This window comes from uncultured Campylobacter sp. (genome assembly GCF_947255105.1).
In the GTDB taxonomy this organism is placed as follows: domain Bacteria; phylum Campylobacterota; class Campylobacteria; order Campylobacterales; family Campylobacteraceae; genus Campylobacter_B.
Genome location: NZ_CAMYFP010000007.1, coordinates 1 through 56,541 on the forward strand (window position 1 = coordinate 1; position 56,541 = coordinate 56,541).

The following is a 56,541-nucleotide window of genomic DNA, read 5'->3' on the forward strand; positions in this document are numbered from 1 at the left end:
ATTGGCTTGTAAATTTGAAGCATTTAAATCTGCTTTTTTAGATAAGTCAGCTGCTGTAGTTGAGCCACCTGTAGAGCTTGAGCTTTCTATCTTTTTGATCCACTTAGTTAAACTTGTATAGTTTCCATCTTTTGAGATGTTGATATCATCAAATTTCGGAGTTCTAGCCATAAGTAAATTTATACTACCATCTTTGTTGATTGAAGTAGCTAGGTTTTCACCACTTAGTAAGTCGTTTAAGTCCTTTTTGCTACCTGTTAGCTCAAAATCGCCTCTTACTTTGATAACTCCACCAAGGGCGTGAGAGACTTTTGTGCCTTTGGTGATGTCGGTGTCGGCTGTGGCGTTGTAGTCAGCCTGTGTGAGAAAGCCTTTATTTACAGTTTGATTAACATCATATAGTTGCTTACCAGTGACTGCATCGGTGCTATCTTTGGTGATGTTGCCATCAGCTAAATTTGTAAGTTTGATAGTGCTATTGTTTTCTCCAGCAAAACCGATAGTTTTATAACCAAATTTTTTTAACTCGATAGGCGACTTATCCTCTTGATTCTTCGTAACGTTATCATCTGCTATGGTTATGGATTTAAACCTAGGTTTATCTGTCATAGCGATTTCAAATTTACTATTAACATCCTTTTTTGCATTCTGATCAAAATATCCTTTTGTGAATCTTGTCTCAAGATTTTTACCGGTATAAACAACATTAGTCTTGTTGTCCTCCCAGTTGCCATCAGTTTTTATCTTTAAAGTATTATAACCTTTCTTTTCAGTGTGTATCTTGTCACCAATATCGCCGATATCTCCTTCTGCATACAAACCTATTTGTTTTAGTTGAGCGACATTGACTGCATCGGTATCTCTGGTACCTGCTGCAACACCAGTAATTTGGCGAGTTATTTTCTCTTTGCTTGTATCATCACCTACGGCAAATGGTTGATCTGTTGCTTCCCAAGTTGATTTTTGATGCTTAATAAAATAATCGGTACTTTTATTTATATCAGATGCTAGAGGTTCATATCCCACAAGATCTGTTGCTCTAACGTTTGAAACTGAACCTTGCCCTATAGCCACACCACCATTAGCAATGACTTTAGCACCACTTCCTATAGCTACTGCATCATTGGCAAGTGTATGTGCATCATGTCCTATAGCGACAGAATTTTCATAAAAAGCATTCGATTTATACCTGACAGTTTTTCGAATTTTCATTTTTTCAGTTCTAGGAAGCTTATCAAATTCTGCTTGTGTTATTAGCTTGCCATTATATTCATATTGTGCTTCATATGAGTCTATTATTTTTTCATATGTAGCTTTTATTTTTTCATATTTATTTATTAATTCTTGCTGTTCATTTTTTATTCTATCATATTTACTTTTATCTGGATAAGTTATTGCTTTGTTATAATTTTCTACTGCTTCATCACGTTTTTTTACTGCTTCATTTATATTTTTTTGCAATTGTTTCTTAAATCCTACAAGTGAGTTAGATCCAATGTTATATGAATCTCTATCAATTACACCTTCACCAGTTTTTGCACCAAAACCTACGGCAACTGAGTTATCACCTGCTTTGGCATTTGGTCCGATAGCGATAGCGTCTTTACCTATGGCACCGTCATTGTCATAGTTTGAGCTGGGGCCTGTTATAGATGAGTTTATATCTATATAGTGGACTTTTGTACTTTGTAGTGTTTGGTTTAGTTGTCCTAAGTTGACAGCTTCATCATCAAGCTTTGCTTTGGCGACATTGCCAAGGCGAATTTTTCCATTTTTGTTGTCTCCGACTTTTCTGCCGGCGGGTATTGTGCCATTTGCCTCATCAGCTGGCGTGTATTTTTCTGGAGCTGTGCTTTTGCCATCAAAATCAACTAAACCAAGACGATCGGGTCTTTTTAGATTATTAATATCTGGTTCTTCACTTTCCATTAAATTTAAATCTCTAAGAAGCTTACCCAGATTTTGCTCGTTAGCATTTATTAGGCTGGTAGAAACGTAATAGCCATCTGGTCCTGTATATAATGTACCATCACTGTTTTTTTTTAAATCACCAATTCTGAAATACTTAATTGAATTTCCACTCTTTACTGCATATAGCTTTTCATCATCTGCTAGATTATAAACATACCATTTTTTTTCTTTAGCATCATACCTAACAACTTCTTTATTTGTAGCTTTTCCAGCGCCGGTAAATTTCTCACCAAATTCAAAAAATCTCACTTCAGAAAGCTTTCCATCTGCTCTAGCTAAAGTTCCTGTTGGCAATACATATCTTTTTCCATTTTTTAGGGTTATCACACCTCTTTCATCATAAGAATCAACCTTATACCATTGGCCATTTATATCAATATATCCTCTGCCTTGCCCATCGATGTAGCCATCCATTGACTTGACAAATCTAGCGACTCTATCACCACCATTTGTAGTATAAACAATATTACCGTTCGTCTGGGTAACAAGCTGCTGTCTAGTTATATCTGGTGTTACTTCAGCTTTTAGATTACCTACAAACACTCCACAAAATAGAGTTGCTGCAAATAGTCCTTTTAGTAAAAAGCCATTATTTAAAACAACTGAATTTCTTAAATCAAAAAAGTTTTTTAAAACTTCAACACCGCTCTTTTCGACTACTGTGCCACTTCCTTTACTTGAGCTCACACATGAGCTGTTTTTGACGATGGCTACCCAGCCGATACCATCTTTATAAACTTTGTTCATAATATATCCTTTTCACTCTTTTCTAACTTCGCACTTGCAAAGTCAAACAAAAAACTTGCAGCACAAATGGTTATCATCATAGATAAAATTCTAATATTCATTAAAACAACTCCTTGTTTTAAAATTTTATATTTATCTCAATATAATCTGTAAATAGTAGCATAAATTTATGTAAATTGTGCTAATTTCAAAAAAAAAAAAAAACGAATGTCAAGCAAATTTAGGCAAATTTGTTCTAAAAAATACAAATGTTACAAATCGTAAATTTCAAAGTTACAAATGAGCCTATTTAGCTACTTGAATTTATGCTTCATAAATTTGAGTCTAAGAGAGTTTAAAACAACACTCAAAGAGCTACATCCCATAGCAAGTGCCCCATAAGCTGGATCTAGCGCTGAGTTTGTAAGTGGGTAGATGGCGCCTGCTGCTATCGGTATGCAGATGATGTTATAAAAAAATGCCCAAAAAAGGTTTTGTTTGATGACTTGCATTGTAGCGCGTGACATCTCTATGGTGTAAGGCACCACTCTTAAGTCGTCATTTACCAAAATGATATCGCCTGCACTTTTTGCGATATCGCTTCCAGAACTCATCGCAAAACCGCACTCTGCTACCTTTAGAGAGAGCGCGTCATTGACTCCATCGCCCACAAAGGCAACTTTGCTTTTGCTTTGATACTCCTTTACGATATCTAGTTTTTGTGTTGGAAGTTGGTTGGCATAAACTTGCGTTATGGAGCAGTTTTGTGCGATGAAGTTGGCGGTCTTGGAGTTGTCGCCTGTCAATAAAACTGAAGCAATGCCTTGCTTTGCCAACTGCTCTACTGTCTCTTTTGAGCTCTCTCTTAGCCTGTCACTAATGGCTATGTATCCTACGAATTTTTTATCGATAGCTACATAGACTACGCCAAAGCCGTCATTTAAAAGCTTTGTAGCGACCTCTTGGCTCTCTATGGCGATGTTGTTTTCTGCAAAGAGCGCCTCATTGCCAATGTAAATATTGTCATCGGCTATTATGCCCTTACCGGCTATGTTTTGAAGCTCTCCGTGAAATTTAGTGATAGAGATATCTTTGTCTTTGGCATACTCTACAATTGCCTTTGAGATGAGATGTTCGCTAAGCTCTTCAACTCCTGCAACTATGGCCAACTCTTCGTTGGTTAAATTTGTCTTATAGAGTGAGATTTTGCCCTGCGTTAATGTGCCTGTCTTGTCAAAAATAACTGTTTTTATCTCTTTTATAATCTCTAAAACCTCTGTATTTTTAATCAAAGCTCCATTTTTGGCTAAATTTGAAAGTCCGCAAACTATAGCTACAGGCGTTGCAAGTCCAAGTGCGCAAGGACAAGAGATGATAAGCACACTAACTGCCGATATAAAGCCATTTGAAAGACTACCAACTACAAAAGCCCAAATCAAAAATGTAATGAGCGAGATGGCGACGACAGTTGGCACAAAGATGTTGGCAACCCTATCGGCAACTCTTGAGATGGGCAGCTTCTTGGCTCCTGCTTCGCTTAGAAGTTTGATGATGTTGGAGAGCATATTTTGCGAGTTTGGCACTGTGCATTTGATGTTTAAAAAGCCATTTGTGTTGGTAGAACCAGCATAGACCTCATCGCCAACTTGGCGATAAACAGGCAAACTCTCCCCTGTCAAGCAGGAGGTATCAAGCTCTGCACCGCCACTTACTACGATACCATCACAAGGCAGACTCATGCCATTTTTTACAAGGATGATGTCGCCTACTTTGATCTCTTTGGCTAAAATCTCCTTTGTAGTGCCATCGCCACAGACTAAAAGCGCCTTTTTGGGAGTTAGGTTTAGAAGTGATGTTATGTAGTCATCTGCTTTGAGTTTGGAGCGCTCTTCTAGGTATTTGCCAATGAGTATAAATGTGATAATCATAGCGGCTGACTCAAAATAGAGATGAAGTTCTATGCTAGCACCTTTAAAAATAGCACCAAAAAACAGCACAACAACAGAGTAGAGATAGGCTGAGCCACTTCCAAGAGAAACTAAGACATTCATATCATAGTTGCGGTTTTTAAGAGCGAGATAGCCATTTTTAAAAAAGTCAAAACCGCCATAAAAAAGTATCGCAGTTGTAAAAACAAAAGAGATATAATCCTTAAATTTAAAGCCAGAAAACATCTCAAAATAGACAACAATAGCCAAAAATAGCGCTGAAATAAAGAGTCTATTTTTGAGATGATTTAGGTAGTTGCTCTTCTTTTTTTGAAGCTCTTCATAGTCTGAGGCTATTTCATAGCCAAGCTTTAAAATCCTCTCTCTAATCTTCTTTTCAACACTTTCATCTTCTATCACAAACTCGCCATAAGAAGAGGCAAAGCTAACATTTACACTTTTTACACCATCAATCTTGCTAACTGCCCTTTCTACGGCGTTGGAGCAATTAACACAGGTCATTCCAACGATATTTAGCTCTATTTTCAACTCTTTATAGCTCCTCTATCACTTCAAAACCAAGCTCATCTAGTTTGGCACAAAAGTCGCTTACTTGGGAGTTTTGTATCTCAAGAGAGACAATTGCATTGGCAACATCTACTTCGATATTGCCAAACTCATCTTTGAGAGCATTTTTTATGGTATTTGCGCAGTTGTTACAGCTAATATTTGCAACTTTAAATTTCTTCACATCTGACTCCTTAAATAATTTTGATATTGATTAATTATATATGGCTTAATTAAACTATATGTTAATGTTAGGTTGCTGTAATTTTTGCTATAATTCTTTTTTTAAGAAAATAAGGAGTAGATAGATGGGAAGAGCGTTTGAGTATAGAAGAGCCGCAAAAGAAGCAAGATGGGGCAAAATGAGTAGAATTTTTCCAAAACTTGCAAGATCTATAACAATAGCTGCAAAGGATGGTGGGATAGATCCTGATATGAATCCAAGGCTAAGAACTGCAATAGCTGCTGCCAAAGCTCAAAATATGCCAAAAGACAATATCGATGCAGCCATAAAAAGAGCTAGTGGCAAAGAGAGCGAGAACTTTGAAGTGATTCACTATGATGGAAAGGGACCGCATGGCGCTCTTATCATAGTAGAGTGTGCCACCAACAACCCAACAAGAACAGTGGCAAACATAAAAGCTGCCTTTGGAAAAAATGGTGGTGAGTTTTTGCCTATTGGAAGTCTCTCTTATATGTTTAATAGAAAGTCCGTTTTTGAGATAAAAAAACCAAAACATCTAAGTTATGATGATGTGGAGTTGGAGCTTATAGACTATGGACTTAGCGAACTTGAAGTTATCAAAGCCGATGAAGAGCATAGTGATGAAATGGCTGTAATATATGGCGCTTATGAGGATTTTGGTAGGCTAAATGAGGGTATTGAGCGACTTGGACTTGAGCTTATAAATGGTAGTTTGAAATTTATCCCTACAAATAAACAAGAATTTAGCGATGAAGAGATAGAAGAGATAGAAAAGCTTATCGACAAACTCGAAGAAGATGACGATGTGCAAGAGGTTTATACAAATATAGCGTAAGTTAGTTGGCAAAATGCTTTTTAATAGTTATGTTTTTATCTTTGCCTTTTTACCGATAACTTTTGTTGTATACTATCTGCTAAACTATAAAAAGTACTTTTTGGGTGCAAAAATTTTCTTAATTTTTGCATCACTGTTTTTTTACGCTTGGTGGAATGTAAAATATCTACCAATTCTTATTTTTTCGATAGTCTTTAACTACTTTACATCAATGGCAATACTTTCAGACAATAAGTTAAACAAGAAATTTGTATTAATCTTTGGAATTTGTCTGAATATAGTGCTTCTTGGCTATTTTAAATATGCTGATTTTTTTATAGATAACTTAAACTTTACACTAAATTTAGATATAAATTCTCTAAATTTGGCTCTGCCTTTGGCTCTATCTTTTGTTACTTTTCAACAAATTGCCTATTTGACTGACTGCTATAAAGTGAGAATTGCAAAAGATAGTAAAAATAGTGGTGAAGTCTACAAAATAGATAAAAATTTTCTCAACTACTGCACTTTTATCACATTTTTTCCACAACTAATAGCTGGACCAATAGTCCATCACAAGGAGATGATGCCACAATTTGCTAGTTTTAAAAACAAATTTATAAACTACAGAAATTTAAGCTTAGGACTATTTATATTTTCTATCGGTCTGTTTAAAAAAGTGGTTCTTGCCGATACTTTTGCACTTGTTGTAAATGCTGGTTTTGCAAACAGTGCTATGCTAAATTTCATAGAGGCTTGGGCAACATCACTTTCTTATACATTTCAGCTCTATTTTGACTTTAGTGGATATTGCGATATGGCGATAGGTCTAGCCTTGATGTTTAACATAAAGCTTCCATTAAATTTCAACTCTCCTTATAAGTCTTTAAATATACAGGAATTTTGGAGAAGATGGCATATCACTTTGGGGCGATTTTTGACAAGATATCTCTATTTTCCACTTGGCGGTAGCAGAGTTTCTAACAAAAGAACCTATCTAAATTTAATGATAGTATTTTTGATAAGTGGGCTTTGGCACGGTGCTGGATGGACATTTGTATTTTGGGGGTTTCTACATGGAGTTGCCATAGTAATTCATAGAATTTGGTCAAATTTAGGCTTTAAGATGCACAAACTAGCAGCTATTTTTATAACTTTTAACTTTGTCAATATAGCTTGGGTATTTTTTAGAGCAAATAACTTTAAAGATGCTTTAAATGTCCTAAGAGCAATGTTTGATCTAACAAATATAGCTTTGCCAATAGCTTTAAGTACAAAACTTGGCTTTCTGGCAAAATATGGAATTATTTTTAATAACTATACTGTAGATTCGCATTTGATTTTAAAAATAACTTTTTATATGGTTTTTGCCTTTATCTCTGTCTTTTTCTTGAAAAATTCAATTCTTCTATCAAAGACTAAAAGAAAAAACTATCTCTTTGCCCTATACTGCGGCTTTATCTTTGCTATTAGTATTTTAACGATATCGGTTTCAACATATAGTGAGTTTATCTATTTTAACTTTTAGGATGGGACGTGAATTTTAAAAAGTTATGCTTTGTGTATTTTCTGGGCATTGCACTATTTTTTACGCTGTTTTTTGCACTATTTTTTATCACAGTTAGGCATTATGACCCACTTAAAATTTGGCATATAAATAAAAACTATAGCCAATACCTGCAAATAAATATGCGACAACAAGCAGCTGGGATTATAAACAATTATGATTTTGATAGCGCTATTTTAGGAACTTCTATGCTGGTCAATACATCAGCTAAAGAGGCTAATGAAATTCTAGGTGGGAGATTTTTTAACATCTCAATGCAAGCAAGCAATTTTTATGAAAGAAGCTTTGTTTTACAATATGCAATAGACAAAAAAAAGCTTAAAAAAGTTTTATACTCGCTTGATACATACTCAATAATCAATTCTGATATATCTAATAATAAAGGGCTAAAAGAGTGTGTATATGATAAAAATCCATTAAATGATTTTGAGATATATTTAAATGATAGATATATTATGTGTTTATTTACCTTTATGAAAATAAAAGGTTGTAAAGGGGAAAAAGCTGATTTTGATAGACCAAATAAATGGTGTGATAATGTTTTATATCAAAATAGATTTGGAGGAATAGACAACTGGCTTAAAAATAAAAATAAAAATCAAATAAGAGCAACATTTGAAGATGTGCTAGATGCCATAAAAGAGATAAAAGCCAACAATACAGAATATGACAAAGATGTAGATAAAAAAATGAAAAATTCAAAAAAATATATAGATGACTACATAGTTAAATTTGTAAAAGAGAGCCCAAAAACTGAATTTTTGATGTTTATTCCACCATACTCTAGGATAGAAAACTCTATTTTAGTTAGATATAAAAAATCAGATTATAAGATTTTGTATGATGGCTTAAAATATTTAGTAGAGATATCAAGTAAATATCCAAATTTAAAAATCTATGCTTGGGGTGATATGGATTTTGTAGATGATATCGCAAACTATATGGATTTAACCCATTATAGTCCAAAGATTAACTCCAAAATGCTCTTGTGGATAAAAGAAGATAAGGGGCTTTTAACACTTGAAAATTTTGATAAATATTGGGAAACTTTCACTAAAAAATCAATGGAATTTGACATTTTTTCAATTGGTGAGAAAATAGAAAGCTATTTAAAATAAACTTTTAAGTTGGTATTGGTTAAAGTTACCAATAACTAATAAATTTAAAGGATAAAAATGGAAAAATTAAAAGTTTTCGATATAGATAAAGATGAGTTAGCAAAGTATAAATTTGCCATAATTAAGACTGAAAAAGGCGATATGAAAGCAAGATTGTATCCAGATGAGACACCGCAAACTGTAATGAATTTTGCAAGCTTAGCAAAAAGTGGCTTTTATAAAGGGCTAAATTTTCACAGAGTTATACCAAATTTTGTTATTCAAGGTGGTTGTCCTTTTGGCACCGGAACTGGCGGTCCGGGATATAGGATAAAGTGTGAGTGCGATAACCAAACTCACAAGCATAAACGCGGAACTCTCTCTATGGCTCACGCTGGACGCGATACTGGCGGAAGTCAGTTTTTTGTTTGCCACTCGGCTCAACCTCATCTTGATGGCGTGCATACAGTTTTTGGCGACCTAATAGACGAAAAGTCACTAAAAGTTCTTGATAGTATAAGAGTTGGCAATAAGATTGTAGATATAGAGATAAAGGAAACTTTGTAATGCTACACTCTATAAATGATCGCTCGCCTGTGGTGCATTGCATAACCAACACTGTCTCAGCAAACTTTCAAGCAAGCGGTCTTTTGGCAATTGGCGCCTCATCAATAATGACAAATGAGCCAAAGGACGCAACCGAAACAGTTGAAGTCTCCAATGCGCTCTCTCTAAATATCGGCACTATCAACAAAAAAATTAAAAAAGCTATGATTCTTGCTGGAAAAAGAGCTAATGAGCTTAACATTCCTATTGTCTTTGACCCTGTTGGTGCAGGTGCTACTAGCTACAGAACAAAGATTGCAAAAGAGCTTTTGACAAATCTGAAATTTAAAGCCATTAGATGTAACTATACAGAGCTTTTTACCATAGCAAATTTTACCTTTGATGAGCAAGTAGAGCAAGGCAGTATTGATGATATTATAAAGATAGCCAAAAAAGTAGCCTCGCACTATGGGACAATTGTAGCTGCAACTGGGGCAATTGACCTGCTTAGCGATGGCAATCTAGTAGAAAAGATAGAGGGCGGAAGCTCTATCACAACAAAGATAGCAGGAGCTGGTTGCCTGCTTAGTAGTATAGTTGCTGCAGCGCTTACTACAGACAGTGATCCTTTTATTGCAACATATGAGGTCTTAAAAGAGTATAAAAAAGCCGCCTCAATGGCCGCGTCTAAAAGCACGTTGGCTGGTAGTTTTAAGCTCTATTTTATAGATGCTTTGCAAGAACTTAGCCAAAACTAAAGCTCTATCTACCACTATAAATTTAAAGTGGTAGATAGAAAAATAGCTTGTTATTTAATATCTTTTAGAAATTCAGCCACCAAAAAGGCAAGTTCGACTGCTTGATCGGCATTTAGCCTTGGATCACACATCGTTTCATAACGGCTCGCAAGTTCCTCTTCAGTAAGTTTAAAAGAGCCACCCATGCACTCTGTGACATTTTGACCTGTCATTTCTAGATGTATTCCACCTGGATAAGTTCCAACAGCTTTGTGTATCTCAAAAAAGCTCTTAACCTCGCTTATGATACTATCAAACTCTCTAGTTTTGTAGCCGTTTTTGGTCTTTATGGTGTTGCCATGCATTGGATCTATACTCCAAACTACACTTAGACCCTCTTTTTTGCACTCTTTTAAAATTGGCTCTAAAGAGCTTTTAATAGGCTCTGCTCCCATTCTTATGATGAAATTTAACTTGCCCTCTTCGTTGGTAGGATTTAGTTTCTGACTAAGTTTTATAACATCATTGGCAGTTGCATTTGGGCCGATTTTTACGCCGATTGGGTTTTTGATACCACTCAAAAACTCAACATGTGCCTCATCAACAGCTCTTGTTCGCTCACCTATCCAAAGCATATGTCCCGAACAACCATAATAATCACCACTCAAGCTATCAACTCTAGTAAGCGCCTCTTCATATGGCAAAAGAAGTGCTTCGTGAGAGGTATAGACAACTGTTTCATTTATGCTTGGTGTATTTTTGGAAGTGATACCGCAAGCTTCCATAAAATCAAGCGCCTCAGTTATTCTGTCAGTCATTTGGTTAAATTTAATATCTAGCTCAGGCTTTTTTGCAAAACCCAAATTCCACTGATGAATTTCATGCAGGTTTGCAAGTCCTCCCCTTGCAAAGGCACGAAGTAGGTTTTGCGTGCTTGTGCTTTGATGATATGCCTCTATCATTCTTTTTGGGTCAGCCACTCTTGCCTCTTTGCTAAACTCAAAGCCATTGATGATATCGCCTCTATAGTTTGGAAGCCTAACTCCATCTATCTCTTCAAAGTCGCTACTTCTAGGTTTGGCAAATTGTCCTGCTATGCGCCCTACTTTGACAACTGGCTTGCCACCACCAAAGGTCAATACAATCGCCATTTGAAGCAAGACTTTAAACATATCTCTTATGTTGTTTGCACCAAAATTTGCAAAACTCTCAGCACAATCGCCACCTTGAAGCAAAAAGCTCTTTCCCGCTGCAACTTTGGCAAGCTCTTTTTTAAGACTCCTAACTTCACCTGCAAAGACAAGTGGTGGCAAAGTTGCAAGGTAGCGCTCAACTCTTTCTAGCTCCTCTTTGCAAGGATAGCTAGGTTGTTGCCTTATCTTATAATTTCTCCAACTATCTTTACTCCAACTCATAGCTCTCCTTTAAATTTAAAAATTCATCGATACTATCTAAAAATATCTTAAACACCAATATAAGAGTATTTTAAAAAAACAATCTATATAATTGGCGCTTGGAGAAATTTATGAAATTTAGCGAATATAACCTGGGTCTTTTTTATGGAGCGCTCTCTTTTTTGATGTGGGGGCTCTTTCCGATATATTTTAAGCAACTAACGGATTGTAGTGCGTATGAGATACTTGCGCATAGAATCTTTTGGTCTTTGGTGCTTCTTTTTATACTAATTAGGCTTAGCAACAGGTGGCAAAGTCTAAAGACTATTTTTGCCAAACCAAAGGATGTTATTTTGCTAATGGCAGCTGGAATTTTCATAAGTATGAATTGGGGCATCTACATCTACGCCGTAAATAGCAACCAAATTTTAGCAACTAGCCTTGGGTATTTTATCACTCCATTTATCTATCTACTTTTTGGAGTTTTTATCTTCAAAGAGAAGATTTCGCTAACTGGAAAACTCTCAGTAGCTCTGCTTTTGCTAGCCCTCTCTATTCAAATTTATGCTATAAAACAGCTTCCGCTCATCTCACTCTCTTTGCCACTAACCTTTTCCATCTATGGACTTATCAAGAAAAAGGTAAATGTGCCAACAGTTGAGGGGCTTTTTATAGAAAATACACTTATCTGTCTTTTTGCCATCATCTATCTCTCATATCTTGGCATAGATGGCATAAGCCACTTTAAATTTGATAAAAATGGGCTACTACTTATGGGATGTGGCATAATAACAGTTCTTCCGCTTCTTACATTTAACGGGGCGGCTGCTAGAATAAAGCTCTCTACTATTGGGTTTTTGCAATATCTCTCGCCATCAGTGCAAATTTCAATAGCGGTATTTATCTACAATGAGAGCTTAGATAGTTACAAAATAATAAGCTTTTTACTTATCTGGGTTGGATTGATAATTATGACAACAGAGAGTATAATAAAGAGAAAAAAAGGTAGAAAATGAATCTTGAATTAATGGTCATTGCTGTCATTGCTGTGGCAATAGTTGTCTATATGCAGATTAAAAAAGTTGAGATGAATGATGGAAAAATCGCCTCTAGTGTGGATGAGCGCCCTATTTGTGAAAAATATATGGCACTTATAGATGATATAAAAGAGCTTATAGAAAAAAGTATCCAACTAGTAAAAGATGAGAAAATAAAACTACTAAAAGATGAAAACGACTACAATAGCGAGATAAAGGGGCTTTTGTATGAGCTTGACTTTATCGCCCAAACTCACAAACATCTAGAAGATCCAAAAAGATGGGAGCAAAAGATATTTGGTGTTTTGGATAAACTTACAAAGATAAATGAAGAGTATTTGGTAGATGGCAAAAAGATAAATGAAGAGCAGAAAAATAGCCTTTATGAGAGTTATAAGGAGTTAAATTTATAGTCTAAATTTGGCATTTTGGGATTTAAATTTGAGATTTGAATTTGGTAAAGGCTATCTTCTTTTTAAAAGACTTTCCAAACTTGACTTTATCTCTTTGCCCTCTAAAATAGCATCTATCTCTGTGGCAATTGGAGTGTAGATTTCATATTTTTTGGATATCTTTACAACTGCTTTGGTAGTCCAAACTCCCTCTGCAACTTCGCCAAGCTCATCTAAAATTTCATTAAGCTTTTTGCCCTTTGCAAGGGCGTAACCAACTCTATAGTTCCTAGAAAGATTGCTTGAAGCTGTCAAAAAGAGATCTCCAGCGCCACTAAGTCCTATAAAGGTCTCATCTTTTGCGCCAAAAAACTTACCAAAACGGCATATCTCAACAAGTCCTCTTGCTATTAAACTAGCTCTTGCATTGTTGCCAAGAGCCAAGCCATCGCAAATTCCACTAGCAATAGCTATGATATTTTTATAAGCACCGCAAACTTCAGCGCCTATTACATCATCCGATACATAAGCTTTCATAAATGGTGGAAAAAGAAGAGCAAAATCATCTGCTGTTGTTTTGTCTTTGGAGCTTATGACTACAGCGCAAGGAAGCTTTTTAAGCACCTCTGTGGCAAATGATGGGCCTGAGAGATAGGCTAAATTTTTGCTATCAATCTTTTCTTCCAATATATCATTTAGAAATTTAGTGCTTTTTACATCGATTCCTTTTGATGCGATTAAAAATTTTTGATCTTTTCTAAAGTTATTTTGACTAACCCACTGTCCAATGGCTTGTGCTGCTATTGCAACTATAATATACTCAGCGTTCAAAGCCTCTTTTTGAGTTACAAAGCCATCAATATCGCGTTTTGTCCTTGAAGATATGACTATATCTTTATGGTTGATTTTGATTGCGTTATATAGAGCTAGCCCCCATTTGCCAGCTCCTATGACTGCTATTTTCAAATTTTTTGCCTCAAAAGCTCATTTACCTTTGCAGGGTTGAATGCTCCTTTGCTAGCCTTCATAACTTGACCTACAAAAAAGCCAAAGAGTTTATCTTTGCCACTTTTATACTCCTCTACTTTGTCGGCATTTTTGGCAAGTACCTCATCAATAACTTTGATAATGGCCTCATCATCACTAACTTGCTTCAATCCAAGCTTATCTATAGCCTCATCAACTTCTACGCTGTTTTCCATAAGATAGTCAAGTATATCTTTGGCAGCTCTTTGTGAAATAGTGCCATCTTCTATCCTCTTTAAAAGATGTGCCATTTTTTTGCTATCAACTGGCGAGTCTTGTATCTCAACACCACCTTTAAGCCTTGATAAAAGCTCAACACTTAGCCATGTGACACAAAGTCTTGGCTCAATACCGGCCTCTAGTAGGTCCTCAAAATATCTTGCCATCTCATAACTAGAGATGATAACTCCCGCATCATACTCTGTTATTCCATACTCTTTGATATAGCGCTCTTTTTTCTCTTCTGGAAGTTCATTTATAGCTCTTCCCTCTTTCAAAAGCTCATCTGTAAAGACTACAGGAAGCAAGTCAGGATCTGGAAAATAGCGATACTCGGCACTATCTTCTTTACTTCTCATAGATCTTGTAGTTAAATTTGAGGTATCAAAAAGTCTAGTCTCTTGAATGATATCTCTATCATATCTACCATCATTCCAAGCTTCAATTTGACGCTCCATCTCAAACTCTATCGCCTTTTGCACAAATCTAAATGAGTTTAAGTTTTTTATCTCAACTCTTGTATAGAGCTTTTTATCGCCCTTTGGTCTAATGGAGACATTGACATCACATCTAAAACTGCCCTCTTGCATATTTGCGTCACTTATATTTAAAAATCTCAAAATTGAGTGTAGTTTTTTAAGGTAAGCAACCGCCTCATCACCACTTCTTAAATCCGGCTCACTAACAATCTCCAAAAGTGGAACACCTGCTCTGTTTAGATCAACCAAACTATCACTGCTCTCATGAACGTTTTTACCGGCGTCTTCTTCAAGGTGGGCTCTAGTTATACCAACTCTTTTTCTCTTTTTATCGCCATCTTCTTCAACCTCTATAAAAAGCTCGCCATGCTCTACTATTGGTCTGTTAAATTGTGAAATTTGATAGGCTTTTGGAAGATCTGGATAGAAGTAGTTTTTTCTATCAAAAACTGAGCTTTGATTGATGGTTGCATTTATCGCTGTTCCAAAACTTATAGCTTTTTTAACCGCCTCTTTGTTAAGCACTGGTAAAGCTCCTGGCAAAGCCAAACAAACTGGGCAGACATTGCTGTTTGGTTCGCTTCCAAACTCAGTTGAGCAAGAACAAAAAATCTTGCTTTTTGTATTTAATTGACAATGAACCTCAAGACCTATTACTAACTCAAACATATAAATTCCCCTAACTCTTTTCTCTTTTTAGTTTTTGGTTGCTAATTAGCAGTTTTACTATAACTACAGCTATAAATCCTGGCATAAGATAGAACAAAAGCAGATAAATACTCATTAGATGAATACTTAGTGCGACTCTTACCATGCCACTAAATAAGAGTCCGTATGATGCTCCAAGTAAAAAATATAAAATTTTAAAGATCCATCTACTGCTCATCAATAAGAACTGCGCCGGCTAAATAGACATATGTAAGTATCATAAAGATGAAAGTTTGTAATATGGCCATAAAAGTTAGCAATGCATATGGAACCATAGGAACAATCCAAGGCACAAGTGTTAGCATAACCAATAAAAATAGATCATCTCCCTTTATGTTTCCAAAAAGACGGAAAGATAGAGAGACAACTCTTGAAAAGTGTGAAACAATCTCTATGACAAAAAGAAGCGGTGCCAATATCTTTGATGGACCTGAAAGGTGTTTGATGTAGCCAAATATGCCATTTACCTTAATGCCTTGATAGTGATAATAGACAAAAACACAAACAGTCAAAGCAAGTGTCAAAGTAAGGTTGGCAGTAGGTGACTCAAAGCCCGGTATCATACCAATGCAGTTACCCAAAAAAACGACAATACCAAGTGTTGCAACTAAAGGTAGGTATTTTCTAGCAAGCTCATCGCTACCCATAACATCGCGTCCCATTGCCATAACGCCACCTAAATATGCCTCTACAATGTTTTGAAAACCTCTTGGAACAAGTTGCATGGAGCGTGTTGCCATATGTGCTATAAAAATTGCAATAGCAACTACCAACAAGAAGTGAAACAGATAGATAAACGTATGATTGTAAGTAAATAGACTACCGGCAAAGAGAAAAATTTCTTTTAACATTTGATAACCAACTTTCATTAAGATATTTAAAAGCCCAATTTTATCAAAAATTTGGTTAAATTTAATTTAAAAGCTCTTTTTATATAAGGGTTTGGAAAAAAGGAGATATTGTGAAGATACTATTTGCTGCAAGTGAGCTGAAAAACAGAGGTGGAAAGGAGCTTAAATTTGAGCTAAACAAACTCTTTTTAAATGAGATATCTCCTCTTAGAAAAACTCTCATAGCAGAGTATTTTGAGGCTCTAAAGATAGAAAAATATAAAAAAGAGATGCTTAAAAACTATGATGAGAAAGAGATAGACTTTAAAATACTTTTGCCAGCCATAGAAAGATATGAAGGAGTTGCCTATAAGGCGCTTGATTTTGCAACTCTAACTAAAACTCAAAAAGAATTTTTGCTAGAAAAAACAGTGATATTTTCAAATCTCTTCGGAGTGCTTCTTGCAAAAGATGAGATTCCCTACTATCACCTAAGACAAGGAGCGACAATTGGCGATGCCAATCAATACAAACTCTACCAAAAAGAGCTCAAAGAGCCTTTGGATAGAGCTTTTAAGGATAGTTTGATAGTAGATCTAAGACCTATCTTTTATGACAAAATTTATCTTTTAAAATATCCACACATTACATTTAAGTTTTATAAAAATGGAAAAATTCAAAGCCATTATGCAAAGTTTTACCGAGGCGAGCTACTCCGTCAAATAGCAATAGAGCATCCCCTTACAAAGGAGGCTGTTATAAACTTAAAGCCAAAGGGACTAAGGCTCATTGAGATTATGCAACTTGGTATAAAAACTCAGCTAAATTATGAGATTATTTAAAGGCCTTTATAAATAGCACTATTATCATAAAGCCAACGACAGTTAAAAAGAGCTTTTTAATAACTTTGGCTTCCATCTTCATAACCATATTTGAGCCAGTAAAACCTCCAGCTATCTGCCCAACAGCCATAACAACTCCAGCCACCCAAAGTATCTCAACTCCTGCCATAAAAAAGGCGATTAGTGAGACGATGTTTGAGATGAAATTTAACACTTTTGCCTGTCCAACAGCCCTCTTTATAGAGTATCCAAGAATTCCTACTATCGCAAATGTCCAAAACGAGCCAGTTCCTGGTCCAAAAAATCCATCATAAAAACCAAGTAAGAAGCCAAAAGAGATGTAAAATATCATAGGTTTTAGGAGTGGATTTTTCTCAACTTCGCCAAGAGATGGCGAAAAGAGCGTGTATAAAAATATTGCGCCAAGCATAAAAGGCACCAAGTAGGACAAAAAGCTAGGATCTAAGCTAGCAACTGTGGTAGTTCCGATAAATGCACCAATAAATGTAAAGAGTATTGCAAGCCAAATCTCTTTTAAATTTACAAGTTTTTTAACAACGAAATTTAGAGCTGCTGTGAAAGTTCCAAAACTACCTTGAAATTTGTTTGTAGCCAAAGCAACGTCAGCTGGCACTCCAACTGCTATTAGAGCTGGCAAGCATATAAGTCCGCCGCCTCCCGCAATAGCATCTATAAAGCCACCGCTAAAGGCTGCCAAAAAAAGTAACGCGTACTGCCATAGTTCAAATTCCATCTTCTCTCCTTAAGCTACTTAAAAGAGCTAAATTCTACTCAAATTTAAATAAATTTACTCACTTTAGTGCTAAATTTGAGCCTTTGAAGTGTCATTTTTTAAAAGGCTCTCTATCTCTTTGCTCTGTCCTAGCCTATAAAGCGCAAAATCATATCTTATCGGATCTGCCATGTCATAGCTCCTTAGTGCATTTGTAAGCTCCAAAACTGCGTCAAAATCATATGTTTTGCGACTCATTAGCCCAAGTGCAAGAGAGGTTTTGTGAGTATGAACATCAAGCGGAATCAAAAGATCTTTTTTATCAAGTTTTTTAAAAAGCCCCATATCAATGTCGCTACTACGCACCATCCAGCGAAGATACATATTGTATCTTTTGTATGGTGACTTTGGTTTTTTATCAAAACTTTTTCCAAAAAAGAAGCTGTAACCATCACTACTATAGGAGTTTAGTTGCTCTATTTTTTCTATTAGAGTGGCTATGCCATCAACCATATTCCCCTCTTTGTTAAAGCCCTCCAAAACAGTCTCCTCTATGCTAAAACTCTCTTTTAGGCGTCTAAAAGTTACAAAAATCTCAGCCACATCGCGCAAGCTTTGGAAGCGGTATTTGTGAGTAGTTAGAGTTTTTCGTATAGTCTCTTCGCTTAAATTTAAAAGAGCAAAGTCAAGTGAGTTTAGAAATTTAACTATATTTGCAGCATTCCCATAAGAAAAAAGAGCACAAATTAGCGCAATAAGCGGGTCATTATATCTTCTTGCAACTTGCAAAGGATCTGGCTTTGCAAAGAGGTTTTCATCGCAGTTTTTAAGCTCTGCGTGATAGTCTAAAAGCTCTTTTAAATCACTCATAATAGCTAAGCGTTGTCCTTCCAAATCTCTTTGATTTTTTGAGTCTAAATTCTCCGATAGTCTCACTAAACTCCACCTTTGAGCTGTGTTCTATCACTATAAAAACAGCTCTTTTGTCCTTTAAAGAGGCGATAAATTTATTGACCCTCTCATAAATATCGCAAAAGCCGCTTCTTAAGTCAAATGGCGGGTCGATATAGATGATAAACTCTTCATCTTCTTCTAAGATAGAGGCTATTTTTTGGAAAAAATCGCCATTTATAGCAATCAAACGACTATCTAAATTTCTAAAGTTTTTTTGCAATATCTTAAAAGCTTTTTCATCTTTTTCGATAGCATAAGCTCTCATTGCGCCGTTACTAAGCGCACTTGCTGCCATTATCCCGCTGCCTCCAAAGCCCTCTATAAAAACTCTATTTCTAAGCTCATCTCTCAATGAGTCAAAAAAGGACTCTTTTACCCTATTTTTGGTGCTTCTAGTTGTAAGAAGCGGTGGAATTTGAAGCTTTTTTCCTTTTAAAAATCCACTTGTGATGTAGTTAAAATAGTTATCCATTTTGCCTCTCTTTTAAAATCGCCATAACTCTATCTTTAAACTCATCAAAAAGCGCCTCTATCTCTTCTTGTGCGTCTCTACTTGGCTTTACCACCTCTTTGCAATAAAAGTTATCTAACGCCTCTAAAAGCTGCTCCTTGCTAAAGGGGATATCGATATATTGTGACTCATGTGATATGAGAAATAGAGGTTTTTCGCACTCTTTATAGACATCGCTTATAACAAACTCAAAATCATCATCAATATACTCCTTTAAAAAAAGCTCCAAGCTCCTTTGAAGTATCTCACACTCGCACTCTATCTTAACTCTCATACTACCTCTTTTCAAAATGTATCATCTTAAATTTATCGCCAAACTCATAAAGTAGCCTTTTTAACTGCAAAGTGCCATTTTTATATGCTAGCTCGCCCTTAGCAGCCAAAAGCTCCATAACTTCGCTTGCCCCAAACTCTATCAAAGCCAGCGGTTGGCTCATAAATGCAACCTTTCTAACTCCTTTGTTCTTGCAAAACAAAGATGAAAGCAGTGAGAAATTTAGATCATAAGTTATATCACTTTTTCCAAAAAACTCATTTAAGTCCTCTATCTCAAAAAAGTTATAAACATTGTGATTTTTATAGACCCTTAGGCTAAAATCCCCTCTTGGCTCCCACTCCCCATAATCAAAGGTTATAAAGTCAAATTTGGCCCTGTTTTTGCAGCAGTTTTTTATAAATTTTTCCAAACTTAGTGGCAACTCGCCTTTTTTTATGCCGTAAGTTATAGCGAAATTTAGACACTCTTTATCTGTCTTTTGCCAAACTAACTTACCATTTTTAACATAAGCCATAAGACCATCATTAAAAAGCTCACACTCAAAGCTATCAAAAAGTTCATTTGCAATATAAATAGCGCTTTTAAACTCCATCTTTTCTACACTATCAAGCCACTTTATCTCGATCTCATCGCCAAATTTGGAGTGTAAAAACTCCTGCTGAAGTTCTTGGAGTTTTTTGTGTGGCTCGATGATAATAAAGTTAAATTTATCTCTTAAATTTGGCATAAAAGCATAAAGCCCTTGAATGATATCTGCCATCAAATAGCCCTCATTTGCCCCTATCTCTACCAAATTTATCTTGCCGTCATACTTATCTTTTAGGGAGTGAATTTTTTTAGCAACAGTTGCACCAAAAAGGCTTCCAACACTTACAGCCGTATAAAAGTCGCCATCTTTGCCAATTTTGGCGTAGTTTTGATAGTAATTTGTGTGAAGCCACTCTCTAAAATAACTGCTAAATTTTTCCAAAATCTGCTCTCTCTTTTGCTATCTTAATGGCGGTAAATTCCATTTTTTGTAGTAGGCAACCATACGCCACAAAATACCAAAGCCCATCAAAACAAAGAGTGCGAACAAATTTGTCAGCCCAAAAAGATGCAAAATATAGTAGATAAAGCCAACACTCATGCTAATCGTGCCATAAAGCCCCGTTTTTAAAAACCACGGAACTTGATTTAGCAAGATATCTCTAAATATGCCGCCGCCTACTCCATTGATAAAGGCTACCATTATTACGCCAAAGATATTTAGCCCATATTCCAAAGAGACCATTGAACCAACTATAGAAAAGCAGATAACATCGATAGCATCGGTAAATATAAAGATAAAGCTCTTATCAAGTTTTTCACGTTTTTGATGAGCTTTTAAGATATAACCTACAAATATCATCACCAAAACAATCACAATAGGCATATAGTGAGTAAAAGAGTAGATAGCTCTTCCAACTAGCACATCTCTTGCAACTCCGCCACCAAGAGCAGTTAGAAACGCTGCCAAAAAAATCCCAAGCCAGTCGCACTTCTCTTTGACGCCAAAAAGATAGCCACTAAGCGCTGCAGAGGCGATACCGATATATTCAGTGATTAATATAGCGTCCATTCTAGCCTTTTTAAATGTTTCGCATATTTTACAATGGTTAGCTGTGAATAAATTTAAACAAAATTAAGGCTCTTGCCTTTATAGCTAGTAAATTTAAAGCTTTTGATTCTATTGAAAATTGCTAAGATCTACCTTGCAACTATCATCGCTCATTTGGCACTTTTGTTGCTTTTTGTGCTGTTTTAATGGCTCTTTTTTAAAGTTGCAACTTTTATCTTTTGAGTTACACATTTGCTCTTTAGAATTACAGCCATTTTTAAATTTCTCAGAGTTGCACATTTTATCTTTCATACAATTTTTCTTAAAAGAGCCACAATCTCTTCTAAACTCCTTTTTGCTGCAATTACAATCATTGGCTCTGTTGCATGAAAACTCTTGCGCTGTCAAATTTAGAGCAAAAAACAGAGTTAGTGCCAATAAAACTCTCTTCATCTCTTCTCCTTAAGTTAAATTTCAAAGAGTATAAAGTAAGTTTCATAAGAAAAAGGTAAATGACTATAAAATCTTTTTTTGACAACTTGTTAAGTTTTAAAAACAATTAAGAGTAGAAATTTAGATAATTTTTCACTCTCAATAGCTATTATATTTAATAATACTTTTAATTTATTGATATTATAATATCAATATTTTTTTAAAAAGGATATGAAATGAAGCATATTTTTAAGCTTTTTTTACTAATATCTTTTGTTCTAAATTTCGCTTTAGCAAAAGATGTTTTAGTTGTTGGGATTGAAAACGAATCAAGCCGTTTAAATCCTTTATACGATGAGGATCACGATCCAGCTTTAAGCCTACTTTTTTCAGGTCTTACAAAACACGATGAAAATACAAAAGTAACTCCTGATCTTGCAAAAAGTTGGGAAGTAAGCAAAGATGGGCTAACTTATACATTTGATCTAAGAGATGATGCTTACTGGCATGATGGAGTTAAATTTACCGCCCAAGATGTTAAATTTACAATAGAAAGTGCAAAAGATAAAAAACTAAATGCACCTGCTATTTCAAACTATGAAATGGTAAAAGATGTTGAGATTTTGGGTGATTATAAGATAAAAGTTACACTTGATACACCTTTTCCACCATTTTTAGATGCGCTAAGCTTTGGAATACTTCCTAAACACTTACTAGAAGGCAAAGATATAGCAACTTATCAATTTAACGATAATCCTATCGGAACAGGACCTTATAAATTTGTAAATTGGAAAAAAGGCGAAAGCATAGAATTCGTAGCAAATGATAAATTCTATAAAGGCACTCCAAAAATTAAAAAAGTATTTTTAAAAGTAGTTCCTGATGCAAATGTTAGATTAATGCAACTTAAAAGCGGTGAGCTTGATGCTGGACTAATTGATTTTAGCGGTGTTGAAATGGCTAAAAATAGCAAAAATTTAAATATCTTAAAGTTTAAAAGTGCTGATTATAGAGCTTTGATGTTTAATTACAATAATGAAATTTTAAAAGATAGAGATGTTAGAGTTGCGCTAAATTATTTTATAGATAAAAATGATATGGTAAAAACACTACTTCACACTCACGGAAGTGTTGCAAACAACCCTATTGAAAATTTTATAAAAAGCGATAAAGTTTATGAGTTTAACCCTAAAAAAGGTGATGAAATTTTAACAAAAGCTGGTTGGAAAAAGAACAAAAAAGGTATTTATGAAAAAGATGGTAAAACTTTAAGTTTTGAAATTTACAGCTTTAATTCAGATCCTTTAAGAGTTGCTATGTCAAAAGTTATAAGCTCTGAACTAAACAAATACGGCGTTGATGCAAAAGCTTTTGCAAAGCCAAAAACTGCATTTAAAATAAGCAAAGTTGATAGCTTTTTAATTGGCTGGGGAAGTCCGTTTGATCCTGATTTTCACACATATAGAATTTTTGGTGGCTTTGCAGATAGTGATATAAATGAAAACGGCTGGAACTATAGTCACTACAAAGATGCAAAAGTAGATGAAGCTCTTAAAAAAGCAAGAAGCACTCAAAACTTAGAGGAAAGAAAAGCTTATTATAAAGAGTTTTTAGATGCACTTTATGAAAATCCTCCTTATATTTTTATCGCATATCTAGACTACAATCTAGCATATAATAAAAATTTAACTGGCATAAAAACACAAATTTTAGGTCACCATGGTGCAGGATTTTTATGGAATCTAGAAGAGTGGAACTTTAAAAATTGATAAGTTTAATCTTAAAAAAAGCAGCCTATAGCATTGGGCTGCTTTTTGTTTTATCATTCTTAGTTTTTTCACTGCTTTATTTTTTACCAGGCGATGTAACAAGTGCGATGTTTTCACGTCCTGAAGCTATGTCGCAAGCTATGAAAAATCAAATTTTAGCAAATTTAGGGCTAGATAAAAGTCTTATTACGCAGTATGTTTCTTGGCTGAAAAATGCTTTAAATTTAAATTTTGGAAAAAGTTTTGTAAGTGGTGAAGATATCTATGAAATGTTTAAAACAAGGCTTGTTAATAGCATAATTTTATTAATTTTTGCATCATTTTTTATATTTGTATTTTCGCTTATTTTAGGACTAATAAGCGCTGTTTTTAAAAATAAATTTATCGATACTTTTATAAATTTAACAACTTTTTCTTTAATGTGTATGCCAAATTTTTGGTTAGGTCTAATATTTATCTATGTTTTTAGTATAGCTTTGGGTCTACTTCCAAGCTCAGGAGCTAATTATCTTGGTGTTAGTGGAATTAGCCTAAAACACGTTATTTTACCTCTTTTTGCGATTGTTTTACCGCATCTTGCTACAAGTGTTAAATTTATAAGAGATATTATAATCTCAAACCTAAACACAGACTTTATCCAAACTCTTTATGCAAGAGGGATAAAAAATATTCAAATTTATCGTCTTGCGCTGTTTAGTTCAATGAGTGATATTGTGCGCTATTTTGGGACTATGATTGGTGGCGTTTTTGCAGGAAGTTATGTCATAGAAAGCGTGTTTTCATATCCTGGCATTGGAGAATTAGCACTTAAATCAATAATAGCAAAAGACTATCCTGTAGTACTTGCAGCTATTTTACTAAGTGCTATTTTTGTAATTTTGGCAAATTTAGCGGCTGAAATTATAGCAATTTTAATTGATAAGAGAAACTATGCGAAATAAAATTATACTCTTTATTACTATAATTTTAGTAATTTTAGCTGTTTTTTCAAGCTTTATAGCACCTTTTAATCCAAATTTAAGTGATTTTTCTAACACAAATTTAGCGCCTAACTCAACTCATTTTTTTGGAAGTGATTTTTTAGGGAGAGATATTTTCTCAAGAACACTTTATGGACTTAAAAACTCACTTATAATAGGAGTAATTGCCGGATTTATCGCAACAATAATTGCGTTTTTATACGCTTCACTTAGTATTATAAAACCTTTGCAAAATAGCTTACAAAGCGGAATTGATGCGTTTTTAAGCATACCAAATATTTTATTTATCCTAACTTTTGCCTCAATTACTGGCGGTGGGATTATAAGTATAATTTTAGTAATTGCACTTTTTTCATGGATGAGCTCAGCAAAAGTTTTTATAGGTCGCATAAACTTACTTTACCAATCGCCATTTATAATCCAATCAATGAGCCTTGGAGCTAGCAAATTTAAAGTTTTATTTTATGAAGTATTGCCAAATTTAAAGGGACTTTTTTTATCGCTTTTTGCCATAAACTCAGCTCATGCGATTTCACACGAAGCCACACTTAGTTTTTTTGGAATGGCTGGGGATTTAAATATGATAAGTTTGGGACTAATGATAAATGAAAGCACAAATGCTCTTTTTATGGGAGCTTGGTGGGTTGCATTTTTTCCTGGATTTATGCTATTTTTACTAATTTTTTGCATAGTTTCCATAACGCCAGATGACAAAGGCATAAAGATATGATTGAAATTTCAAATTTAAATCTTTTTTATAAAAGAGTGCAAATTTTAAAAAATATTGATTTTACAATGCAAAAAAATGGCTGTGTTTGTATAATGGGCGAAAGTGGAGCTGGAAAGTCAATGTTTGCAAAAAGTTTCATAAAACTCTTTGATGATGAATTTAAGCTAAGTGCAGATAAATTCAGTGTTTTTCAAAATGATATTTTATCCTTAGATGGTGAAAAACTAAGAGAGTTTAGAAGTAAAATTTGCGCTCTCGTGTTTCAAAATGCAAAGGCAAGTTTTCATCCACTTTTAAATGTTGGAGATAATTTTAATCTATATCTTAAAGACCGCATAAGCGAGCCTAAAAAAGAGGCTTTTGAAGTTCTTGAAAAGCTTTTATTTGATGATTTAAATTTGCTTTGGCATAAATTTCCGTATGAGTTAAGTGGTGGTGAAGCAAGTAGAGTGCAAATCGCCATAGCACTTTGTCTAAAACCAAAAGTTTTGATTTGTGATGAGATAACAGCAAGCCTTGATGCACAAAATCAAAAAAGCATAGTAAAAATCATAAACTCTCTTAAAGATGAACTTCAAATTTTATTTATAACTCATCAAAAAAATGTGGCAAATGCAGTAGCAGATGAGTTTTATACGATGCAAAATGGAGTTTTAAAAAATGCTTGAAGTTAAAAATGTTGATAAATTTTATGATTTTAAAGAGCATATAAACAAAAAAACAGAAAAAATTCAAGTCCTATATGATATAAATTTCAGCCTTGAAGATGGAGACAATCTAGCAATTTTAGGCGTTAGTGGAAGTGGAAAAAGTACATTAGCAAATTTGCTAAGTGCAGTAGAAAAGCCAACAAATGGCGAAATTTTATTAAATGAAGAAAACAAGAATCTAAATAAAAAAATTTCACTTATCATGCAAACTCAAAAACTTTGCCTAAATCCGATACTAAGGATAAAAACAAGTATCAATTTACTAAAAAAATACTTGCATTTAAAATTTAGTGATAATGATGTAAAAAATTTATTTGAAACTTTAAATTTAAATCAAGAAATATTACAAAAATTTCCTCATGAAATTAGCGGTGGCGAGGCAAGTAGGATAGGCATTTTAAAAGCTCTATTGATTAAACCTGATATTTTAATTTGCGATGAAATAACCGCTGGACTTGATGAGGAGAATAAAAACTCAGTCTTAAATATTTTAAAAAAAATAAAACAAAGCATTATTTTTATAACACACGATTTAGAGGCTGCAAAAGAAATTTCAAAAAATGTCCTTATTTTAGAAAAAGGAAAAACACTGTTTTTTGGCAAATTTAGCGAACTTCAAAATAGTGAAATTTTGGATAAATTTAGCCAAGATTAAAAAATTTTAAAGCTGTAATAAGTCAAAAAAAGATAAAATAAAATTAAATTTTAACAAGGAGAATAGATGAAAAATTTAATCTTTACAGCTCTTATTGGAGTTGTTTTTTTGTGTGGATGTGCAAGTGAGAGCCAAAGAGCAATAAGCGTTCCAAAAGTTGCCATCGCAAATACAAATTATAGTGGCCAAAAAGTTTCTGTTTCTATAGGCAGGTTTTCAAACCAAAGCTCTTATAATAATGGAGTTTTTAGCGATGGCGAAGATAGACTTGGCAACCAAGCTCAAACTATCCTAATAACTAGCTTACAACAAACTGGTAGATTTGCGGTTTTAGATAGAACAAATTTAAGAGCGATGAAAGAAGAAAGCGCAATTAGCAAAAAAGCTCAAAACTTAAAAGGCGCAAAATATGTAATAACAGGCGATGTTGTTGAGTTTGGCAGAAAAACTCATGGAGATCATCAGCTATTTGGGATTTTAGGTAGAGGAAAAACACAAGTTGCCTACTCAAAAGTAAATCTAAATGTCGTTGATGTAAGCACTTCAGAAGTTGTTTTTTCAGCTCAAGGTGCAGGAGAGTTTGAACTATCAAATAGAGAAGTTATCGGCTTTGGCGGAACTGCTGGATATGACTCAACACTAAATGGAAAAGTTTTAAGTCTATCAATTAATGAAGCTGTAAATAACCTTGCAAGTGCGATAGATAGTGGCGAGTGGAAAATAAAATAATGAAAAAATATATTTTTCTTGTTTCAATGGCCATCTTTTTTGTAGGTTGTGCAACAAAAAATCAAAGCATTTATTACTGGGATGGAACTTATGCAAAGTCTGTTTATGAATATACAAAGCAAGATGGTGATATAAACGAACAAATTGCAAATTTAGAAAAATTGATTCAAAAATCATACGAAAAAAATAAGCCTATTGCACCAGGAATTTATGCTCATCTTGGGCTTTTATACTCAAATTTGGGAAATCACGGTAAGTTTATTAGCTACCTTGATAAAGAAGCACAGCTTTATCCTGAGTCAAAAATTTACATCGAGTTTTTGAAAAAATCAAACAAAGGCAAAAAAGATGAAAAATAGCATTTTTATAACTTTGATATTATCTTTTATTTTTGTAGGTTGCGCTAAAAAGCCTGAAATTTATGACTACTCGGCATTTTTGGAGTCAAAACCAAAATCAATTTTAGTTGTAATGCCAACAAATGAATCAGTTGATATAAAAGCTTCTCCTGCTATGCTTGCAAATGCAACTATGCCTTTGGCTGAGGCTGGATATTATGTATTTCCTGTGGCTTTAGTAAATGATACTTTCAAATTTAATGGAGTATATGATGCAAATGATATTAAAAACATCCCTTTAAACAAGCTTCAAGAGATCTTTGGCGCTGATAGTGTGCTTTATATAAATATTACAAAATATGGCACAAGCTACGCTGTTTTAAATAGCCAAACAGAGGTAGAAGCAGATGTGATACTGGTTGATCTAAAAACTGCAAAAATTCTTTGGGACAAGCAAGTTTTGGCAAGGTCTGACTCAAGCAATAGCGATCAAGGGCTTATTGGTATGCTTATAAGTGCGGTAGTTAGCCAGATAGCAGACACATTGAGCGATGCTGGATATGATATGTCAATAATTGCTTCAAATGCAGTTTTTGCCACCGATTGTAATGACTGCATACTAAAAGGACCTCGCTCACCAAGTTATGGGCAAGATCTACAACTAACTAAAGATTAAATTTCACCTAAATAGTCAAAAATTGCATAGTTGATCCTCTCTATAAACAAGAGAGGATTGACACTTACGCCATTTATAGTAATTCCAAAATGAAGATGAGCTCCGCTAACTCTACCAGTTGCGCCACTTAGTCCAATAACCTCTCCCCTTTTTACCTTTTTGCCTAACTTGGTTTTGATTTTGCTTAGGTGATAATACTGCGAATAAATCCCGCCGCCATGGTCTATGACAACAGATTTTCCTGCATAATATCGCTCTTTTGCAAGGACAACTACGCCATCATTTGAAGCAACTACTTTTGAGCCAACAGCTGCTCTAAAATCAACTCCTGAGTGGTAACTCTTTAAGAGCCCATTAAAAACTCTCGCATTGCCAAACTCAGAGGTTATAGTTGAGTCCATCGGTTTTATAAATTTATCTTTAAAAAGAAATTTTTTGGTAGTTTTTGCATAGAGCAAAGATGCCTCTTCAAACTCCTTTTTTATCCTTTTTTCAACCTCTTTTGGAGGCTTAATCTTGCTTTTATCAACTACAACTTTCTCTTTTTTATAATCCCCCTGCTCTATCTTCAAAACAACCTTTTGGCTTTTTTGATTTAGCAGATGTTCTACAACTACTTCGCCTTTTTTGTAGTAATGAACAGGCACGATAGCAAAGCAATAATCACTATTTATAGGGCTTTTTATCCACTCAATCTGCCTACCATCTAAAAAAAGCTTGCCGCTATTTTGACACTTTATAGAGAGTATTTTGCTATCGCCATTTATAATGGAAGTTGCAAAAAGAAGTGGCGCAAAAATAAGACTTAAAGCTACTTTTCTAAACATATCTCACCTAAATTTCAATTTGTTTTGATTGTAACAAAAATAGACCAACAACCATATTTTTTGCCGATTTTCAAATTTAGATGAGCTTTTAGGGGAATTTCAATGATAAAAATTAAATTTATTGATATAATATCAAAATTAGTTTATTTAGAAGGATAGAGATGAAAAAAATACTTCTTAGTCTTAGTCTGTTTTTGTGTGGTACCTTTGCAAGTGCCGATATCATTCAAGATCAACAGCTGTATGCAAGTATGAATGCAATTAAAGCCTTTGCTTTTGATAACAACAGAAGCATTGATAGCTATTTGATAAAACGTGCTAAAGCGGTTGCAATTCTTATGGATGTTAGAAAAAATGGAGTCATCGTAAGCAAGAGTAGTGGAAAAGGTGTTTTTAGCATGAAAGCCGACAATGGCGAGTGGAGCAATCCTATTATGCTAAGATACAAAGGTTATGGCTTGGGACCTCAACTAGGTTTTGCCGCTGGCGATGTGATAGTTCTTTTTAACACTTCTGAGTCATTTAATGGACTTTTCAATGACAAAGATTATATCTCAGCAAATGTCGCTGCTGCTATTGGTAGTGCTGGAGCAAAGTCTGGTTCTGCGACAGATGTTCCTGAGCTAACTGCTTGGGCAGTTGCACCTGGCAAAATAAATGGCGCCTATGTTGGTGCAAGTATTGATGTAGGAAGAATTTCTATAGATAGACAGGCAACTTATGATCTTTATGGAAGAATGTATACATATGAAGATATCTTAAATGGTTCACCAAAAGAGACAAAAAATCTTAAATTTTTCAAAGAGACACTTACAAAATATCTAGGTGATGCACAATATTACAAAGACTCACCAGCCAATCCAAAAGAGTATAAAGTAACTCCTAGAGGAAGAAGCGAACTAAAATAACAGTAGCGGAGAAAACTCTCCGTTACCTTACCTATATCGATATCTCTTTTATATCTGCAATCTTCAAAAACGCCTTATATATAGAGCCAATTAGCGCTACTCTATTTGCCTTGACTCTCTTATCATCGACATTTATCATAACATTATCAAAGAATTTATCTATCTCATTTTTCAATGAAAATAGCTGGTCAAGATACTCTTTGGCATCTGTGCTGTCTAAATGCAACTGACTAAATTTCTCATATAGCTCTCTTTCGTAGTTAGAGCTAAAAAGAGTCTCATCAACATCACATATCTCTTCATCTCTTAAAATATTTGCAACTCTTTTAAAGGTATCAAAGTTCTTTTCAAAATCCTCTTGAGAAACTATCTGCATAAGTGCATTGATAGAGCTATCCAAAGTCTTGATATCGCTTTGCTTACTACTAATTACAGCCTTAATAATGGATGGATTGGCTTCATAAAAAGTATATAATCTATCCAATATAAAACTCTTAAGCTCTTCTAAATTTAGCCCACTATACTGATAAGATATGGCTTGAAAAACTCTGTCTAGGTCAAAATTTATCCCTTGATCAAGGACTATTTTGATAATTCCACTAGCCGCTCTTCTTAATGCATATGGATCTTTGTTACCTGTTGGAGTTTTGCCTACACTAAAAAGCGCTGCAAGTGAGTCTAGCTTGGTAGATATAGCAACAATGGCACTAAAAAGTGCTGTTGGTAAAAAACTATGTTTTCCATCTGGAAGATATTGCTCTTTGATAGCTCTTACAATCAATGGATGTTTGCCATTCGCCGCTGCATAATATGAACCCATAATGCCTTGCAACTCGCTAAACTCGCCCACCATCGCACTGCTTAAATCAGCCTTGCTAAGCATAACAGCCTCACTCAAAGCCTCTTTATACTCACCACCAAACTCCTCTTTAAGCTCCTCGTCATAAAATCCTGCCAATGCAATGGCAATCTCTTTCTCTCTTAAACTCTTGTCATAAAGCGATCCAAGCTCTTTTAGATAGGTTATATTTTTTAGAGGTTTGGCTTCAAAAGGTGAGTTTAGATCCAAATCATAAAAAAAGATAGCATCACTTAGTCTTGCTCTCAAGACCTTCTCATTACCCTTTACAATAAGACTTTTGTCATCTGTAATGGCGTTGCTTACTACAACAAAACTGTTACTTAACTTGCCATTTCTAAAGGTTGGAAAATATCTTTGATTTTCTCTCATTGAAGTTATTATCACCTCTGTTGGCAATCTCAAAAACTCCTCTTGAAATTTACCAATAAGCGGAGTTGGATACTCTGTAATTGCGACAACCTCTTCTAAAAGATCTTCATCTATCTCGATCTCTACGCCATTTTCTTGCTGTATCTTAGAAAAACCATTGATGATGAGCTCTTTTCTCTTCTCTCTTTCAAGCACGACTCCATTTTCTAAAAGTAGCTTGAAATACTCATCTGTAGTGTTAAATTTAACAGGAGAGTAGCCATATGAGCGGTGTGGCAAAAATGAAAGTGATGATTTAACACCATAAAGCTTCATCTCAACAAGAGTATCATCCAAAGAGACAACCAAAGAGCGAATTGGTCTAATGAAACTATACTCGCCATCGCCCCATCTCATGGATTTGCCAAAGCTTAAAGAGGCTAAAAACTCTGATATCATCTCTTTTAAAAGCTCTCTTAACTCTCTTCCCTCTTTTGTCTTTTCAAAATAAAGCACCTCTTTGCCATCAATCTGCTTAAATACAAGCTCGCTCTCATCTATGCCACACTTTTTGGCAAAACTAAGCGCTGCTTTGCTCCACCTTCCATCTTCAATGGCGATATTTTTTGGAGCACCTGTCTTTATCTCAACAAAATCTTCCTGTTTTTGGGCTATATCTTTGTGATAAATAACCAATCTTCGCGGCGTAAAATAGAACTCAAACTCACTTTTCAAAGAATTTTTTTCTAAAATATTTTGCCACTTAACCGCTATGTTTTTCTCTTCGTTTAAAAACGGAATTGCGGGGAGCTCTTCAACTCCAATCTCAATCAATAACTTCATTTTTATTCCTATCTTTCTTTAAATTTTTCTCTTCTCTTTCTCTGTGTCGCTCCAACATCTGTTTGTTAAAGCCAACCACCATAAAGATCATAAACAAGACAAAAAGCCCAATCATAACTACATCAAAAATTCGCACCTACTATCCCTTGAAGCTCGCCCTTATACTCGTTGATATAAAGTGAGTTAAATTTATAATAGCCATCTTTTAGTTTGGCAATTTTATTATAAACTCTTAGTTTGCCATAATTTGTATAAAGATAGCCTTTTTTAAACTCGCCCTCCAAGCCACTTATCACATCACCAACTTTTGCCTCTTTTAACTGGCTTGGCTTTAGCAAAAACTTATCAATGTTGGCTCTGCTTTTTTGTGAAATTTTATACTCTTTTATCTCTAAATTTCCCATAAAATAGTCAATATCTCCAACCTCTAGGTCCAAAATATCGCCAACTTTTAGCCTCCTCTTTTGCCTATCAAAGAGATAAATTCCTCTCTTGCCATCAAAAAGAGCATAACCATCTCTATCTGCAAATACAACAGCTACATTTTTTAGTAAAAATGGCGTCTTTAAACTTGGCTTTTGATAGAGCTCTTCTATGCTTTTTTCTTCTACTTTAGTAAATTTATCCTTGGTTGTGATGATAAAAAATAGTCCATAATGGTCTGAGATGGGCTTTTTAGCCTCAAAATATCTATCTGGAAGATATCTTTTTAGACTAAACTCTTTATAACAAAGCTCGCCCTCTTTAAAAAAGTTTTTACTCAAAAATATATGATCAATCGTTCTACCAGATCTATGAGAGCTTGAAATTTGAGCCTTTTTACTCCAAAGATTTGTCCCAATTTGGACTGAATGGAGCATAAAATTATCTCGTTTATAGTCCATATTAAAATCGCCCAAAATTATATTGTAGCTATTTGGACTATTTTTAACTGCTCTCTCTAAGGTATTTAGAGCAGCTATTCTTTGCCATTTTGGGTTTTTGGCAGCTGGAAAATGAACGTTAAAAAGGCTAAATTTCACACCTTTAAATTTGAAATCAACTCTTAATATATCTCTAGTTTTGACATTTGCAACGGTTATTTTTGAAGATGACAAAGCCCTATTTTTGCTAATAATTCCAACTCCAAATGGCGAAGTTTTGCTCTTTGTAAAGTAGGAAAAATCATATCCGCTTTTTTTGGCAATCTCTTTTAAAACTCTTTCATTTTCTATCTCTTGAAGTGCGACAATATCGGCATTCATATCCCTTATGTAGCTTGAGACTAAAGTGAGCTTTTGGAGATATTTTGAGTTGTTCCAGTTTGATTTGCCAATGACAAAATCCCTATACTCTGTGCCATCATTTTTGCCATCAAAGAGATTTTCTACATTAAAAGTTGCTATCTTTAGCTCCGCTCCAAAGGCAAAAATTGCCATAAATAGTGCAAAAATTACTCTCATAAATCAAACTCTTTGTAATTTTGTCTAATAGCCTCATAGCCTATAATTCCAACCGACATTGCCAAATTTAGGCTTCTGCCCTCTTTTTTCATCGGTATTGTTATTAGTCTATTTTTGTCTAAATTCATCAACTCATCTGGAAGCCCAAAACTCTCAGATCCAAAAAATATAAAATCCCCATCGCTAAATTTAACATCAAAATAGTTCTTATCGCCCTTTGTAGTTGCAAACCAAAAATGCTCTTTAAACTCTAAATTTGCCTCTAAAAACTGCTCTAAATTCTCCCAAATTTTAGGATCGAGCCTTTTCCAGTAGTCAAGTCCTGCTCTTCTTAGGGATTTTTGAGTTATCTCAAAAACTATTGGCTTTACGATATGCAGCTCAAATCCAGCATTTACACAAAATCTTCCAATTGCTCCCACATTTTGTGGAATACGCGGATGGACTAAAACTATCTTAAACATCAAAAAACCACAGTTTTGTTGTTGTAGACAAAGATTCTATCATCAAGCACCAGGTCAATTGCGTGAGAGAGGACACTTTTTTCTACATATTTTCCAGCCTCTCTCATCTCTTCCCAACTCATCTCATGATTTATCCTAACTACATCTTGCGAGATAATCGGTCCTTCATCTAAGTTATCATTTACAAAATGCGCCGTTGCACCGATAATCTTAACGCCTCTTTGATGAGCTTGTTTGTATGGATTGGCACCGATAAATGCAGGCAAAAAAGAGTGATGAATGTTGATAATCTTGCCATCATACTCTTTTATAAATTTAGGCGATAAAATTCTCATATATTTTGCAAGGACGATATAATCTAGCTCATATTTGCTAAGCTCTTTTAGCACCAGCTCTTCGTGAGCCTGTCTATCTATATCTTTTGCGCTTACAAAGTGATATGGAATGCTAAATTTTTCGGCAAGTCCTTTTAGGTTGTCGTGGTTTGAGATGATACACTTTATGTTGGCATCTATCTCTTTACTATAAAACTTAATAAGTAAATCCCCAAGACAGTGCGCCTCTTTGGTTGCAAGTATGGCGATATTTTTTAGCGATTTTTTATCAAGATAGATGTAACTATCTTTTGGCAAACTATCTGCTATCGCCTCTTTTACGCCGCCTACTTCAAAGTCACTCTCTGCTTCAAAAACTGCCCTAAAGAAAAACTTGCCATACTCTCTATCGACAAATTCGTGATTGACAATTATGTTTAAGCCAAACTCGTAAAGCACCTTTGTAATCTTATAAACAAGCCCTTTTTCATCTTCGCAACTTATCTTTAGTATAAATTTATCCATTTTTTAGTTCCTTTAAATAGTTTTCTATCTCTCTATCAACTCTTCTTTCCAACTCTTTGGCAATCTCATCTTTTACAAAGCCCTCATTTATAACAGAGGCGCTTTTTATCCTGCTTTTAAACTTGCTCTCATAAACTCCAAGTGCCTTTGCACGCTCAATTCTCTCATCCGAGTAGCAGCCAAGCCACTCTTTAAGCGGCTTTTGAAGTGCAGTTTTGACAAGATCAAAGTCGGTTGCTTTTTGAAAAAAAGGCTCACTTAAGAGCGATTTATAGCGCTTTGAAAGACCAAGTTTTTTTAAAAAAGCCTCCATATCAAGCTTTAGAGTATTTACAAAAATATAGAGAAAAAGTCGCTCATCTTTTACAAATTTTCTTGCGTCATCTATAAATTTGGCAATATAACTGCTCTTTTTTTCATCTAAATTTATGCCAAATAAAAACTCAATAATCCCAAGCCTAAACAAAAGCATAAGTCCATGACCTTGATAAGTAGCACCAAAGAGCTTAAGCAACTCCGCTTTTATGCGCTCTTTGCTTAAATCCTCCAAACTAATGCTTCTTAAAAGGGCTATATTTTCCACCTGCAAATTAAATCTACTTGCAAACTGAACCGCCCTTAAGACTCTTAAACTATCCTCCACAAAGCTCTTCTCATCAACAACTCTTAAAATTCTATTTTTTATATCTAAAATACCACCATAAAAATCCAATATATTTTTGTTAAAGATATCAATCATAATGGCATTGATGGTAAAATCCCTACGCCTACTTGCGCTCTTTTCATCATTGCAGAGCCAAACGTCAAAACCTCTATGTCCCTTTGAGACCTTGCTTTCACTGCGTGGAAGTGAGAGATCAAAGTTTTTATAGCGATAAACAAAAAAGCTCTTGCCAACACCTTTTGCGCCAATCTCACTCATCAACTCTTCAAATTGCGATAAGCTCAAATCATAAATTTCTATATCAATATCATCTGAGTCGATACCCAAAAAACAGTCTCTTACAAAACCGCCGACAAAATAGGCTCGCTTTGTAAATTTGGCAATTTTATTTTTAAGATAGAGAAATTCGCTATTTTGATAGATCTTCAATTCTATTGGCAATTGTTGCAAGCAAAAACTCCAAAAATTTGATATTTAACTCAAGCCTAGCCTCTATATCTTTTTTATCAAAATAGTTAAGCCCCTCAAAAAGCACCAAAAGTCTCTCATTGATGGCGGTCAAAAACTCAATCTCATCCAAATGGCTTTCATCATTTGAAACTTCGTTTTTTTCTGGCTTTAAAGATGGTGCCTCTTTTTCTAACAGTTCTTTGTCTAGCTCTTGTTTTTTGGAAAGTTCCTCCAAAAGTATCTTTGTCATCTCTTCAATCATAATCTTATAAGCCACTCTTTAAATTCTTTTTTATTCTCTAAAAAAAGCAAAAGCATCTCTTTGTTGAAATTTAACCTCAACTTAGCAATATAATAGAGTTTTTTTATCTCAAAATCATCGCTATAAAGCTCTCTTAATTTAGCGTAAATTTCAAGTGCCGCTTTTATATTGCCTCTTTTTTCAAGCTCTTTTGCTATGCGTAAATTTTCACTCTTCATCTTCTATATAGCTACTAATGATTGAACCAATCTCATCGGTAGAACAGATCTCTTTGGCATCGTAGTTTGATATATCCTTGGTTCTATATCCTTCTGAGAGCACCTTTTCTACAGCCCTTTCTATAGCATCAGCTGCTTGAGTTTCGCCAAATTGATGTCTTAACATCATAGCAGCACTTAAAATTGTAGCAATAGGGTTTGCAATGCCCTGTCCTGCGATATCTGGCGCACTTCCATGGATTGGCTCATAAATTCCAACCCTGCCGCCAATACTTGCACTTGGCAAAAGTCCGATAGAACCACAAATCATACTTGCCTCATCGCTCAAAATATCGCCAAATAAATTTTCAGTCAAAATTACGTCAAACTGCGATGGATTGCGGACTAACTGCATTGCAGCATTATCAACATACATAAACTCCAAAGTAACATCTTTATACTCTTTTGCAAGCTCTTCAACAACTTCACGCCAAAGCTCACTACACTCCAAAACATTTGCTTTATCAACAAGAGTAACCTTTTTTTCTCTTTTTTCTGCAAGCTCAAAGGCGATCTTGGCAACTCTTAAAATCTCATCTTTGCTATATCGCATTGTATTTATTGCAACATCGCTGCTCTTGCTCCTTGGCTCTCCAAAATAAAGCCCACCTGTTAGTTCCCTAACAACGATAAAATCAATCCCTTTTATAACTTCTGGCTTCATAGTAGAGGCATTTACAAGGCTATCAAAGGCAAAGGCTGGACGCAAATTTGCAAATGCTCCAAGCTCTTTTCTAAGCTTAAGTAGTCCGCTCTCTGGTCGTAAATGTCTTGGCAAAGAGTCCCATTTTTCGCCACCAATTGCGCCAAAAAGCACTGCATCGGCATTTTTAGCAGCATTTAAAGTCTCAGCTGGCAAAGGCTCTCCATAAATTTCAATAGCCTCTCCGCCCATCAAAAAATAGTCATAATTTAGCTCGAAATTAAATTTAGAAGCTGTAGCGTCAAGAACTTTTATCGCCTCATCGACAATCTCAGGACCAACTCCATCGCCCTTTATAACACAAATACTATACTTTTTCATAAAAATTTATCCTTACTCTTTTATAAGTTTTTTTGCATAATTTATAAGACCGCCACTCTTTAGCAACTCCTGCATAAAAGGCGGAATTGGCTCAAATTTATACTCTTGCTTTTTGGTAATATTTTTGATAATTCCACTATCCAAATCTATCAAAAGCTCATCTTTTTCATCAATTTTATCACTCTCTTTACACTCTAGGATAAGAAGACCGGTATTGAAACTATTTCTATAAAAAATTCTAGCAAAAGACTTAGCTATCACAGCCCCAATTCCAGCGGCTTTTAGAGCTATTGGTGCATGCTCTCTACTGCTTCCACAGCCAAAATTTTCTCCTGCTACTATGATATCTCCCTCTTTTATCTTGGATGAAAAATCGCTACAAGCATCTTCCATGATATGTTTTGCAAGTATATTTGCATCGGATGTATTTAAATATCTTGCAGCTATTATGATATCTGTATCAATATTGTCGCCAAACTTCCAAACCTTAGCCATAAATTTCCTCTCATAAAAACTTTAATCTTGCATTTTATCTAAAATTATATAAATTAATAATCAAACAGAACCAAATCCAAAAAGTTTAAATTTAAATGGCTAAAAACCATCAAAAATCCTAATGGCCAGCATATAAATAGCTGTAGAAGCAGCAATACTTACAAGTGGATTTTTAAATTTAAGCTCAAAGAAAAAGGCGCTAATTAGAGCTAAAAAGATAGCAACCCAAGAAAAGAGGCTCTTTTTTCCATAACTCCCAATGAGTAAAAAATAAGCACAACCATTATAAACAAGCCCATATTGTGCTGTAAAAATATCAAAATTTTGTTTTTGGTATGTTTTTTTAAAAAAATATAGGGCAAAATTCGCGTAAGATAGGTAGCAAGATCTGCTGTTATCATAGCAAGAAGCAGCATTAAATTTGAAGAGTGTGGCAAAATATCTTCACCAAGCCAATTAAACATAGCCGCCCTTTCTTAAGCTAAGAAGAGTAATTAGTCCAAAAAATAGTGTCACAATCAACATATACTCTTTAGGAAGCCCAACAAGCCCAAAAACTCCAAAAAATATCCCTAAAAAGAGTATTTTGTAGTTTTTGTTATTTTTAAAAAGCTCAATAGAAAGCACCACAAAAAGCGCTGTAAGAGTAAATTCAATTCCACTATAATCAACATCCAAACTCTTTCCAACAACAATGCCTAAAAGCGCACCACAAATCCAATAAATATGGTTAAAAAGCGCAACCAGAAAGTAGGTTTTATCGCTATTTTTATCTCTATCCAAGCTCTTTAAAAGAGCAAACCTCTCATCAGTTAGTGCAAAAATAATATAGTGTTTAAATTTGGATTTAGGAAGTTCACCAAGTAAAGAGAGTGTATAAAAAATATGTCTGAAATTTATTATAAAACTTGCTACAAATATACTCAATAAATTTGCCCCGCCAGCTATCAAGCCAACTAACAAAAACTGACCACTACCAGCATAGACAAAAAAACTTGAAAGTATCAAAAACCACGAGGAATGCCATAATTTACACCAAGCAACGCATAAGCCATGCCAAGCGGTATATATCCAAATAAAACTGGTAGAGTTATCTTAAAAGTATCTTTCAATCACTCGCCTTTTTATTTTTAAATCCATCATTTTATATAAATTTAACTTTATAAAACTTTAATAAATTTGGATTTAATTTAAAATTTCGGTATAATGCCAGCCTACAAATCTCACAATAAGGAATTTTACAGATGTCTCAATCCCAAACAACCAAAAAATCAACAAAAAATGTCGATCCATTTTTGCAGATAGAAGAGCTTTTCAAAGAGAGCGAAAACGGCTATGCAACCTATGAAAAGATAGTAAAATTTTTTAGCAAATCACCAACCGTAGCAAATGTCAAAAAAATAGAGACACTTGCTAAAAAATACAAGATAGAGATTGTCTCTTCAGCCGAGATGGCAAAGATAAAAAATAAAGCCGATGCACAACGAAAAAAAGAGGAGGCACAAAAACTTATTGAAGAGAACCTAGAAGAGGACTTTGACCTAACAAGCGAGAGCGATTTTTTAGAGTGGTCAAGATCTGATAGTCCCGTTAGAATGTATCTTCGAGAGATGGGGCAGATTCCTTTGCTTACCAAAGAAGAAGAGGTTAGTATCAGCAAAAAAATAGAGCTTGGAGAGGATATCATCATAGATGCCTTTTGCTCTGTGCCATATCTTATAGACTTCATACTTGACTACAAAGAGCCACTTATCAACAGAGAAAGACGTGTTAAAGAGCTTTTTAGAAACTTTGATGAAGATGAGCTTGAAGATGAAGAGATTGATGAAGATGAAGTTACTGAAGACAGTGTTCAATCAAACAAAAAGTTAGATAAAAGAGCACAAAATGTCTTGGCTAGCTTCAAAGCACTTGAAAAAGCCAAAAAAGATTGGATGAAATATGCTGACAAAAATGCCAAAGAGCTAAGCGATGATGATCACAAAGATTCACTTTATGCAAGACTTAGTCTAACCTTTAAAAAGAAAATCCTAAAAGAAAAACTTATGGATTTAGGTCCTACAAGTAAGCTTATAAGCGAGATTGTAAAGTCTATAGAAACTACACTAAAGAGCGATGATGGATTTGAAAGGGAGCTTAAAAAACTAGAGTATAAGCTGCCGATGTTTAGTGAAGAGCTTAGAGAAAATCACAGAAAACTGCTAGAGGTCATCACAACTCTATCCAAAGAGGAGATTACAGAAAGAGTCCCTGAGGCAACGATGGTTTCAACTTATGTAGATATCAAAAAACTCTTTCAAACAAAAGAGGCTAGCAAACAGAGCTTCAACCTTGAGCCAGATATTTTAAAAAAGATTTTAGAGCAGATAAAAAGAGGTAAAAAAATCTCTGATGATGCCAAAGATAGAATGGCAAAGTCAAATTTAAGGCTAGTTGTAAGTATTGCCAAACGCTACACAAACAGGGGGCTTCCTCTACTAGACTTGATACAAGAGGGCAACATTGGGCTTATGAAAGCGGTTGATAAATTTGAGTATAAAAAGGGTTATAAATTTTCAACCTATGCTACATGGTGGATAAGACAGGCTATCTCAAGAGCAATTGCAGATCAAGCAAGAACCATTAGGATCCCAATACATATGATAGAGACAATAAACAAAATAAATAAAGTAAATAGAAAATATCTTCACGAAAATGGCAAAGAACCAGATGTAAATTTGATAGCACAAGAGATTGGACTTAGTGTTGATAAGGTAAAGCAAGTCATCAAAATAACCAAAGAGCCAATAAGCCTTGAAGCGCCTATAAATAGCGAAGATGATGGCAAGTATGGCGACTTTGTAGAGGATAAAAGCTCAGCATCTCCAATGGATCATATCCTAAAAGAGGATCTAAAAGAGCAGATAGACGAAGTGCTTGAGCAGTTAAATGAGCGCGAGAAAGCTGTTATTAGAATGAGATTTGGTCTGCTTGATGATGAGAGCGATCGAACTCTAGAGGAGATTGGCAAAGAGCTAAATGTAACTAGAGAGAGAGTTCGTCAAATAGAAAGCTCAGCTATCAAAAAACTAAAACATCCAAAAGTTGGTAGAAAACTTAAAAACTACATAGAGGGCTAAACCACCAATTTAAGGTCTAAGTAGCTTTTAGACCTTAAATTTCAACTCTACAAAATATCTTATAAAAACAAAAAAAGCAACAAATTTAAAACTTTTTAGGCTAAAATACTATCTATACAAATTTATATAAAGGAGTCATCTTGTCAGAGCAAAATAAAAAGAAAGATGAGAAAAAAGCCTATAAAAAAGAGCTTAAATTTCTACAGATTGAGCTTTTAAAACTTCAAAGTTATGTAAAAAGCAAAAATGAAAAGATACTTATCATCCTTGAGGGGCGCGATGCTGCTGGAAAGGGTGGCACAATCAAGCGTATAACTCAGCACCTAAATCCACGCGGTTGTATAGTTGTCGCTCTTCCAAAACCAAGTGATGTAGAGGCAACTGAGTGGTACTTTCAAAGATATGTCAAGCATTTACCAAGCGCTGGCGAGATAGTTATTTTTGATAGAAGTTGGTATAACCGTGCGATGGTTGAGCCTGTGATGGGCTTTTGCACAGCAAAACAGAGTGCGGATTTTCTTCAAGATGTCAATCAATTTGAAAGTCTTATCAAATCAAGCGGCATTAAGATATTTAAGTTTTTCCTCTCCATAACTAAGAAAACTCAAGAAGAGCGCTTTCAAAAACGTTATGAAAATCCACTTAAACGCTATAAAATCTCACCGATTGATCAAAAAGCACAAGAGCTTTGGTATGAATACAACAAAGCAGAGCGCGATATGTTACTTCACACCTCATCCATTGCCAACCCCTGGATTGTAGTTGATGCCAACAACAAACATAAAACCCATATAAATGTCATTAAAAAGATTTTGTTTGAGCTTGAGTATGATAACAAAGCAAGTAAAAAAGAGCTGACTCCATCCAATAAAGTCATTGTAAATATAGAAGATGAAATTTTAAATTTGGAGAATGAGATAGCTAAAAATGAAGAAAAAAAATAGGCAAGAGAAATCTCTTGCCTTTTGGCTTACTCTACTTCAGCGTCGATGACATCGTCATCTTTTTTGGCATCTTTTTGTGCGCCCTTATCCTCTTTGCTGTTTGCTGCAGCTGCTTTATACATCTCTTCAGCAGCCTTGCTTAGAGCTTGAACTTTACTGTCTATCTGCTCTTTTGTAGCATCTTGATTTTTAAGAACCTCTTTTAAGTCATTGAGCGCTGACTCAATAGCTGCTCTTTGCTCACTTGGAAGCTTCTCGCCCATCTCATTTAGAGTTTTTTCAGTTTGGTGAGCTATGCCATCGGCTTGATTTCTTGCCTCAACACTCTCTTTTCTCTTTTTATCCTCTTCTTTGTGAGCTTCTGCATCTTTTACCATCTGCTCAATCTCTGCCTCACTTAGTCCGCTTGAGCCAGTAATTCTTATATCAGTCGCCTTTCCAGTTGCCTTATCTTTGGCTGAAACTGTTAAAATACCGTTTGCATCGATATCAAATTGAACTTCTATTTGTGGAACGCCACGAGGTGCAGGCATGATCCCCTCAAGGTTGAAGTTACCCAAAGTCTTATTATCTTTTGCAAACTCTCTCTCACCTTGAAGGACATTTATGGTAACTGCACTTTGGTTGTCCTCTGCAGTTGAGAAAACTTGAGATTTTTTAGTTGGTATTGTTGTGCCTTTTTCAATAACTTTTGTCATAACGCCACCAAGTGTTTCGATACCAAGACTAAGAGGTGTGACATCAAGCAAAAGCACATCTTTTACATCGCCCTTTATAACAGCACCTTGGATAGCAGCACCAATTGCTACAACCTCATCAGGATTGACTGATTTATTTAGCTCTTTTCCACCAAATGCTTTTTTAACTTCTTCTTGAACTAAAGGAACTCTTGTAGAGCCACCAACCATAACAATCTCTTGAATATCTCCTGTAGTGACATTTGCCTCTTTTAAGACATTTTTAAGTGTTTTAATTGTACTTGCTACCAAATCCTCAATCATACTTTCAAATTTAGCTCTAGTTAGAGTTTTGGTAAGGTGTTTTGGTCCTGTTGCATCGGCTGTAATAAATGGTAAATTTATAGTTGTCTCCATTGCTGAGCTTAACTCTTTTTTAGCATTTTCGGCAGCCTCTTTAAGGCGCTGCATAGCCATAACATCGCCTTTTAGATCTATTCCGCTCTCGCTTTTAAACTCACTTACAAGCCAGTCAATTAACCTATTGTCAAAGTCGTCACCGCCCAAAAAGGCATCTCCACCTGTTGATAAAACTTCAACTAAGTTATCGCCAGTTTCTAGAACAGTAACATCAAAAGTTCCACCACCCAAATCATAAACTACAATCTTTTCAGAGCTCTTTTTATCAAGTCCATAAGCAAGTGCCGCTGCTGTTGGTTCGTTGATGATACGAAGAACATTTAATCCAGCAATAACGCCCGCCTCTTTTGTAGCTTTTCTTTGAGCATCATTAAAATATGCAGGGACTGTAATGACAGCATCAACAACCTCGCCGCCAAGATAGCTTTGTGCATCCTCTTTTAACTTCATAAGAACCTTTGAAGAGATCTCTTGTGGAGTATAGACTGTGCCTGCTATCTCAACAGCTGCTGCGCCATTTCTATCAACTATCTTATAAGGAAGTCTTTTTTGTGCCTCTTTAGCATTATTTTCATTCATCATAAGACCCATAATTCTTTTGATAGAGTAGATAGTTTTTTCAGGGTTGGTTACTGCTTGTCGCTTTGCACTATCGCCTACCAAAATCTCGCCCTTATCTGTAAAGGCAACAACTGATGGAGTTGTATTTTTTCCCTCTTTGTTTGGGATGATTTTACTCTCCCCTCTCTCATAAACACTAACACATGAATTTGTTGTTCCTAAGTCAATTCCTATAACTTTACTCATTTTTTATCCTTTTTATTGTTTTATTTTTATTTTACTACTACAACCATTGCTGGTCTTAAAACTCTATCTTTATAGATATAACCTTTTTGATAAACTTGATGGATATCTCCACTCTCTTTGGACTCATCTTCAACTTGATTTATCGCATTGTGGATATTGTGATCAAATTTACCATCAGTTTCAACCTGCTTAATACCTTGTTTTTCAAGGCTTTTTAACATCATATCAAGGCACTGTTTTACGCCATCTTTTATCTTGCTAGCCAAATCATCGCCCTGCGTATCTATGCTTAAAGCAGCCTCCAAAGCATCAATTACAGGCAAAATATCCTTTGCAAAACTCTCACTTGCATAGGCAACTGCGGTGAGTTTTTCTTTTTCAAGACGCTTTTTGATGTTTTCAAAATCTGCATTTGCACGGTAATATTTGTCGGTTAGCTCATCAACTTTTTTCTCAAGATTGATAATTTTTTCATTATCACAACTGCTTGATTGCTCCTTTTCATCGCAACTATTGTCATTTTCTATAGTGCAATTTTCATCTTCACAAACTTTTTCAGTGCAACTCTCATCAACGTGCTTCTCTTTGCAATCGCTCTTTTTATAAAACTTCTCTTTTTTCATTTTAACCTCGCTATCTGACTAAAAAAACTCTCATAATTTTCATAAACACTTCCAGCACAAAACATCGTAGCATCTCGTCCATCAAAGACAACATCTTGCCTAATGCCCATAAAACCCTCTTTAAAAAATGGTTCAAAGACAATATTTTTAGGCAATCTATTGGAAAAGCTAGGGTCAAGCAAAAGCTTAAATCGCTCATCTTCAAATATCTTAAATGCCACAACTTCATTTGCCAAAAAGCCAACTTTTGATAATTTGAAGTTTTCTATCTTTCTTCTAAGCTCACCAAGTCCAACCTGCATGCTGATCTCTTCGAGCTCTCCTAATGATGAGCCAACCAAATTTAAAAGTAACTTATAAACGCGCTCGTTAAATTTCACCATAAATTCAGTCTCATCAAAGATTAGCAATATATATCTACTATTATAATTTATAACCTCTTTTAAAATCTCATCGTCGCTGTTATAAATCATGCAGTAAATTTCAAAGTTGCTAACTATACGCTCAAGTTCATCATGATCGCTCAAAACCAACTTCTCGTCAAAATTTAACTTTTTCAACCAATAAGAGATCATAGTTGAGATGGTAGGAATCCTGCCGCTACTGATGTGTAGCTGCTTTATAGCTCCCTCGTCACTTAACTTTTTAAAATAAACTCTTATTGTAGAAGCTGGTATAGGCTCGTCCATTCTTACCATAAGCTCGGTTGAACCTATAGGTGAGTTATCTGCTAAATAGGCGTCTATGATGGATTGAAGTATCGCATCTCGTTTATTTATCTTCATAGTTAGCACTCACTCCTTTAAATTGCTAGGTGAATTATACACTATGAGTGTAATATTGTCAAGTATCTTAACTAAATTTTTAAACTTTCTAGCAATAGGGTTAAAAAATGGATGAATTTATAACTTTGAGTAGCAAATAACTTAGGTATAAAAACAGCACCAACAAAAGAGTTATTGCTCTTAAGAAAAAAGCGCTAATCTCTTTAGATAGTTTAAAAGTGCTTAAATTTCACTCTATCCTGTTAATTGAAATTTAGACAGAAAATTAAAGAATTATTGCTCTTAAGCAAAAAAGTGCTGTCTTTTAGATAATTAAAAAGTGCTAAATTTCACTCTCTCTTATAGTTGAAATTTAGATAAAAAATTTAGGATATCTCTCTTTCAGAAAGCTAACAACCTCTATAATCTCATCAACACCCTCTGCCTCAGAGTTTTGTAAAATCTCATCAATATGCTCTACATAGAGGTCGCGCACTTTTTCAAGATTGTCTTTTTTTACTCCTGCATAAAATAGCGTAGCCCGTAAAAGCAGCTCTATCTCATACATCAAATCATCAATCTCTATCTCTTCTAGCTCATTTTTTTTCATCGCTATTCTCCTCTTTGACCTTTAAATTTATATAGTCTTGAAGCTGTTTTTTGATCTCTTCATACAAAAATCCATCTTTAAATTGCAAAAAGACTCCGCCACTCGCATTTTTATGTCCACCGCCACCAAAAAGTTTTGCCGCCATCACACTTACATCAAGTCCATCATCGGCTCTTATGCTAACTCCCTTTTTAGAGTTGATATCCATAAAAAAGTCAAAATCCCTGTTTGCCCTTAAAAAGTCATTGCCAATTACCGAAGTATTGCCTATGTTGTAGGTCAAAATGCCTCTATGTCCGTTATAATCAATGCTAAATTTCTCCTTTTGATCTGACAAAAGCAGGACAATATAATTTGAGATGAGATTGCCAAATGAGTCGTTTTTATCTCTTTTAAAGAACTCTTTTTTTATAAAGTAGAGCTTCTCATCGAGCTTTATATGAGCCTCTTCTTCATTAAAAAAGCTCATAGAACTACTTAAGATGTGAAAAATATAGTCTCTATGCTCTTTGTCAAACATAATCTTATTTATCTCTTTTGCAGTTGCAACTGCCGCAAGCAAGACCTTCCCAAGCTCAAATTCCTCTTCATCACTCTTCCAGATATCTACAGAATTTATAACTTTTGTTATCTTTTCAAGCCCCTTTTTATCGCCAAATATTGAGCTAAAAAAATCAAAAGTTATAGCACTTGCTGATCTTTGAGTATCCAAAAAATACCACTCATACTCGCCAACGCACTCTAACGCGCTTATGTGATGGTCTAAAAGAGTTATTTTTACCTCTTTTTCTTTGCAAAACTCATCTAATTTTTTGCACTGGGCAAGAGAGAGATTTAGATCGGTTATCAAGATACAATCGCCCTTTTGCGCCAATGCAGTTATCTGCTCTATCCTTTGATCGATCTCTCGACCATAATTTGAGTTAAAAAAGACAATATCATCAAAATATCTGCTAGTTATAAATTGCGCGCCATATCCGTCAAGATCGGTATGTGAAAGATGGAAAACCTTCAAAATTTCTCTCCTTTTAAAATATCTTCTAATGTAATATCCTCTAAAAAGTTGTCAATATGCTTTTGTAGGGCGCTAAACATATACCAAATTTTACAGCTTTGATTTTGATAGCACTCATTTACAGTGCAGTCAAAAACCCTAGACTGGCTATTTTCAGCAGCACTCAATATCTCTTTTAAGCTTAAATTTGATGGCTCTTTAGCTAAGATAAAACCACCATTTGCCCCTTTGTATGAGATCACAATCTCCTCTTTTGCTAAGTTTTGCAACACCTTTGCCAAAAAGCTTTTTGAAAGAGCAAGTTCGCTTGAGATCTTCTCAACGCCAACTGCCTCTTTGTGATCGGCAAGATAGATAAGTGCAAAAAGTGCATATTCGCTAGCTTTTGTAAAGAGCATATCACCCCTTTTTTAGTTTGTCTTATTTTAGCTAAAAAATTTAACAATAATCTATTGAAATTTAGCTAGATTTGAGATTGTTTTTGTATAATATGAGCTTAAATTTACCGATCAGGAGGCTAAAATGGCTTTAGAAACGGCTGACAAACAACAAATAGTTGCGAAATTCGCTAGAAATGAGAAAGATACAGGCTCAAGTGAGGTGCAAATTGCACTTTTAAGTAGTAGAATTACATACCTAACAGAGCATCTTCAAAAAAATCCTAAAGACTTTTCTTCAAGACTTGGACTATTAAAACTAGTTGGTAAAAGAAAAAGACTTATGAAATATCTAAAAGAAAAAGATTATTCAACTTATACAAAGCTTATAGCTGAGTTGGGATTGAAAGATAGATAGTCGTTAAGCCCATTTGGGCTTAATCTATTGTATTTTCCAAATTTAACTTAAAATTACTTCTTAATTTAACTTTTAAAAGCTACAAAAGTAGAAAAATTGCCCCATCTAAAGAGAGTTTCAACTGCTTTAAAACCAGCATTTTGACAGAGTTTTTTGTTTTCATCTTCGGTATATGGTATCAAGACATTTTCCAAAGCCTCTCTTTTTTGAGCTATCTCATATCTGCTATAGCCCTGTTTTTCTTTGTAACTTTCATAAATTTCAATCATCTCTTTGGTAAAAACGCCATCCTTAAAGACCAGTTTTTCACTAAAGATAAAAAGAGCGTTGTCATTTAGGGAGTGATAAATTTTGTCTATGAAGCTCTGCCTATTTATCGGGCGGATAAATTGCAATGTGTAGTTAAGCAAGACAACATCGGCATTTGCAAAAGAGAAATTTAAGATATCATCTAAGACAAACTTCACATCTGCTCCAAAAGCCAAAGCTTTGTTTTTGGCGCTCTTTATCATGGCATCTGAGTTATCAACGCCAACCAAACAGAGATCTTTTCTCTTTTGATAGAGTTTTAGAAGCAAAGATCCAGTTGAACAGCCAAGATCAAAGACTTTTGCCCCATTTATCGCTCGTTTTGCCACTACATCGCAAATTAGCTCGCTGCTTATCTCATAGTAAGGCACACTTCTGCTTATCATATCGTCAAAAACACTAGCAACACTCTCATCGAACTCAAACTGCTTTTTTATCGGTCTTTTAAATAGCTCATCTTTCAACTTCTAAAATCCTTTTTGCCATCTCTATATCTTTGTAAATTTGCTCTTTTAGGTCGCTAAAAGTTTTAAATTTGTGATTATCTCTCATAAAGTCAATAAAGCTAAGCTCCACCTTTGAAACTTTTGTGCAACTAAATGGCTCAAGGATGTGTGACTCAACACTAAACTCATCATCAACACTAACCCTTTTTCCAATAAAACTTACACTTTTATAAGAGATATTGTCAATGAGTGTCTTTGTTGCATAAACTCCCTCTTTTGGTAGAAAGTAGCCTTTGGTATCTAAATTGAGCGTTGGAACAAACTCTTTTTTGCCAAGCCCGTTACCTTTGATAATCTCTCCTACAAGAGTGTAGCTTCTACCAAGAAATTTATTTGCCATAATGGTGTTGCCGTTTTTGAAAAATTCCTTAATCTTACTAGTATGAACGCCAATATCATCTATACAAAACTCATCGATAATCTCAACTTCGCCATCAAAATAGCGCTTAAGATCGGCTGAGCTTGCCTCTTTGTTAAATCCAAAATAAAAATCATTGCCAACAACAATAAGCTTTAAGTTTGCAAAGCGACTTTTTAGCTCTTGGATAAATTTCTTAGCACTCCACCTCTGTATATTTTCAAACTCATAATAGACAAGTGGCAGGTCGCTAAAACACTTTCTTCTTTTGCCAGGTGTAAGCGTTGCTTTGTGATTTTCGATAACTACAACTGCCCCGTTATTAAGTCTTTCAAAGAGCTTTTTATGTCCCAAATGCATACCATCAAAGCGCCCTATTGTGATAGAGTCAATTTTGTCCATTTTAGTTCCAATTAAGCCAAGTGATCTTTGAGTTATCATAGCCATGCATCTTTGCGTGATTTAGAAAGACAACTTTTATAACTTCTGGTATGCTCTTTTTACGCGAGATTATCCAGAGCTTATTTTTGCCAAAGATAAGTGCATATTGGTAAAATGGATCCACCTTTACAATCTCATATCTACCACTAAAGCTCTCCCCAACAAAAAGTGGCGAGCCCTTTTTTCCAAACTGCTTTGCACTAAAATGCTCTGTTTTTGTAAATGGTGGGTTTTTTTTGCTTAGCTCTTTGGTTATAAAAAGAGTTTTGTTTTTATAAAGATAGTTAGATCTTATCTCATCAAACTCATTTTGCGATGAGTCGATAAATGCAAGCTCATACCAAAGTCCTGCTACTTTGCTCTCATCGATACTTTCAATGCTATTTTTAGAAACTGTCGGCGAGTTTGTGGCACATCCAACAAAGATAAGAACTAAAGCAAATTTAAAAATCCATCTCATATCATTCCTTAAATTTTTAGATAATTTTATCATCTATTTTTGCATATAATGGCAATTACTGAAGAGATTATAAACAAAACTCCCATTGCAACCTCTATATACTCTTTTTTATGAAAGCCATTATAGATGAAAACAAGGGCGATGATGATAAGTAGATAAGGTAGCGCTTTTCTAACCATTATCTACCATCTTAAAAAAGCTCTCTTCGTCCAAAATCTCTATGCCAAGCTCCAAAGCTCGCTCTTTTTTTGAACCCGCCTTCTCTCCACAAAGAAGAAAATCTGTCTTTTTGCTAACACTATTTGAAACTGTGGCGCCAAGCCCTAGAAGATAGTCTTTAAAATAATCCCTAGATCTACTCAAAACACCTGTAATTACCACTGTTTTGCCATAAAACAGAGAGTTTTTATCTACTACTTTTTTGATGGATTGTGGCTTGATATATGATAAAAGTTGCTCTATCTTTGCCCTATTTATGCTACAAAAAAGAGTAAAACTCTTAGCCATTATCTCGCCAAAGCCCTCTATTTGCATGACCTCATCAACACTTTTATCAAAAAGCTCCAACCCAAAACTCTCATCAAGCTTCCTTGCTGCAACTTCGCCTATGTGATCTATCCCAAGAGCAGTTACAAAGCGATAAAGCTCACACCCTTTTGAAGACTCAACTGCATTTAATAAATTTAAAACACTTTTCTCTCCAAAGCCCTTAAGTCCGTTAAAATCGCTCTTTTTTAAGGAGTAGAGATCGCTTACCTTTCTAACCAAGCCTTCATCATACAAAAGTTTACAAACTGCCTCGCCAAAGCCATCTATATTCATACACTTTTTAGAACAAAAGTAGATAAGTGAATTGATAACTCTTGAGCTACAATCAATATTTTGACATCTTATAAAAATCTCTTCGTTTAAAAGCTCTTGATTGCAAGATGGGCATCTAGTAGGGGCTACAATCTCCCTTTGGCTGCCATCTCTCCTATCTTTAAAAACAGAGGTGATTTTTGGAATTACATCGCCGCTTCTTATGATACCAACGCTATCATTTATCATAAGACCAAGTCTTTTTATCTCTTCAAAGTTATGAAGTGTCACATTTCTTACAACTGCACCATCGATATTGACAGGTTCCACCTCTCCAACAGGCGTGATAACTCCACTTCGCCCAACTTGAAAAGCAACATTTTTAAGCTTGGTGCTACGCTCTAGCGCTGGAAACTTATAGGCAACCATAAATTTAGGAAACTTAACAGTAAAACCAAGTCGCTCTTGAGTCTTTAAGCTATCAACCCTTACTACCATGCCATCTAGCATAAACTCTTTATCATCTCTTTTTTTGTGAAGCTCTTTAAATGCTGCCATAACCTCTGAGCTATCTTTGCAGATCCTAACAAAGCTATCTTCATAAAAGCCAAGTGAGCGCACAAAACTCATAACTTCACTATGTTTTTCATAGTTAAAGTTGTTATATCCAACGCCCCATGGCACAAAAACTAAATGACGTTTTTTGACAACTGCACTATCAAGTTGCCTAAGACTACCTGCTGCTGCGTTTCTAGGGTTGGCAAGTAGAGTTTCGCCCTCTTTTATACGCATCTCATTAAGAAGGTCAAAATCTTTTTTTGAGATAAGTACCTCGCCTCTAATCTCTATCTTCTCTTTATAGGCAATTTGAAGTGGAATGGAATTTATCACCTTTGCATTGGCTGTTACATCTTCGCCAACTTCACCATCGCCTCTAGTTATAGCAGAGATTAAAATTCCATTTTCATAGAGTAAATTTAGACTAGCTCCGTCAAATTTAGGCTCACAAAAAAAGCTCTCATCTGCCTTATCGCCTCTTTTTATCCAAGCCATCAACTCATCATCATTAAAAACATCTTCCATTGACCACATTTTGGCGATATGAGCTGCCTTTGTAAAGCCATCGCTTATGGCTCCGCCTATCTTTTGAGTTGGAGAGTAGCTAAGAATTAAGGCTGGATTTTCTTTTTCAAACTCTACAACTTTTTTATAGAGAGTATCATACTCTTCATCTGTTGCTATCGGACTATCGCTTGTATAGTAGGCTCTTGCCCAGCTATTTAGCAACTCTACTGCTTTTTTATACTCGTTTTTATCCATAATTTTCACCAAATAGTTGTTTTGCTCAATGCTTCGTGCATTTTAAAAAGTTGTGCATGCTCATAAACATCATGCGTTCTTATGATAGTTGCGCCATTTTCAAAGGACTTTAGATGAAGATATAAAGAGCCTGCAAGCCTATCTTCTACTTTAGACGGCGAGTAGTGGTTTATTACGCTTTTTCTACTAGCTCCCACAAGAAGCGGATAGCCAAATCTTAAAAAATGTTCCAGATGTTTTATAAGAAAAAGGTTGTCTTGCGCACTCTTTCCAAAACCTATTCCAACATCTAAATAAATTTTATCTATGCCAAATTTAGCGATTTGCTCCAACTTCTCTTCAAAAAAACTATCTATCTCATAGATAAGATCTTTATAGGTTGGGTTGTTTTGCATAGTTTGAGGGTCATTTTGCATATGCATCAAAAGATACTCTGCGTCGTATTTTTTGGCGATGTCGCAAAGTGAGAGCTTGGCACTTATATCATTTATCATTTTAAACCCGCGATCAAGCGCATATTCCAAACAATACTCATCAAAGCTATCAAGGCTAAATTTCGCTTTTTCATAGAGTTTTAGTGAGTAAATTTCATCAATTACTGGTTTTACTCTTCTAAACTCCTCATCTCTTCCTGGATAGATACTATTTGGTCTGCTTGAACAGCCGCCAATATCTATGTAGCTTGCACTGTCTATTATCTGCTTTTGGATTTTGGCAATGGCGCTGTTTTTATCTACTCTGCTAGCTTGGTTAAAACTATCTTCGTTGATATTTACAACTCCCATTATAAGGGCTTTTTTTGGCTTTTTAAATTTCATCTTTAAAAACAAAGAGAGTTTTTTAAGTTCAAAGTCTTGCAAAGCTGTCTTTTTGGCAAGTTCTTCAATCTGCCTGTCCGTTGCCATCAAAAGAGCGTTGGTAAGCCCTTTTGCTAAGATAGTTTCCCTCTTTACAACAAGCTCTGCACCAACGCTTAGAGCCTCTTGTTTTAGGATATTTGCCCCTGGAGTTTTTAACTCTTTCATATAGATATAATTTAGGCTTGACTTTTTCTTCATATATCTTTGCCCGTATGGATCTGGCTTGATAAATTTGGCTATTTCATTAAAGTCGCTGTTTGGGTTAATCTTGAAAATCTTCATATTTTTTTAACCTTATTGTGAATTAGCAAAAAAATTGGTGTAAGAAGTGTTGAGACCTTGCCATTTAACTCAGCCAATTTGTAGATAGTAGAAATTTGTAAAAGCTCTTTTTGGTTGAAGCAAAAGCCCTCAAGAAGGCACTTTTGAAGAAGCGCATTGATAAACCCCTTTAACTCCTCCCTGCCAAAGTTTCTCTCTAACTCCTCTTTTTGATACTGCTCTAGCATAGAGTAAATTTTCTCTAGACTTAACTTTTTAAAATCTACATCAAGATGAGTTAAACTGCTCTTTTTTTTCTTTAGTATGATTGGCAATCTTGAGATGATAGTTGCTAAAAGCCTATTTTTGCTTGGCACCACAACTATAAAGTAGATGTTTTTTGGCGGCTCTTCAACTATCCTAAGAAGTGAGTTTTGTGCCTCAATGCCATAATTTTGTGCCATAAGTATGATAAATTTAGACCTATTTTCTGCAATCATCGCCTCATTTATCACAAGTTTTGAGTCCTCTATCAAAAAATTTTCTCTTTGGAAAAATCTAAGATCGTTTATAGAAAAACTCTCCTCTAGCTCCTTTTTTAAGCTTTCAAAGTCGCTAGTTAGGATGATTTGACTTTTTTTCTCTATCAAACTACTACCTCATCAAACAAAATAGCGCTGATACTTTTATCAAAAAGGGCAAACAGACTAAGAAGTTTTGCGTCCAAACTCTCATCTTTTGCATCAAGAGCAAAACTATTTGGCGCATTTTCGCCTATTAGCCACATATAACTATCATCTTTGTTTTTGGCTATTTGAGAAAGTGCATAGTTGCCACGTCCAACATAAAAATAGACAAAGCCATTTGGAAAGGCAAGATGAAGCATATCATTTAAAAGCTCCATTCCTATATTTGTATTGATACTATCAAGCCACGGATAGATGGATTTGAGTGAAAAAAATGGCAAAAGAGGTCTTTGACTAGATGGTCTGTTGATACTCTTTATAATATAGTCTTCAAGCCAACTTCTCTCATCATCACAAAAGACCAAAAAGGTATAACCATCTAAAAGTAGCTTCATCCTAGAGGCTAAAAGTGGCGTCCAATCCTCTTTTTTATCCTCTATCCAACTCATAGATGAGTCGCTTCTTATGGCGCCTAAGCTCCAAGTGTAGAGATCTTGCATTATTTATCAAGTCCATAAGCTTCGTGCAAAGCTCTAACGGCAAGTTCACCATACTTTGCATCTACAATAACTGAAATTTTTATCTCACTTGTAGAGATCATCTGGATATTTATTCCATTTTTTGCAAAGGTGCTAAATGCCTTACTTGCCACGCCACTATGAGACTTCATGCCAACTCCAACAACAGAGACCTTTACAATGTGACTATCATACTCTACAACCATATCCTTGCAATAGTCCCTAACTGCTTCCAAAGCACTATCTAGCTCATCTTGAGGAACTGTAAAGCCAAGATTGGCTGCACCATCTACGCCTACATTTTGGATAATCATATCCACATTTATCTCTCTTTTTGCTAGCAAATTAAAAATCTCTGCTGCAACGCCTGGCTCATCTTTTAGTTTTCTTACAGTTACTCTTGCTTGATTTTTATCAAGTGCAATTCCGCTTATTATAGCCCCTTCCATCTTATGCTCTCCCACTATCATTGTTCCTTTATGTTCATTAAAGCTACTTCTTGTAACTACTGGTATATTTAGCTTTTTTGCAAGCTCAACAGAGCGACTTTGAAGTACCTTTGCCCCCAAATTTGCCAACTCCAACATCTCATCATAGCTTATAACATCAAGTTTTTTGGCTCTTGGCTCTATGCGAGGATCTGTTGTATAGATACCATCAACATCTGTGTAAATTTCACAAAGATCGGCTTTTAGGGCGCCAGCAAGTGCAACTGCGCTTAAGTCACTTCCACCTCTTCCCAAAGTTGTAATCTCTCCCTTTTCATCTATACCTTGAAATCCCGCCACTACTACAATCTTATTTTCGCTTAAAGCTTTTGTTATATTTGAAATATCAATTTGCTCTATCTTTGCCTTTGTATGAAAACTATCTGTTCTAAGACCTGCTTGGCTTCCACTAAATGCTATCGCACTATGTCCTTTGGCGTTTAGCGCTATTGAAAGAAGTGAACTTGTTACAAGTTCTCCAGTGCTTACTAGCATATCATACTCTCTGCCCTCTGGATGTTTGCTAAAGTGATTTGCATACTCTATAAGCCCATTGGTAACTCCACTCATTGCAGAGACTACAACTAAAACTTGGTTGTTCTCTTTTTTAGTTTTTATAACTCTTTTAGCAACCTCTTCTATACGCTCCAAACTACCAACGCTAGTGCCGCCATATTTTTGAACTATAAGCATTATATAAAACCCTCTTTCTTAAAATAAGTTAAAGCAATTTGATAAATCGGTTTTTTAAAATGGTTAATATGATCTAAAACCTCTTCGATTTTTACAAATTTATAGCTATCAAACTCTAAATCTTTAGTTGGAATGGTTATTTTAGCATTTTTTTTAAGCTTTACTAAAAAATAAATTTGTTTTTGTCCGCTATAGATTCCCATCTTTTTGCCACTTGGAAAGTCATAACTAAGCCACTCTGGATATCTCGATAAAACCTCTATAGAGTTGGTCCCAATCTCCTCTTTTAGCTCTCTAAAAAGCGCCTGCTCTGGACTCTCATCGCCATCAATGCCACCTTGTGGAAATTGCCATGCATCTTTTATATCGCTTCTGTGACCTATAAATACATTGTGACTGTAAGGATAGCCCGAAGACATAATGATGGCTGCAACATTTGGTCTATAAATTTTTTCCTCATTCACTATTAAAACCTTTGTTATTTTTATAAAATATTAGCAAAAAGATGTTTAAAATAACTTTTTAGGAGCCAAAATGACAAAACATATCTACATACACATTCCATTTTGTAAAAGCAAGTGTCCATATTGTGCCTTTGGCTCTCACATCAAAAAAGAGGCTCTTCACAAAAGCTATTTTGATGCACTTTACAAAGAGATGAAAAACTACTTTAGCGCAAACAAAGAAATGATAGAGACGCTTTTTATAGGTGGCGGAACTCCAACTTCAGTAGATAGCTTTTACTATGAAAAACTCTTTAAAATAGTTGAGCCTTTTTTAGAAAACGAGTGTGAACTCACCATCGAATCCAACCCAAACAGCATAAATTTGGACTATCTAAAAAAATTAAAAAGTCTAGGTATAAACAGGATAAGCTTTGGCGTGCAAAGTTTTAGAGATGAAAAGCTTAAATTTCTTGGCAGAACTCATAGCAAAGATGAGGCGATAGAGGCGATAAATTTAGCCTCTATGGCAAAGATAGAGAAGATAAATATAGATCTCATCTATGCAACAAAACTAGATAGCAAAAAAACTCTTCTATCTGAACTCTATATTGTAGGGCAACTTCCCATCTCTAGCATAAGTGCCTACACTCTAATGTTAGAGCCAAACACCCCTTTTTTTGGCAAAAAGAGCTATCAAAAAGAGAGTGCTGGAGTTAGCCAATTTATGATTGAGTCGATAGAGAGATTGAAATTTAAACAGTATGAGATCTCAAATTT

At 35.0% G+C, this 56,541-nt stretch carries 65 protein-coding genes (1 of these 65 only partly in view); 21 read left to right on the forward strand and 44 right to left on the reverse strand.

Annotated features, from left to right (window positions below; genetic code table 11):
- From Q0X52_RS04840 to Q0X52_RS04850, 3 genes are all read right to left on the reverse strand, one after another.
- On the reverse strand, positions 1-2,718 hold a 2,718-nt coding region (locus Q0X52_RS04840), incomplete at its 3' end, for a hypothetical protein (RefSeq protein ID WP_297575542.1).
- Positions 2,719-3,011: 293 nt separating this feature from the next.
- Positions 3,012-5,174, reverse strand: coding sequence for a heavy metal translocating P-type ATPase (locus Q0X52_RS04845; protein WP_297575544.1), 2,163 nt, complete (start codon positions 5,172-5,174; stop codon positions 3,012-3,014).
- 4 nt (positions 5,175-5,178) lie between these two features.
- Entirely contained in the window at positions 5,179-5,376 is a 198-nt protein-coding gene (locus Q0X52_RS04850; protein WP_297575546.1) for a heavy-metal-associated domain-containing protein, read from the reverse strand.
- A 124-nt stretch (positions 5,377-5,500) separates the two neighbouring features.
- Between Q0X52_RS04850 and Q0X52_RS04855 the strand changes: the two genes are divergently transcribed.
- From Q0X52_RS04855 to thiM, 5 genes are read left to right on the forward strand one after another with little or no spacing between them, the layout of a single operon-like run.
- Positions 5,501-6,232 (forward strand): YebC/PmpR family DNA-binding transcriptional regulator, encoded by a 732-nt coding sequence (locus Q0X52_RS04855; protein ID WP_297575547.1) that lies wholly within the window; start codon positions 5,501-5,503, stop codon positions 6,230-6,232.
- Positions 6,233-6,245: 13 nt separating this feature from the next.
- Positions 6,246-7,739 carry an MBOAT family O-acyltransferase gene (locus tag Q0X52_RS04860; protein WP_297575554.1) on the forward strand — a complete coding sequence of 498 codons (1,494 nt, stop codon included), beginning with the start codon at positions 6,246-6,248 and terminating at the stop codon, positions 7,737-7,739.
- 32 nt (positions 7,740-7,771) lie between these two features.
- Positions 7,772-8,896, forward strand: a complete 1,125-nt coding sequence (locus tag Q0X52_RS04865; protein WP_297575556.1) for a hypothetical protein — start codon at positions 7,772-7,774, stop codon at positions 8,894-8,896.
- A 57-nt stretch (positions 8,897-8,953) separates the two neighbouring features.
- The gene (locus Q0X52_RS04870; RefSeq protein WP_297575558.1) at positions 8,954-9,442 is read left to right on the forward strand and encodes a peptidylprolyl isomerase; all 489 of its coding nucleotides are present in this window, start codon (positions 8,954-8,956) and stop codon (positions 9,440-9,442) included.
- Positions 9,442-10,179, forward strand: coding sequence for a hydroxyethylthiazole kinase (thiM, locus tag Q0X52_RS04875; protein WP_297575560.1), 738 nt, complete (start codon positions 9,442-9,444; stop codon positions 10,177-10,179). Before Q0X52_RS04870 ends, thiM begins: the two co-directional genes overlap by 1 nt.
- A 50-nt stretch (positions 10,180-10,229) precedes the next feature.
- Here thiM and Q0X52_RS04880 read toward each other — a convergent pair whose 3' ends face one another.
- Complete coding sequence (locus Q0X52_RS04880; RefSeq protein ID WP_297575562.1) at positions 10,230-11,573, reverse strand: class II 3-deoxy-7-phosphoheptulonate synthase; 1,344 nt, start codon at positions 11,571-11,573, stop codon at positions 10,230-10,232.
- A 110-nt stretch (positions 11,574-11,683) separates the two neighbouring features.
- Between Q0X52_RS04880 and rarD the strand changes: the two genes are divergently transcribed.
- Entirely contained in the window at positions 11,684-12,568 is an 885-nt protein-coding gene (gene rarD, locus Q0X52_RS04885; protein WP_297575564.1) for an EamA family transporter RarD, read from the forward strand.
- Complete coding sequence (locus Q0X52_RS04890; RefSeq protein WP_297575567.1) at positions 12,565-13,002, forward strand: hypothetical protein; 438 nt, start codon at positions 12,565-12,567, stop codon at positions 13,000-13,002. Before rarD ends, Q0X52_RS04890 begins: the two co-directional genes overlap by 4 nt.
- 51 nt (positions 13,003-13,053) lie before the next feature.
- Here the strand turns inward: Q0X52_RS04890 and Q0X52_RS04895 are convergent, their stop codons facing one another.
- Genes Q0X52_RS04895 through Q0X52_RS04910 form a run of 4 tightly spaced genes read right to left on the reverse strand, consistent with a single transcriptional unit; the run spans position 13,054 to position 16,264 of the window.
- A complete protein-coding gene (locus Q0X52_RS04895; protein WP_297575569.1) occupies positions 13,054-13,947 on the reverse strand; it encodes an NAD(P)H-dependent glycerol-3-phosphate dehydrogenase in 894 nt (297 codons plus the stop codon).
- Positions 13,944-15,374, reverse strand: coding sequence for an Asp-tRNA(Asn)/Glu-tRNA(Gln) amidotransferase subunit GatB (gatB, locus tag Q0X52_RS04900; protein ID WP_297575571.1), 1,431 nt, complete (start codon positions 15,372-15,374; stop codon positions 13,944-13,946). Before gatB ends, Q0X52_RS04895 begins: the two co-directional genes overlap by 4 nt.
- 10 nt (positions 15,375-15,384) lie before the next feature.
- Positions 15,385-15,591, reverse strand: a complete 207-nt coding sequence (locus tag Q0X52_RS04905) for a hypothetical protein (protein WP_297575577.1) — start codon at positions 15,589-15,591, stop codon at positions 15,385-15,387.
- A complete protein-coding gene (locus Q0X52_RS04910) occupies positions 15,581-16,264 on the reverse strand; it encodes a F0F1 ATP synthase subunit A (RefSeq protein WP_297575579.1) in 684 nt (227 codons plus the stop codon). The genes Q0X52_RS04905 and Q0X52_RS04910 overlap by 11 nt, the downstream gene beginning before the upstream one ends.
- Before the next feature lie 110 nt (positions 16,265-16,374).
- On the opposite strand from Q0X52_RS04910, the gene yaaA reads away from it, so the two are divergent.
- Positions 16,375-17,085, forward strand: coding sequence for a peroxide stress protein YaaA (gene yaaA / locus Q0X52_RS04915; RefSeq protein WP_297575581.1), 711 nt, complete (start codon positions 16,375-16,377; stop codon positions 17,083-17,085).
- Here yaaA and Q0X52_RS04920 read toward each other — a convergent pair.
- The 7 genes from Q0X52_RS04920 to Q0X52_RS04950 all read right to left on the reverse strand — a co-directional run bounded on the left by Q0X52_RS04920 (position 17,078) and on the right by Q0X52_RS04950 (position 21,592).
- Complete coding sequence (locus Q0X52_RS04920; protein WP_297575583.1) at positions 17,078-17,839, reverse strand: TSUP family transporter; 762 nt, start codon at positions 17,837-17,839, stop codon at positions 17,078-17,080. The genes yaaA and Q0X52_RS04920 overlap by 8 nt on opposite strands.
- 69 nt (positions 17,840-17,908) lie before the next feature.
- The gene (locus Q0X52_RS04925; protein ID WP_297575724.1) at positions 17,909-18,688 is read right to left on the reverse strand and encodes a TIGR02757 family protein; all 780 of its coding nucleotides are present in this window, start codon (positions 18,686-18,688) and stop codon (positions 17,909-17,911) included.
- On the reverse strand, positions 18,681-19,244 hold the full coding sequence (locus Q0X52_RS04930; RefSeq protein WP_297575585.1) for an RsmD family RNA methyltransferase: 564 nt from the start codon (positions 19,242-19,244) through the stop codon (positions 18,681-18,683). Before Q0X52_RS04930 ends, Q0X52_RS04925 begins: the two co-directional genes overlap by 8 nt.
- A complete protein-coding gene (locus tag Q0X52_RS04935) occupies positions 19,237-19,557 on the reverse strand; it encodes a hypothetical protein (RefSeq protein ID WP_297575591.1) in 321 nt (106 codons plus the stop codon). The genes Q0X52_RS04930 and Q0X52_RS04935 overlap by 8 nt, the downstream gene beginning before the upstream one ends.
- 1 nt (position 19,558) lies before the next feature.
- Positions 19,559-20,530 (reverse strand): SAM-dependent methyltransferase, encoded by a 972-nt coding sequence (locus Q0X52_RS04940; RefSeq protein ID WP_297575593.1) that lies wholly within the window; start codon positions 20,528-20,530, stop codon positions 19,559-19,561.
- Positions 20,531-20,548: 18 nt separating this feature from the next.
- Entirely contained in the window at positions 20,549-21,160 is a 612-nt protein-coding gene (locus Q0X52_RS04945) for a TRIC cation channel family protein (RefSeq protein ID WP_297575595.1), read from the reverse strand.
- A gap of 108 nt (positions 21,161-21,268) precedes the next feature.
- On the reverse strand, positions 21,269-21,592 hold the full coding sequence (locus Q0X52_RS04950; RefSeq protein ID WP_297575597.1) for a hypothetical protein: 324 nt from the start codon (positions 21,590-21,592) through the stop codon (positions 21,269-21,271).
- A gap of 215 nt (positions 21,593-21,807) precedes the next feature.
- Between Q0X52_RS04950 and Q0X52_RS04955 the strand changes: the two genes are divergently transcribed.
- The 8 genes from Q0X52_RS04955 to Q0X52_RS04990 all read left to right on the forward strand — a co-directional run bounded on the left by Q0X52_RS04955 (position 21,808) and on the right by Q0X52_RS04990 (position 28,158).
- A complete protein-coding gene (locus Q0X52_RS04955; protein ID WP_297575599.1) occupies positions 21,808-23,340 on the forward strand; it encodes an ABC transporter substrate-binding protein in 1,533 nt (510 codons plus the stop codon).
- Entirely contained in the window at positions 23,337-24,281 is a 945-nt protein-coding gene (locus tag Q0X52_RS04960) for an ABC transporter permease (RefSeq protein ID WP_297575601.1), read from the forward strand. The genes Q0X52_RS04955 and Q0X52_RS04960 overlap by 4 nt, the downstream gene beginning before the upstream one ends.
- Positions 24,271-25,050, forward strand: coding sequence for an ABC transporter permease (locus Q0X52_RS04965; protein ID WP_297575604.1), 780 nt, complete (start codon positions 24,271-24,273; stop codon positions 25,048-25,050). The genes Q0X52_RS04960 and Q0X52_RS04965 overlap by 11 nt, the downstream gene beginning before the upstream one ends.
- Positions 25,047-25,718 carry an ATP-binding cassette domain-containing protein gene (locus Q0X52_RS04970; RefSeq protein ID WP_297575607.1) on the forward strand — a complete coding sequence of 224 codons (672 nt, stop codon included), beginning with the start codon at positions 25,047-25,049 and terminating at the stop codon, positions 25,716-25,718. Before Q0X52_RS04965 ends, Q0X52_RS04970 begins: the two co-directional genes overlap by 4 nt.
- A complete protein-coding gene (locus Q0X52_RS04975) occupies positions 25,711-26,415 on the forward strand; it encodes an ATP-binding cassette domain-containing protein (RefSeq protein ID WP_297575609.1) in 705 nt (234 codons plus the stop codon). The genes Q0X52_RS04970 and Q0X52_RS04975 overlap by 8 nt, the downstream gene beginning before the upstream one ends.
- Before the next feature lie 66 nt (positions 26,416-26,481).
- Positions 26,482-27,144, forward strand: coding sequence for a CsgG/HfaB family protein (locus tag Q0X52_RS04980; protein ID WP_297575610.1), 663 nt, complete (start codon positions 26,482-26,484; stop codon positions 27,142-27,144).
- The gene (locus Q0X52_RS04985; protein ID WP_297575612.1) at positions 27,144-27,503 is read left to right on the forward strand and encodes a DUF4810 domain-containing protein; all 360 of its coding nucleotides are present in this window, start codon (positions 27,144-27,146) and stop codon (positions 27,501-27,503) included. Before Q0X52_RS04980 ends, Q0X52_RS04985 begins: the two co-directional genes overlap by 1 nt.
- Positions 27,493-28,158, forward strand: coding sequence for a DUF799 domain-containing protein (locus Q0X52_RS04990; RefSeq protein ID WP_297575614.1), 666 nt, complete (start codon positions 27,493-27,495; stop codon positions 28,156-28,158). Before Q0X52_RS04985 ends, Q0X52_RS04990 begins: the two co-directional genes overlap by 11 nt.
- On the opposite strand, the gene Q0X52_RS04995 is transcribed toward Q0X52_RS04990, so the two are convergent.
- A complete protein-coding gene (locus Q0X52_RS04995; RefSeq protein ID WP_297575616.1) occupies positions 28,155-28,985 on the reverse strand; it encodes a M23 family metallopeptidase in 831 nt (276 codons plus the stop codon). The genes Q0X52_RS04990 and Q0X52_RS04995 overlap by 4 nt on opposite strands.
- A 161-nt stretch (positions 28,986-29,146) precedes the next feature.
- On the opposite strand from Q0X52_RS04995, the gene Q0X52_RS05000 reads away from it, so the two are divergent.
- Positions 29,147-29,893, forward strand: coding sequence for a lipid-binding SYLF domain-containing protein (locus tag Q0X52_RS05000; RefSeq protein WP_297575618.1), 747 nt, complete (start codon positions 29,147-29,149; stop codon positions 29,891-29,893).
- Between the two features lie 31 nt (positions 29,894-29,924).
- Here Q0X52_RS05000 and glyS read toward each other — a convergent pair whose 3' ends face one another.
- The 12 genes from glyS to Q0X52_RS05060 all read right to left on the reverse strand — a co-directional run bounded on the left by glyS (position 29,925) and on the right by Q0X52_RS05060 (position 38,851).
- Positions 29,925-31,946 carry a glycine--tRNA ligase subunit beta gene (gene glyS / locus Q0X52_RS05005; RefSeq protein ID WP_297575620.1) on the reverse strand — a complete coding sequence of 674 codons (2,022 nt, stop codon included), beginning with the start codon at positions 31,944-31,946 and terminating at the stop codon, positions 29,925-29,927.
- Positions 31,930-32,082 (reverse strand): hypothetical protein, encoded by a 153-nt coding sequence (locus Q0X52_RS05010; protein WP_297575622.1) that lies wholly within the window; start codon positions 32,080-32,082, stop codon positions 31,930-31,932. The genes glyS and Q0X52_RS05010 overlap by 17 nt, the downstream gene beginning before the upstream one ends.
- Positions 32,069-33,388: an endonuclease/exonuclease/phosphatase family protein gene (locus tag Q0X52_RS05015; protein WP_297575624.1), complete on the reverse strand. Its 1,320-nt coding sequence runs from the start codon at positions 33,386-33,388 to the stop codon at positions 32,069-32,071. Before Q0X52_RS05015 ends, Q0X52_RS05010 begins: the two co-directional genes overlap by 14 nt.
- Positions 33,385-33,852 carry a tRNA (cytidine(34)-2'-O)-methyltransferase gene (locus Q0X52_RS05020; protein ID WP_297575626.1) on the reverse strand — a complete coding sequence of 156 codons (468 nt, stop codon included), beginning with the start codon at positions 33,850-33,852 and terminating at the stop codon, positions 33,385-33,387. The genes Q0X52_RS05015 and Q0X52_RS05020 overlap by 4 nt, the downstream gene beginning before the upstream one ends.
- Positions 33,852-34,691, reverse strand: coding sequence for a formyltetrahydrofolate deformylase (gene purU, locus Q0X52_RS05025; protein WP_297575628.1), 840 nt, complete (start codon positions 34,689-34,691; stop codon positions 33,852-33,854). Before purU ends, Q0X52_RS05020 begins: the two co-directional genes overlap by 1 nt.
- Positions 34,684-35,805 carry a CCA tRNA nucleotidyltransferase gene (locus tag Q0X52_RS05030; protein WP_297575630.1) on the reverse strand — a complete coding sequence of 374 codons (1,122 nt, stop codon included), beginning with the start codon at positions 35,803-35,805 and terminating at the stop codon, positions 34,684-34,686. The genes purU and Q0X52_RS05030 overlap by 8 nt, the downstream gene beginning before the upstream one ends.
- Positions 35,765-36,082, reverse strand: a complete 318-nt coding sequence (locus Q0X52_RS05035; RefSeq protein WP_297575632.1) for a hypothetical protein — start codon at positions 36,080-36,082, stop codon at positions 35,765-35,767. Before Q0X52_RS05035 ends, Q0X52_RS05030 begins: the two co-directional genes overlap by 41 nt.
- Complete coding sequence (locus tag Q0X52_RS05040) at positions 36,064-36,285, reverse strand: hypothetical protein (protein ID WP_297575634.1); 222 nt, start codon at positions 36,283-36,285, stop codon at positions 36,064-36,066. Before Q0X52_RS05040 ends, Q0X52_RS05035 begins: the two co-directional genes overlap by 19 nt.
- Positions 36,275-37,348 (reverse strand): 3-isopropylmalate dehydrogenase, encoded by a 1,074-nt coding sequence (leuB, locus tag Q0X52_RS05045; protein ID WP_297575636.1) that lies wholly within the window; start codon positions 37,346-37,348, stop codon positions 36,275-36,277. Before leuB ends, Q0X52_RS05040 begins: the two co-directional genes overlap by 11 nt.
- Positions 37,349-37,360: 12 nt before the next feature.
- Entirely contained in the window at positions 37,361-37,843 is a 483-nt protein-coding gene (locus Q0X52_RS05050) for a 3-isopropylmalate dehydratase small subunit (protein ID WP_297575641.1), read from the reverse strand.
- A 209-nt stretch (positions 37,844-38,052) separates the two neighbouring features.
- Positions 38,053-38,307, reverse strand: a complete 255-nt coding sequence (locus Q0X52_RS05055; protein ID WP_297575643.1) for an AzlD domain-containing protein — start codon at positions 38,305-38,307, stop codon at positions 38,053-38,055.
- On the reverse strand, positions 38,300-38,851 hold the full coding sequence (locus Q0X52_RS05060) for an AzlC family ABC transporter permease (protein WP_297575645.1): 552 nt from the start codon (positions 38,849-38,851) through the stop codon (positions 38,300-38,302). Before Q0X52_RS05060 ends, Q0X52_RS05055 begins: the two co-directional genes overlap by 8 nt.
- Before the next feature lie 236 nt (positions 38,852-39,087).
- On the opposite strand from Q0X52_RS05060, the gene rpoD reads away from it, so the two are divergent.
- Together rpoD and ppk2 are read left to right on the forward strand one after the other, a co-directional pair.
- Positions 39,088-40,962, forward strand: coding sequence for an RNA polymerase sigma factor RpoD (rpoD, locus tag Q0X52_RS05065; protein ID WP_297575647.1), 1,875 nt, complete (start codon positions 39,088-39,090; stop codon positions 40,960-40,962).
- Between the two features lie 140 nt (positions 40,963-41,102).
- Entirely contained in the window at positions 41,103-41,906 is an 804-nt protein-coding gene (gene ppk2, locus Q0X52_RS05070; RefSeq protein WP_297575649.1) for a polyphosphate kinase 2, read from the forward strand.
- Between the two features lie 26 nt (positions 41,907-41,932).
- Here the strand turns inward: ppk2 and dnaK are convergent, their stop codons facing one another.
- The 6 genes from dnaK to Q0X52_RS05100 all read right to left on the reverse strand — a co-directional run bounded on the left by dnaK (position 41,933) and on the right by Q0X52_RS05100 (position 47,220).
- Positions 41,933-43,810: a molecular chaperone DnaK gene (gene dnaK, locus Q0X52_RS05075; RefSeq protein ID WP_297575651.1), complete on the reverse strand. Its 1,878-nt coding sequence runs from the start codon at positions 43,808-43,810 to the stop codon at positions 41,933-41,935.
- Positions 43,811-43,836: 26 nt separating this feature from the next.
- Complete coding sequence (grpE, locus tag Q0X52_RS05080; protein WP_297575653.1) at positions 43,837-44,433, reverse strand: nucleotide exchange factor GrpE; 597 nt, start codon at positions 44,431-44,433, stop codon at positions 43,837-43,839.
- Positions 44,430-45,218: an HrcA family transcriptional regulator gene (locus Q0X52_RS05085; RefSeq protein ID WP_297575655.1), complete on the reverse strand. Its 789-nt coding sequence runs from the start codon at positions 45,216-45,218 to the stop codon at positions 44,430-44,432. The genes grpE and Q0X52_RS05085 overlap by 4 nt, the downstream gene beginning before the upstream one ends.
- Positions 45,219-45,570: 352 nt before the next feature.
- The gene (locus tag Q0X52_RS05090; protein ID WP_297575657.1) at positions 45,571-45,807 is read right to left on the reverse strand and encodes a hypothetical protein; all 237 of its coding nucleotides are present in this window, start codon (positions 45,805-45,807) and stop codon (positions 45,571-45,573) included.
- Complete coding sequence (locus Q0X52_RS05095) at positions 45,794-46,822, reverse strand: 3'-to-5' oligoribonuclease B (RefSeq protein WP_297575659.1); 1,029 nt, start codon at positions 46,820-46,822, stop codon at positions 45,794-45,796. The genes Q0X52_RS05090 and Q0X52_RS05095 overlap by 14 nt, the downstream gene beginning before the upstream one ends.
- Positions 46,819-47,220, reverse strand: a complete 402-nt coding sequence (locus Q0X52_RS05100; RefSeq protein ID WP_297575661.1) for an Rrf2 family transcriptional regulator — start codon at positions 47,218-47,220, stop codon at positions 46,819-46,821. Before Q0X52_RS05100 ends, Q0X52_RS05095 begins: the two co-directional genes overlap by 4 nt.
- Before the next feature lie 124 nt (positions 47,221-47,344).
- On the opposite strand from Q0X52_RS05100, the gene rpsO reads away from it, so the two are divergent.
- On the forward strand, positions 47,345-47,617 hold the full coding sequence (gene rpsO, locus Q0X52_RS05105; protein ID WP_297575663.1) for a 30S ribosomal protein S15: 273 nt from the start codon (positions 47,345-47,347) through the stop codon (positions 47,615-47,617).
- Between the two features lie 65 nt (positions 47,618-47,682).
- On the opposite strand, the gene cmoA is transcribed toward rpsO, so the two are convergent.
- From cmoA to Q0X52_RS05155, 10 genes are read right to left on the reverse strand one after another with little or no spacing between them, the layout of a single operon-like run.
- Complete coding sequence (gene cmoA, locus Q0X52_RS05110) at positions 47,683-48,390, reverse strand: carboxy-S-adenosyl-L-methionine synthase CmoA (protein WP_297575664.1); 708 nt, start codon at positions 48,388-48,390, stop codon at positions 47,683-47,685.
- Positions 48,380-49,192 carry a bifunctional riboflavin kinase/FAD synthetase gene (locus Q0X52_RS05115; protein WP_297575666.1) on the reverse strand — a complete coding sequence of 271 codons (813 nt, stop codon included), beginning with the start codon at positions 49,190-49,192 and terminating at the stop codon, positions 48,380-48,382. Before Q0X52_RS05115 ends, cmoA begins: the two co-directional genes overlap by 11 nt.
- Before the next feature lies 1 nt (position 49,193).
- Positions 49,194-49,691, reverse strand: coding sequence for a lipocalin family protein (locus tag Q0X52_RS05120; RefSeq protein WP_297575668.1), 498 nt, complete (start codon positions 49,689-49,691; stop codon positions 49,194-49,196).
- 29 nt (positions 49,692-49,720) lie between these two features.
- Entirely contained in the window at positions 49,721-49,870 is a 150-nt protein-coding gene (locus tag Q0X52_RS05125; protein WP_297575670.1) for a hypothetical protein, read from the reverse strand.
- Positions 49,863-51,812 carry an NAD-dependent DNA ligase LigA gene (gene ligA, locus Q0X52_RS05130; RefSeq protein ID WP_297575672.1) on the reverse strand — a complete coding sequence of 650 codons (1,950 nt, stop codon included), beginning with the start codon at positions 51,810-51,812 and terminating at the stop codon, positions 49,863-49,865. The genes Q0X52_RS05125 and ligA overlap by 8 nt, the downstream gene beginning before the upstream one ends.
- A 5-nt stretch (positions 51,813-51,817) precedes the next feature.
- Complete coding sequence (folP, locus tag Q0X52_RS05135; RefSeq protein ID WP_297575674.1) at positions 51,818-52,954, reverse strand: dihydropteroate synthase; 1,137 nt, start codon at positions 52,952-52,954, stop codon at positions 51,818-51,820.
- Positions 52,951-53,583, reverse strand: coding sequence for a DNA polymerase III subunit delta' (locus Q0X52_RS05140; protein WP_297575676.1), 633 nt, complete (start codon positions 53,581-53,583; stop codon positions 52,951-52,953). The genes folP and Q0X52_RS05140 overlap by 4 nt, the downstream gene beginning before the upstream one ends.
- Positions 53,580-54,119: a HobA family DNA replication regulator gene (locus Q0X52_RS05145; protein WP_297575678.1), complete on the reverse strand. Its 540-nt coding sequence runs from the start codon at positions 54,117-54,119 to the stop codon at positions 53,580-53,582. Before Q0X52_RS05145 ends, Q0X52_RS05140 begins: the two co-directional genes overlap by 4 nt.
- Positions 54,119-55,318, reverse strand: a complete 1,200-nt coding sequence (locus tag Q0X52_RS05150) for an aspartate kinase (RefSeq protein ID WP_297575680.1) — start codon at positions 55,316-55,318, stop codon at positions 54,119-54,121. Before Q0X52_RS05150 ends, Q0X52_RS05145 begins: the two co-directional genes overlap by 1 nt.
- Positions 55,318-55,782, reverse strand: a complete 465-nt coding sequence (locus tag Q0X52_RS05155) for an RNA pyrophosphohydrolase (RefSeq protein ID WP_297575682.1) — start codon at positions 55,780-55,782, stop codon at positions 55,318-55,320. Before Q0X52_RS05155 ends, Q0X52_RS05150 begins: the two co-directional genes overlap by 1 nt.
- 70 nt (positions 55,783-55,852) lie before the next feature.
- On the opposite strand from Q0X52_RS05155, the gene hemW reads away from it, so the two are divergent.
- On the forward strand, positions 55,853-56,541 hold the 5' portion of the coding sequence (gene hemW / locus Q0X52_RS05160) for a radical SAM family heme chaperone HemW (RefSeq protein ID WP_297575684.1). Its footprint extends 367 nt past the window's final position; the window shows 689 of its 1,056 coding nt (coding positions 1-689); its start codon is at positions 55,853-55,855; the stop codon falls past the right edge of the window.

Bases quoted from the DNA above. Each gene is read 5' to 3' on its own strand.
- Q0X52_RS04855 (WP_297575547.1), top strand. From the start codon at position 5,501: ATGGGAAGAGCGTTTGAGTATAGAAGAGCCGCAAAAGAAGCAAGATGG.
- Q0X52_RS04860 (WP_297575554.1), top strand. From the start codon at position 6,246: ATGCTTTTTAATAGTTATGTTTTTATCTTTGCCTTTTTACCGATAACT.
- Q0X52_RS04870 (WP_297575558.1), top strand. From the start codon at position 8,954: ATGGAAAAATTAAAAGTTTTCGATATAGATAAAGATGAGTTAGCAAAG.
- thiM (WP_297575560.1), top strand. From the start codon at position 9,442: ATGCTACACTCTATAAATGATCGCTCGCCTGTGGTGCATTGCATAACC.
- Q0X52_RS04880 (WP_297575562.1), bottom strand. From the start codon at position 11,573: ATGAGTTGGAGTAAAGATAGTTGGAGAAATTATAAGATAAGGCAACAA.
- rarD (WP_297575564.1), top strand. From the start codon at position 11,684: ATGAAATTTAGCGAATATAACCTGGGTCTTTTTTATGGAGCGCTCTCT.
- Q0X52_RS04890 (WP_297575567.1), top strand. From the start codon at position 12,565: ATGAATCTTGAATTAATGGTCATTGCTGTCATTGCTGTGGCAATAGTT.
- gatB (WP_297575571.1), bottom strand. From the start codon at position 15,374: ATGTTTGAGTTAGTAATAGGTCTTGAGGTTCATTGTCAATTAAATACA.
- Q0X52_RS04905 (WP_297575577.1), bottom strand. From the start codon at position 15,591: ATGAGCAGTAGATGGATCTTTAAAATTTTATATTTTTTACTTGGAGCA.
- Q0X52_RS04910 (WP_297575579.1), bottom strand. From the start codon at position 16,264: ATGTTAAAAGAAATTTTTCTCTTTGCCGGTAGTCTATTTACTTACAAT.
- Q0X52_RS04920 (WP_297575583.1), bottom strand. From the start codon at position 17,839: ATGGAATTTGAACTATGGCAGTACGCGTTACTTTTTTTGGCAGCCTTT.
- Q0X52_RS04925 (WP_297575724.1), bottom strand. From the start codon at position 18,688: ATGAGTGATTTAAAAGAGCTTTTAGACTATCACGCAGAGCTTAAAAAC.
- Q0X52_RS04930 (WP_297575585.1), bottom strand. From the start codon at position 19,244: ATGGATAACTATTTTAACTACATCACAAGTGGATTTTTAAAAGGAAAA.
- Q0X52_RS04935 (WP_297575591.1), bottom strand. From the start codon at position 19,557: ATGAGAGTTAAGATAGAGTGCGAGTGTGAGATACTTCAAAGGAGCTTG.
- Q0X52_RS04945 (WP_297575595.1), bottom strand. From the start codon at position 21,160: ATGGACGCTATATTAATCACTGAATATATCGGTATCGCCTCTGCAGCG.
- Q0X52_RS04950 (WP_297575597.1), bottom strand. From the start codon at position 21,592: ATGAAGAGAGTTTTATTGGCACTAACTCTGTTTTTTGCTCTAAATTTG.
- Q0X52_RS04955 (WP_297575599.1), top strand. From the start codon at position 21,808: ATGAAGCATATTTTTAAGCTTTTTTTACTAATATCTTTTGTTCTAAAT.
- Q0X52_RS04965 (WP_297575604.1), top strand. From the start codon at position 24,271: ATGCGAAATAAAATTATACTCTTTATTACTATAATTTTAGTAATTTTA.
- Q0X52_RS04970 (WP_297575607.1), top strand. From the start codon at position 25,047: ATGATTGAAATTTCAAATTTAAATCTTTTTTATAAAAGAGTGCAAATT.
- Q0X52_RS04975 (WP_297575609.1), top strand. From the start codon at position 25,711: ATGCTTGAAGTTAAAAATGTTGATAAATTTTATGATTTTAAAGAGCAT.
- Q0X52_RS04980 (WP_297575610.1), top strand. From the start codon at position 26,482: ATGAAAAATTTAATCTTTACAGCTCTTATTGGAGTTGTTTTTTTGTGT.
- Q0X52_RS04985 (WP_297575612.1), top strand. From the start codon at position 27,144: ATGAAAAAATATATTTTTCTTGTTTCAATGGCCATCTTTTTTGTAGGT.
- Q0X52_RS04990 (WP_297575614.1), top strand. From the start codon at position 27,493: ATGAAAAATAGCATTTTTATAACTTTGATATTATCTTTTATTTTTGTA.
- Q0X52_RS04995 (WP_297575616.1), bottom strand. From the start codon at position 28,985: ATGTTTAGAAAAGTAGCTTTAAGTCTTATTTTTGCGCCACTTCTTTTT.
- Q0X52_RS05000 (WP_297575618.1), top strand. From the start codon at position 29,147: ATGAAAAAAATACTTCTTAGTCTTAGTCTGTTTTTGTGTGGTACCTTT.
- glyS (WP_297575620.1), bottom strand. From the start codon at position 31,946: ATGAAGTTATTGATTGAGATTGGAGTTGAAGAGCTCCCCGCAATTCCG.
- Q0X52_RS05015 (WP_297575624.1), bottom strand. From the start codon at position 33,388: ATGAGAGTAATTTTTGCACTATTTATGGCAATTTTTGCCTTTGGAGCG.
- Q0X52_RS05020 (WP_297575626.1), bottom strand. From the start codon at position 33,852: ATGTTTAAGATAGTTTTAGTCCATCCGCGTATTCCACAAAATGTGGGA.
- purU (WP_297575628.1), bottom strand. From the start codon at position 34,691: ATGGATAAATTTATACTAAAGATAAGTTGCGAAGATGAAAAAGGGCTT.
- Q0X52_RS05040 (WP_297575634.1), bottom strand. From the start codon at position 36,285: ATGAAGAGTGAAAATTTACGCATAGCAAAAGAGCTTGAAAAAAGAGGC.
- leuB (WP_297575636.1), bottom strand. From the start codon at position 37,348: ATGAAAAAGTATAGTATTTGTGTTATAAAGGGCGATGGAGTTGGTCCT.
- Q0X52_RS05050 (WP_297575641.1), bottom strand. From the start codon at position 37,843: ATGGCTAAGGTTTGGAAGTTTGGCGACAATATTGATACAGATATCATA.
- Q0X52_RS05055 (WP_297575643.1), bottom strand. From the start codon at position 38,307: ATGTTTAATTGGCTTGGTGAAGATATTTTGCCACACTCTTCAAATTTA.
- rpoD (WP_297575647.1), top strand. From the start codon at position 39,088: ATGTCTCAATCCCAAACAACCAAAAAATCAACAAAAAATGTCGATCCA.
- dnaK (WP_297575651.1), bottom strand. From the start codon at position 43,810: ATGAGTAAAGTTATAGGAATTGACTTAGGAACAACAAATTCATGTGTT.
- grpE (WP_297575653.1), bottom strand. From the start codon at position 44,433: ATGAAAAAAGAGAAGTTTTATAAAAAGAGCGATTGCAAAGAGAAGCAC.
- Q0X52_RS05085 (WP_297575655.1), bottom strand. From the start codon at position 45,218: ATGAAGATAAATAAACGAGATGCGATACTTCAATCCATCATAGACGCC.
- Q0X52_RS05090 (WP_297575657.1), bottom strand. From the start codon at position 45,807: ATGAAAAAAAATGAGCTAGAAGAGATAGAGATTGATGATTTGATGTAT.
- Q0X52_RS05100 (WP_297575661.1), bottom strand. From the start codon at position 47,220: ATGCTCTTTACAAAAGCTAGCGAATATGCACTTTTTGCACTTATCTAT.
- rpsO (WP_297575663.1), top strand. From the start codon at position 47,345: ATGGCTTTAGAAACGGCTGACAAACAACAAATAGTTGCGAAATTCGCT.
- Q0X52_RS05115 (WP_297575666.1), bottom strand. From the start codon at position 49,192: ATGGACAAAATTGACTCTATCACAATAGGGCGCTTTGATGGTATGCAT.
- Q0X52_RS05120 (WP_297575668.1), bottom strand. From the start codon at position 49,691: ATGAGATGGATTTTTAAATTTGCTTTAGTTCTTATCTTTGTTGGATGT.
- Q0X52_RS05125 (WP_297575670.1), bottom strand. From the start codon at position 49,870: ATGGTTAGAAAAGCGCTACCTTATCTACTTATCATCATCGCCCTTGTT.
- ligA (WP_297575672.1), bottom strand. From the start codon at position 51,812: ATGGATAAAAACGAGTATAAAAAAGCAGTAGAGTTGCTAAATAGCTGG.
- folP (WP_297575674.1), bottom strand. From the start codon at position 52,954: ATGAAGATTTTCAAGATTAACCCAAACAGCGACTTTAATGAAATAGCC.
- Q0X52_RS05145 (WP_297575678.1), bottom strand. From the start codon at position 54,119: ATGCAAGATCTCTACACTTGGAGCTTAGGCGCCATAAGAAGCGACTCA.
- Q0X52_RS05150 (WP_297575680.1), bottom strand. From the start codon at position 55,318: ATGCTTATAGTTCAAAAATATGGCGGCACTAGCGTTGGTAGTTTGGAG.